Source organism: Saccharopolyspora sp. NPDC050642, from assembly GCF_040654735.1.
Classification (GTDB): Bacteria; Actinomycetota; Actinomycetes; order Mycobacteriales; family Pseudonocardiaceae; genus Saccharopolyspora; species Saccharopolyspora elongata.
In genome coordinates this window covers 56,506-97,055 of the sequence record NZ_JBFAIN010000031.1, presented here as the reverse complement: position 1 = coordinate 97,055, position 40,550 = coordinate 56,506, and the positions used below count along the sequence as shown (strand labels likewise).

Genomic DNA, 40,550 nt, shown 5'->3' with positions numbered 1-40,550 from the left:
GCGGACCCGTGCGTCGACGTGGTCCGGAAGCGGCTGGGCGAGGAGCACTTCACGGTGCTGGAGCGCAAGGCGTGGCCGCTAGAGCAGCCACAACCACTCACGACCACTGCCCAGCGGAAGCGCCAACGATAGGGAGAAGCCAATGTTCTGGATTCAGCTCAGCACGTTCGTCCTGTTCAACCTGCTGATCCTCGCGATGCTCACCACTCAGATCCCCGTGCGGGCGATTGCCTTCGCGACAACGGGGCAGCATGCGGGCGGTGGCGAAGGTGCTTACACGGTCTGGCATCTCATAGCCGACATCGAAGCGGAAGCCCGAGAAGAATACGGGTCGGAACGCGAACATCCCCGCATACCGCCGGAATTCCCCACTACTGACCCCGATGAGCCCACCGGGCGCCACCACCTGCGGCCCTGAAAGCTCGTGAGCGCTCACTCCGGCTCTTACCGGAGCCAGCACTCACGAGACCCGAGCAGGGCCGGTGCGGTGACGTCCCCCAACCCCCACCCGCACCGGCCCACCCCGGTGACCGGGCGCGATACCCCCGACCCCACGCGCCCGGTCACCGGCCAAAACCCAGCGGCTCAAGGAGAACGCGATGACGCGATCGACCGAGAACGGCCCCGAAGAGCGAGTCGGCTACTGGGCCGCCTTCGGCTACCAGAACCACGTGATCCCGGTCGAGGACCCACGCCGCGAAGGCCGGGACCTGATCGCGCTCTGCGGCGTGATGACGGCCCCCGACGACGTCACCGCCCGAGACGGCCGCCCGACCTGCGGCGTGTGCGCAGCCGAAGTCCGAAGTGGACGAATAGATGTGCGGCCGTGACGTTCGGCTGAAGATCGCATTTCCGGCATCTCGGTCGGGCATAATGCTATCTGGCCTGGTGACAGGTCGTTTTTGGGGGAGCGCTCCGATTCTGCGCGAGCGCGTTCATGCCGAGGGGAGCATGTCGAAGTGACTCATCAAGGCTGGCCGGGAAACCAAGGCCGGCAACCCTATCCACAGCAGCCCTACCCGCCGCAGTACCCGGCGATGCCGCCCAAGAAGCGCCGGACGTGGGTGCCGCTCCTGATCATCGGGCTAGTCGTCGTCCTGGTCGGCGGCGGCGTGGCCGGATGGCTCGCGCTGCGCGCCAGGTACGGCCCGAGGGATGAGGACCAGCGGCAGGCGGCGACGCTGCTCTGGAAAGAAAGCCCGACGATGGAGGAGAAGCCGTTCAACAGCTGGGCTTCTGACGGCATCGTCGCCGTGATGCACGAAGACTGGCTCGACGCGTTCCACGCCGAATCCGGCGAAGACGCTTGGGACCTGGAACCGCCGCTGCGGGCCGGGGACGACGCGAAAATGAGCCGGTTCTGCGGCATGAGCCACGAGGTGAAGAACGGCCTCGGCGTGGTCGCCTACGGCCCGTACAAGAAGGACACCTACGGCGGCACCGGCTGCTCGACGATCGCCGTCATCGACGTCAAGACCGGTGCCGTGAAGCGGCAGTTCGACATGCCGGTCGTCGAGAACCGAGGCACCACGAACTTCACCGACCCGGAGATCGTCGGCGACGTGGTGGTCTTCGCGCTGCACGACATTGTGTTCGGAATGAGCTTGACCAGCGGTAACGAGATCTGGCGCCACGACCAGGAAGTGCACCGGGGCTGCCGGGTGCTGGGCCCGGCCATCAGCGAGCGGACCGTGGCGGTCCCGCTCGACTGCACGACCGACGGCGCCGCCCAGGAGCTCCTCCTGCTGGACCCGGCCACCGGCGCGGAACGCGGGCGAGCGACGTACGAGTCGCAGAGCCCGGTCGGGGTGATCTCTGCCGACCCGCCGATCGTCGAAATCGCGACGAGCGATGACTTCCAGGCCCCGCGAACGCTGCTCGTCTTCGACGAGGCGGGGCGTCAGGTGACCACCATCCCGGAAGAGGTTCCCGCAGGGCGGCTGAACTTCGCGCCCATCAACGACGAGGTCGACAACAGAGCGCGCAAGAGGTATCGCGCCTTCGTCGCAGATGGGCTGCTCATCGCGCCGACGATGAGCAAGGCTGTCAGCGAGTACCGCGAAAGCAACAAGATCGTGGCGGTCGATCTGAAGACCGGCAGGCAACGCTGGGATGCGGAGCTCGGGCCGAAGGTCAGCGGCATGCCGTTCGCCGTCACGGGCCGTAGCGTGCTCGCGATCAACCAGCACACCTACGAGAACCCGTCCCAGGTGTTCGAGATCCCGCTCGGCGGTGGCAGTCCGAAACCGATCAGCGGGCTGTTTCCGGATCCGGGCACGCTGGTGGACAACTACAACCTGCATTGGGGCGAAGGAGTGGTTTACGGCGCCTACATGAACTCCGGCACCACTCCGATGCCGATCTTCGCCGTGAGATAGCCCAAGGAAAGCGCTGGCCGCGCACCGGAATCGGTGCGCGGCCAGTTCGCTTCGGTCGACCTCAGCGGGTGTTGCTCACTCGCCGAAGACCGGCGGGGCGACCTTGGGCAGGCCCAGGTCGTCCCAGGCCTCGTCCGTGTCGACCCAGTACTTGTCCTCGTGCTCCAGGTCTTCCTCGCCCTGCTTGCCCTGGCCGCGACCAGCAGCACCAGCGCCCATGCCACCGGCGCCACCACGACCGGCCGCACCAGCAGCGCCACCGGCACCGCCGGCACCGGAACCGCCGCCGAGACCGCCGAGTCCGGCGCGCCCGCCGGCACCCAGGCCCGCACCGCGGCCGCCGGCGCCACCGGCGCCGAGCCCGCGAGCGCCACCGGCACCGCCTGCGCCGGAACCGGAGCCGCCGCCGGGCGGCATCATGCCGAACCCGCCGCCGCCCATGTTCGGGCCCGTGCCGACGTTGGGACCGGGGTTGACGGGCAGGCCGGGACCGTTGGTGACGGGCGGCGAGGACCACTGCGACGTGTTCTGCGACGGAGTCGTGTAACCGTCGCCGGGACCGCCGGTGCCACCAGTGCCGCCGCTACCGCTACCGCTGCCGCCGCCGAGGCTGCCACCCCAGCTGCCACCGCCACCGCCGCCACCAGGCCCGCCGCCGGGAATCCCGGAACCGTTGGGAATGCTGCCAACGGTCGGGTTCGTCCCGGTGCTGCCGGAGCCCTGGTCGTACGCCATCTCGGGAGCCTTCGGGTAGAAGGCCAGGTTCTGCGAGACGTTCGTGGTGCTGTTGCTGTAGTTGTCGTAGTGCTGCTTGGCTTCCTGAGCCTTCTCGGTAGCCTCGCGCTCCTGCTTCTGCAGGTCGGTCTCGCCACCGACCAGCCAAGCGCCGCCCTTCTCGAGCAGGTTGTCGGTCGCGTCGACCTTCACCGGCTCAGGCATGCTGTGCTTGACCTTGCCGAAGTTCTGGACCTGCTGCTCAGCAGCGTCTCCGACCGACGTCGAAACGTCCTTGGCGTCGCGGATGTAGTCAGTCATCGGGCTGAGCTTGTTGCCGTGTTCTTCGGCTGCTTGGCCGGTCCAGGCAAGGCCCGCCTTGGTGTTGGCCGTGTCGAGGTCACTGGCAACCCGGTCAAACAGGTCGGCGATCTCGCCCTTCCAGCCACGGACGGACTCGGCCAGATCGTTGGTGCCCTTGCCGCCCTGGATCTGCTGGTACTTCTCCGGGTGGTTGAAGCCCACCTTCTGCATGATCTCGTCCGTGTTACCACGGTCCGAATCACGCGTGAGCAGGTAACCACCGACGAGGATCGGTAAAACCATGATCACACCCCCTTGTCAGTAATGGTCGTGGTATGCACGAACGCGATCAAGCGTTCGGGATGTTCTTCAGGACTTGGCTGGTGACCTTCTCGGCGTAGCCGCACGGGTCTTTCATCTCAGGAGAGTCGCCGCCGCGGAGGCTGAAGTTGACTTCAATCGACTGGTCGTCGGCGACAGCCAGCTCGACGCGGCACAGAGTGCTCTGCTCGTCGACGCGCGCGCCCTGATAACCATCGACCTGCGTCGGCTTGAAGTTGTCGTTCGAATCGGCGCCATCCATGATCTTCGCCAGGCCGCCGAGCTTGGTGTTGATCGCGATGTTGATCGCGAAGGCATCATTGCGGATGAAGCACTGAGTCTCTCCGTACTCGGACGTGCTCTGCTCCGTCTTGCCCTCGCCCTCGGCACCCAACTGCGACAGCTGGTCCTTGGTGATCAACTGGCAAGCATCGGTTGTCGACTTGAGGTTCTTCGGGTTCTCGACCTTTGGCACCGCCGACGTAGGGGCCGTTGTCGGCTCGGGCGCGGCCGATGTCTGCTCGCTACTCGACCCGCCGGGGGAACACGCCGATACCCCCAGGACGGCGAGAAGTGACAAGGCGGTCAATGCTGCGCGGCGTTGCACGTGAGATCGTCCTTAAACCTGGCGAATACGGGAGTCTTCGTCAATGTTCTGGTAGTCGCGCGATGCGGCTTCGAGCTGCTCAATCTGCACCTGCAGGCGCTTCTTGGCATCGTCGACGGCCCACGAGAGGCAACCCTCGTTGTGCCCTGCCATGTCGCCCAGCGCGGAGGAGAGTCGGTCGCTCACCTCGTCGTCACCAGGAGGCGCGATTTTCTGCAGCTGCTGCGCTTTGAACAGGATCTGGTCGAGCTTGTCCTGCGCGTCCTTGTATGCCGTGAGCAGGGCTGGAATCTGCTCGATGTCGACCTGGAACGCCGCCGCCGATGCGGTACCGCCCGAGTTGATCGCGGTGTGGATCGTCGCTGACCGCGCGGCCTTCTGCCCCGCCGTGACGACAGCGTTGCCGATCCCGTCGAAGAATGACACCTCTCACTACCCCCTTTGTCCCCTGAATCAGGTACACGTCGCGCTTAGCTTGCCAGGTCTTTGCCCGTTCGTGCACAGGTGTGACGATCCTTGGCGCGGTTCGGTTCCCAACTCGTTGTCGGATTGGTCCTTTTGGCGGAGTGACGTTGGTCGCTACCAGGCCGCTTCGCGCTGGGTCTTCGTCGTCAGCTCCCCGAGCACCCTGGTGAACGTGCTCATGTCCGCCCCCGCGAACATCCGCTGGGTCCCGCTGTTGTAGACCGCCGTGCGGCCCTGCTGTAGGTCGATGATCCGCAGCGTCTGGTCTCCCCGGCGCTCGCGGCGGCGGTCGTCCCAGATCGTCACGCCCGCTTCGCCGAGGCCCAGCCGCGGGCCTTCGAGCAGCTGCGTCATCTTCCGGAAGCTCGCCACGTTCACGCCGCGCGCTCGCAGGCTCTGCTCGATCGCCTGCGGGTCTTCGTCCCCGCGGCGGCGCACGTCGGCCATGGCCGCGCGCATCTCGGCGAGGTCCACGCTCAGCGCCGGTCGGATGCGGGCCGGCGGGTGCTCCGGGAGCACCGACACCAGCGACGGGATCAGGTCGTTCGGGTGCACCGGCTCCAGGATGATCCGGTCGCCGTCGACGACCGTGCGCACCGCCGTCTTGTTCGCCTTCGACACCGCGGCGCGCAGTTCGCTGCCCTTCTGCGAGGAGAACCGCAGGTCGTATTCGACCGTCACGTGCGTGTAGATGCCGAGCAGTTCCATGACCCGGTCGTTCACGCCGCTCGGGCTGATCAGGCCGCGATCGCGGACCCGCTGCTCCGCCGCCTCGAACTCGCGAGGCATGTCTTTCACGGTCGTCCCGTAGTTGCTGTACGACGCGATCATCGGGATCCGGCTGAGATCGGCGCGTTCGGCCAGGATCGCGAATTCGAGTCGGTCGACGTCGAGCTTGGGCACTGGTGCTGCGCTCCCGCGTTAGGGCATCGGAACTTGATGTCGACTGTGCAGACTAACTGGTCGCGGGGCTGTTCGGAGCAGAATCGGGCAGGCTCAGCCGTCGAGTCCCGACAGGCCCTTCCAAGCGCCCCGGGAACCGCGGCGCGCAGCCGAGCGCTGCCAGCGGAACACGCCGTAGCCGATGATGCCGAGCACGCCCCCGGCCAGGCAGGTCCAGAACTGGATGCCGGCCCAGTCGCGGATGCCGAACAGCACCACTCCGGCGAACCACAGGGCCGTGCCGAACAGCACCACCGGCGTGGGGTCCGCGAGCCTCCGCGGCAGCGGCGGAACCGGCCGGTGACCCGGCGCCGAGGGGGTGGATTCGCTGTCCTGTGCCACGTCAGGCAGGCTACTCCCGGTAATGAACGCGCGCGCAGGCGCGGTGATCGGGAAGTACTGATGGTGGATCGAGACGTTTCCAAGAAGTCGCTGCTGGACCGGTATTTCAAGATCACCGACCGCGGGTCCAGCGTCGGGCGGGAAGTACGCGGCGGCGTGGTCACGTTCGTCACGGTCGCCTACATCATCGTGCTGAACCCGCTGATCCTCGGCAGCTCCTCGCCCGACGACGCCGGTGCCAAGCGCGACGTGCTCGGCAACATCCTGCCGGTTTCGCAGGTCGCGGCGACCACCGCGCTGGTCGCGGGCGTGATGACGATCCTGTTCGGACTGATCGCCAACTACCCGTTCGCGATCGCCGCCGGGCTCGGCATCAACACGCTGCTGGCCGTGACCATCGCGCCGCAGGTCACCTGGCCCGAGGCGATGGGCCTGGTGGTGGTGGACGGCATCATCATCCTGATCCTGGTCGCCACCGGGTTCCGGACGGCGGTGTTCAACGCGGTGCCGCCCGAGCTCAAGGCCGCGATCGCGGTCGGCGTCGGCGTGTTCATCACCTTCGTCGGCCTGGTCGACGCCGGTTTCGTGCGGCGCCTGCCGGACGCCGCCAACACGACCGTGCCGGTCGGGCTGGGCATCGAGGGCTCGATCGCCTCGTGGCCGACCGCGGTGTTCGTGTTCGGGCTGGTGCTCACCTCGGTGCTGGTGGCGCGCAAGGTGCGGGGCGCGATCCTGATCAGCGTGGCCGTCACCACGGTGCTGTCGATCGTCATCGAGACGGTCTTCCACGCGGGTCCGTCGAAGGGCACCAACCCCTACGGCTGGAACCTCGGCTACCCGGCGGTGCCGGAGCAGGTCATCGGCCTGCCCGACCTGTCGCTGGTCGGCGACATCTCCTTCGGCGCGTGGACGCGGCTGCCGGCGCTGGCCGCCGCGATGCTGGTGTTCACGCTGGTGCTGGCGAACTTCTTCGACGCCATGGGCACCATGACCGGCCTCGGCAAGGAGGGCGGGCTCGCCGACAAGGACGGCAATCTGCCGGGCATCGGCAAGGCGCTGGCCGTCGAGGGCGTCGGCGCGGTCGCCGGCGGGTTGGGTTCGGCGAGCTCCAACACCGTGTTCGTGGAGTCCGCGTCCGGTATCGCGGAGGGGGCGCGCACCGGTCTGGCGAACGTGATCACCGGCCTGCTGTTCCTGGCGGCGATGTTCTTCACCCCGCTCTACCAGATCATCCCGGTGGAGGCGGCGGCTCCGGCGCTGGTGGTGGTCGGGGCGATGATGCTCACCCAGATCCGGCAGATCGACCTGTCCGACTTCAGCATCGCGCTGCCCGCGTTCCTGACGATCGTGGTCATGCCGTTCACGTACTCGATCGCCAACGGCATCGGCGCGGGCTTCATCAGCTACGTGCTGCTGCGGGTCTTCACCGGCCGCGTCCGCACCGTGCACCCGCTGATGTGGGTCGTGTCGGCGGCGTTCGTGCTCTACTTCTGCTCCGGCCCGCTGCACGTGCTCTTCGGCATCTGACCCGGCCCGTTCGCGCAGGTGATCGCCCGTGCGCGTGTTGTGTCGCCAGGGCAGCACAAAGTGCACACGGGGCCTGGTCGGGCGCGACGCAGCATTGGTCCGTTCGGAGCAGTGCGTCGATTGGGTTGCGATTCCGGGCGCGGGGTCGCCGGCTGGCTATGGTGGACGGCCACTGATTAGGCCTGATCAGTTTGTCCGTTTCCCCGAGATAGTTTGGTAGACTAACGACGTGTCCGATATCGCGGAGCGCGAGCGCACCCTGGCGAGTCGGCTGCGGCTCGCCGTCGTCCGCCTGAACCGGCGGCTGCGCGCGCAGAGCACCGACTCGAAGATCACGCTGTCCCAGCTGTCGGCGCTGTCCTGTCTGCACAAGGCCGGCGCGTTGACGCCCGGCGAGCTGGCGGCCCGGGAAGGCGTCCAGCCGCCGTCGATGACCAGGGTGATCTCCGCCCTGGAAGATGCCGGGCTGGTCGCACGTCGGGCGCACCCCACCGACGGCCGGCAGGCCATCGTGGAGCTGACCGAGGCGGGCCGGGCCCGCATAGACGAAGAAGTCTCGATCCGGGAGCGCTGGCTGGACCAGCAGCTCGCGGACCTGACCGAGGAAGAACGCCGCGTGCTGTTCCAGGCGGCGGAGATCATCGACCGGTTGGCCGGCCGATGAACCGAGTCCGATGAGAGGCGGTACGCGCCAGCGTGGTTGACCGATCCGCAGCACGCACGGGAACCGACCCGAGCGGAGATCCGGCCAACCGCAAACCACCGTCCACATCGGACCGATCCGGCGGCATGTTCCGCTCCCTGCGGGAGCGCAACTACCGCTACTACGCCTCCGGCCAGGTCGTTTCCCTGACCGGCACGTGGATGCAGCGCGCCGCGCAGGACTGGCTGGTGCTGGAACTCTCCGGCGGCAGCCCGGCCGCGCTGGGCGTGGCGGTCGCCCTGCAGTTCGCCCCGACCCTGCTGCTGACGCTGTGGGCGGGCGTCATCGCCGACCGCTTCGACAAGCGGCGCATGCTCGTCGCCACCCAGAGCGCGCTCGGCGCCTGCGGCCTCGTGCTGGGGCTGCTCGACGTCACCGGTGTCGTGCTGCTCTGGCACGTCTACCTGCTGTGCTTCGTGCTCGGCTGCTTCGCCGCGGTCGACGCGCCGGTGCGGCAGTCCTTCGTCGTCGAGATGGTCGGGCCCCGGCAGCTCACCAACGCCGTCGCGCTGAACTCGATGACGTTCAACCTGGCGCGCATCGTCGGCCCGGCCATCGCCGGGGTGCTGATCACCGCGATCGGCACCGGCTGGGTGTTCCTGCTCAACGGGTTGAGCTCGGCCGCCGTGGTCGCCGGGCTGGCGCTGATGGACGCGTCGGCGCTGCACCGAGCCAAGCCGCCGCCGAAGGAACGCGGCCAGCTGCGCGCCGGGCTGCGCTACGTGCGCGGGCGGCCGGACCTGCTCGTGGTGATGGTGCTGGTGTTCTTCGTCGGCACGTTCGGGATGAACTTCGAGAGCTCCTTCGCCGTGATTGCGCGCAACGTCTTCGGGCGCGACGCCGACGGCTACGGCCTGCTGATCACCATGCTCGCGGTCGGCACGCTGACCGGGGCGTCGCTGGCGGCCCGGCGCAGCGGCCGCGGGGTGCCGAGGCTGCGGCTGATGCTGCTGGGCGCCGGGGTTTTCGGCGTGCTGGAGGCCGCGGCGGCGCTGATGCCGACCTACGAGCTGTTCGCGGCGTCGCTGGTGCCGGTCGGGATCGCTGTGATGACGTTCACCACGAGCGCGAACGCGACCGTCCAGCTGGCCGTGGAGCCGACCATGCGCGGCCGGGTCATGGGCCTCTACATGCTGCTGTTCCTGGGCGGAAAGCCGCTGGGCGGGCTGGCTTCGGGATGGCTCGCCGAGGTGCTCGGGCCGCGCTGGCCGATCCTGCTGGGCGGGCTGGCGTCGCTGGCCGCCGCGCTCGGCGGCGTCGCGGTGCTGGCTTGGCGGCGGAGAACGGGGTTGCCCAAGTCGAAAGGTTAGGCTAACCTAAAACGCGTCCGCTTCGTGGTGGGAGCGGTAGTCAGTTCGGGAACAGATCGGGCCCCGGTCTCCTGCGGGAGGCCGGGGCCCGGTCGTATCCAGGGGCCTGGAAAAGGACTTCGGGGCCCTCCCTGAGGAAGGCCCCGAAGTTTCGGCAGTGGGCTTGTCGGAGCACTCACCACCGAGCGGTGGGGCCGTGAGTGCTTTGTGTCGCCAAGGCAACACAAAGCACTCACGGCTTCTGACCAGCGAGAACCGAAGGCGCGGTGGTTCTGCTTGTCAGGCGGTGGGAAGGCGGAGGCCGTTGTAGCCGGCGCGGGCGTCGGCGAAGCGCTTGGAAACCTCGTCCCAGTTGACGACGTTCCACAGGTGCTTGACGTAGTCCGCCTTCACATTGCGGTACTGCAGGTAGTACGCGTGCTCCCAGATGTCGAACACCAGCAGCGGCGTGGTCGCGATCGACAGGTTCGAGTGGTGATCGCGCAGCTGCTGGGTGATCAGCCGCTGACCGACCGGGTCCCAGGCCAGCACACCCCACCCGTTGCCCTGGATCGTCGTCGACACGGCCTCCAGCTGGGCGCGGAACTTGTCGAACGAGCCGAAGTCCTCGTCGATGGCCGCCGCCAGCTCGCCGGTGGGCTTGTCCCCGCCGCCCGGCGAGAGGATCTTCCACCACACCAGGTGCAGCGAGTGTCCCGCCAGGTTGAACGCCAGCGTGGTCTCCAGCCCCACGATGGAGGAGAAGTCGCCCTTCTCCCGCGCCTCGGCGATCTTCTCCACCGTGTCGTTGGCGCCCTTGACGTACGCCGCGTGGTGCTTGCTGTGGTGCAACTCGTTGATCTCACCGGCGATCGCCGGCTCCAACGCCGCGTAGTCGTAATCCAACTCCGGCAGAACGTACTGCTGCGCCATTGAGCGTCTCCCTTCGCTATCGACAGACTCTAGCTACTGCCACCCTATGGCAACTAAGCCGGATGGAGGCGTTGATCTCACCTGTCGGGCGAGTCCCCGCTGCGACCGCGATGAGCAGCGAAGACGTTGCGGCGTGGGAGGAAATTGCCCGGTTGACCCGGTTCGACGCGTGGGGCAGCATCCTCGGCAGACCCTGCGAGCGGGGGAAGCCGGTCGAAGTCCGGCGCTGACCCGCAACGGTAGGCCGCGCGATGCGCGGCGAGCCCGATCACCTGCTCGCGAGGGATGGCTCCAACGACCGCCGTGGTCTGCGGTCGGGGTCAGGGACTCGCGGCCGCCCGCGCGGCCCCGGCTTCGGCGCAGGCTCGTCCGCCCTGGAAGGCAAGATGCGCCGCTTATTCGTCCTCGTCCTAGTCGCGCTGTCCCTCGCGGGCTGCGCCAACGCCGAGTCGCAGGCCGACGGGTTGCGCGTCGAGAACTGCGGCAGCACCGAGGTGTTCCCCGAACCGCCGAAGCGCGTGGTGAGCCTCAACCAGCACGCCACCGAGATCCTGCTGGCGCTCGGCCTGGGCGATCGGCTGGTCGGCACTGCCTACCCGGACGATCTCGCGCCGCCGGCATCGGTGGCCGCCGCGTACGCCGGGGTGCCGCTGCTCGCCGACCAGTACCCGTCCTACGAGCGCATCCTCGAAACCGAGCCCGACCTGGTCGTCGGCGGCTACAGCAGCGCCTTCGACGACACGGAGGGCCGGAGCCGGAAGACGTTCGAGGACAACGGCATCCGCACGCTGCTGCTTTCTGAGTCCTGCGCCGCCAGCCCGGCGGGGATGGACACGCTGCTGTCGGACATCGCGATGTTCGGCGAGGTGCTGGGCCTGCAGGAGAACGCACGGCAGGTCGCGGCCGGGATCGAGCAGCGGGTGCGCGCGGTCGAGGAGCGGCTGGGCGGCGCGGAGCCCGTCGACGTCTTCGTCTACGACTCCGGCGAGCAGGCCGCCTTCACGCTCGGCGGCAACGGCGTCGGGCACGACGCGCTGCGCCGGGCCGGTGGTCGCAACGTCTTCGGCGACGTGCCGAAGGTCTTCGCCGACGTCAGCTGGGAGCAGGTGGCGGCGCGGGCCCCGCGCGCGATCGTGCTCGTCGATTACCTGGCCGCTCCGGTGCAGAACAAGCAGGCGTACCTGGCCGGGCATCCGCTCGCCTCGGGCACGCCCGCCGTCCGCGAGCAGCGGTTCAGCACGATCCCGCTCGTCGAGCTGACCGAGGGCATCCGGTTCCCCGACGCCGTCGAGCGGCTGGCCCGGGACCTGCACGGCGCATGAGGGCGCGGTTGGTGCTGGTGCACGCCGTGCTGCTGATCGCGCTGGTGGTGATCGGCGGACTGGCCGTGTCGCTGGGCTCGGTCCGGTTGCCGCTGGACCAGGTCTGGCGGATCGTGCTGGAGCCGGTGGTGCCCTGGATCGACGCGGACTGGACGCGGGTGCGGGCCGCGATCGTGTGGGATTCGCGGATGCCGCGGGTGGTGACCGGCATCGTCGTCGGCGCGGCGCTCGCGCTCTCCGGCGCGATCGCGCAGCTGGTCACCGCGAACCCGATGGCCGACCCCTACCTGCTCGGGGTGTCCGAAGGCGCCGGCTTCGCGGCATCGCTGGTGATGGTGCTGGGCGTCGGCGCCGGGGCGCTGGGGCTGCCGGTGGCCGCGTTCCTCGGCGGGCTGCTGGCGCTGGTCGTGGTGCTGGCGGTGGCCGGGCGCTCCGGATCGATGACGACGCTGGTGCTCGGCGGGCTCGCGGTCGGCCAGGTGGCCTACGCGGCGACGTCGTTGGTGCTGCACGTCTTCGCGACCGGGGACCAGGCCAAGCAGGTGCTGTTCTGGATCACCGGCGGGCTCGGGGCCGCGCGCTGGGAGTCGCTGCCGGTGCCCTCGGCGGTGCTGGTGATCGGCCTGATCGCGGCGGTGGCGGCGGGCCGCTGGATGAACGTGCTGCACGGCGGCGACGACGCGGCCGCCGCGCTCGGGCTCAACGCCCGGGCCTTCCGGATGGCCTGCCTGGTCGGGATTTCGCTGCTGGCCGGGACCGCGGTCGCTTTGGCGGGCGGCATCGTTTTCGTCGGACTGCTGGTACCGCACGCGGCGACCTTCCTGGTCGGAGCCGAGGCGCGGCGGATGCTGCCGGTGTCGGCCCTGTTGGGCGCGGTGTTCCTGGTGCTGGCAGATCTGGTGGCGCGGCTGGTCATCGCGCCGTCCGAACTGCCGGTCGGGGTGCTCACGGCGATGGTGGGCGGGCCGCTGTTCCTGATCATGCTCCGGCGGCAGCGGAGGATCGCATGAGCGTGCGGGTGCGCGGAGCGCGCGTGGAGCTGGGCGGCAGAGCGGTGCTGTCCGATGTGGACGTCGAGGTGCGGGAGGGCGAGGTGTTCGGGCTGGTTGGCCCGAACGGCAGCGGCAAGACGACGTTGCTTCGCGCGCTGTACCGGGCGATCGAGCCGACGGCCGGAACCATCGAAGTGGCGGGGCGAACCAAGGTCGGGCGACGCGAGCTGGCCCGGATCCTCGCTGCGACCGTGCAGGAAACCGAGAACCGCGCGGCGTTGACCGTGCGCGAAGTGGTGACGCAGGGCCGGCTGCCGCACCTGGGCCTGTTGGAGCGGATGCGGGCGGCGGACCAGCGCATCGTCGACGAATCCCTGCGCGCCACTGGACTTCTGGATGCGGCGGAACGAGATGTGCGCACGCTGTCCGGTGGCGAGCGGCAGCGAGCGGCGATCGCGCGTGCGCTGGCGCAGCAGCCGCGGGTCCTCGTGCTCGACGAGCCGACGAACCACCTGGACCTGCGGCATCAGTACAGCATCCTCCGCCTCCTCCGCGACCTGGCGAGTGACGGCCTGACGGTCCTGATGACGCTGCACGACCTCCGCCATGCGGCGGAGTTCTGCGACCGCATCGCGGTCCTCCACGAGGGCGAGGTCGCCAGAACGGGAACCCCGACCGAAGTCCTGGACGAGGACCTGCTCGCAGAGGTCTTCGGAATCCGGGCCCGCCTGACCCACCACAACGGCCGCCCCACCCTCGACGTCGACGGAGCCCTCTGACGTGCAACGCCGATGCTCCCGGGGAAAGCGCACAATATCGAGGATGAGGAGTTTCCAATTTTAGGCAAAATCGGGAATCCGCTCGGTGGAGCGGGAGCTTTCGTGGGCTGAATTTCCCGGTTTTAGGCAAAATTGGGAAGTTCAGCCCACCGGCCAGGTGTGGACCGGGTCACCGTTGTCCGCCAGGTCGATGTACCGGCGCAGCATCCCCGCCAGCGCTCCGCGCCGGTCTGCGCCGCGATCTTCCAGCAGCGCAACCGTTTCCCGCTGCCACGTCGCGCCGTTGCGCTTCGCCATGCACCGCTTCTCGATCACGCCCAGGTAGCGTTCGCGGGCCGCGTCCGACACGCCGCACGCCTGCAGGCCGTCGTGCGCCATCGGCAGCAGGCGGCGCAGCACCAGCTCGTCCGGCGACACCCAGCCGACGCTCGGCCAGTACAGGTGCGCGTCGAAGCCATGCCGGGCCCCGGCGTAGAAGTTCTCCTCCGCCGCCGCGAACGACATCTGAGTCCACAGTGGCCGGTCCTGCTCGGTGAGCGCCCGCTGGACGCCGTAGAAGAACGCTGCGTTGGCGACGATGTCCACCACCGATGGCCCCGACGGCAGCACCCGGTTCTCCACCCGCAGGTGCGGAACCCCGTCCACCAGGTCGTAGACCGGCCGGTTCCAGCGCCAGATGGTGCCGTTGTGCAGCCGCAGCTCCGCCAGCGTCGGCGCCCGGCCGGAGTCCAGCGCCGCCAGCGGATCCTCTTCCTCCGGTTCCGGCAGCAGCGCCGGGAAGTAGCGGACGTTCTCCTCGAACAGGTCGAAGATCGAGGTGATCCACCGCTCGCCGAACCACACCCGCGGCCGCACGCCCTGGTTCTTCAGCTCCACCGGACGCGTGTCGGTGGCCTGCAGGAACAGCGGAATCCGCGTCTCGTGCCACAGCGCCTTGCCCAGCAGGAACGGGGAATTCGCGCCGATGGCCACCTGCACCCCGGCCAGGCACTGCGCGGCGTTCCAATGCGCCGCGAAGTCCTCCGGCGCCACCTGCAGGTGCAGCTGGACCGACGTGCACGCCGACTCCGGCAGGATCGAATCGGCGTAGGACCGCAGCTTCTCGGGCTGCGCGTCGTCCAGCGGCACGCCCTCCATGTCGAGCAGCATTTCTTCGCCGCGCGCCAGGAAGATCTGCTCGTTGAGCAGCGAGTACCGCGGGTTGCGCGACAGCCAGTTCGGGTCGAAGTGCGCGCTGCGCAATGTCGGCAGCGTGCCGATCATGACGATCTTCGCGCCCGCGTCGTGCGCCCCGCCGTCTGCGCGCACCAGCGCTGCGCGCAGACGGGACTCCAGCTCCAGGGCGCTGTCGCCCGCGAGCACCTGCGGCTCCACGTTGAGCTCGATGTTCTGCTGGCCGAGCTCGGTGGTGAACAACGGTTCGCTGATCTTCTCCAGCACCACGGCGTTGGACATGGACGGCTCCATCTGCTCGTCCACCAGGCACAGCTCCATCTCCAGCCCCATCTGCTGGTGGGGGAAGGAGAAATTGCCTTCGGCGAGCATCCGGGCCAGGGCGTCCAGGCCGCGCTGCATCTTGTTCCGATACCGTTGCCGGTCCACTGGCTTGAACGCTTGATTGTCCACGTGCCGTCCCATGCCGTCTCCCCGCTTGATCGGCAGCACGTCAGCGCGCAGCGCTGGGGAAACCACCGTGACACATCGGTACCCGGGGGAACAGCGGCCAAAACGGTGTCACGCACGGCGCGGAGAGTGATCAATCGGAGGCGTCGGTGAGCCGCTCCAGCTCGGCTTCGGTCAGCTCCAACCCGGCGGCCGGGAGCAGGTCGGCGAGCTGCTCGGTGTTGCGGGCGCTGGCGATCGGGGCGGTCACGGTCGGTTGCCCGAGCAGCCAGGCAAGCGCGACCGAGGACACCGGCACGTCACGCAGCGTCGCGATCTCGTCCAGCGCCGTGAGCACCTTCACACCGCGCTCGTCCAGGTAGGCACGGGCGCTTTCGGCCCGCGGGCTTTCCGAACTGTCCCCGCCCGGGCGGTACTTCCCGGTCAGGAACCCGTGCGCCAGCGCGTAGTAGGGCAGCACGCTCACCTTCTCCCGAGCGCACAGGTCGGCTAGCGCGCCTTCGAACTCGCCGCGTTCCACGAGGTTGTAGTGCGGCTGCAGCGCGGAGAAGGCGGCCAGCCCCTCGCGGCGGGAGACCTCCAGCGCCTCGGCGAGGCGGGGCGCGGTGTAGTTCGACGCCGCGATGTAGCGGACCTTGCCCTCCCGCACCAGCTCGTCGAAGGCGGCCAGGGTTTCGGCCAGCGGGATGGACGGGTCGTCATCCCCATGGGCGTAGTAGAGGTCGATGTGGTCGACACCCAGGCGGCGCAGCGAATCTTCCGCCGCGGCCTTGATGTTCGCCGCCGACAGGCCGCGGCGGCCCGGCAGCCTGCCGACCTTGGTGGCGACCACGATGTCGTCGCGGTTGCCGCGGGCGCGCAGCCATTCGCCGATCAAGGTCTCGGATTCGCCGCCGGAATTGCCCGCCACCCAAGCGGAATAGCTGTCGGCGGAGTCGATGAAGTTGCCGCCCGCAGCGGCGTACTGGTCCAGAACGGTGAAGGTGGCGTCGCGATCCGCCGTCCAGCCGAACACGTTGCCACCGAGGCAGATGGGGAAGACGTCGAGTTCAGTGTCGCCGAGTCGAGTCATGCTGCGGAACCTACTCCCTCCCGCACACCCCGGAACCGATAGAGCCTGTTCCGAACTTGCTCTGCGTGGCGGTGCGGGTGGCGGCCCCCCTGCGGGAGTTGCTGTCGCCTTCTCGCTGTGGGATCCCCGACATCATGAATGCCACGGGGCTGTCCTCGCGAGAAGGCACTTGAGAACCCGCGGCGGTGCGAGTTGCGAGGGTGGGCCAAGTGCTGCGCCGCTTCAAAGGCAAACCCCGCGTTACCGCACCTCACACCACGACATCCCCAACAGCCTCTATAGCGATCTTCGTGTGGTTTGCCGGAAGTCCCGGGAGATCGATGCCGGCACCTCCGGTCCCACGAGTCGCGCGCGACGGCGCGAGATCGGCCGGGCCGACTCGATTGGCGGCGGGTGCGAGAATGCGGGCGTGGTGCACATTGTCGAGGTCGACGACGTCGACGACCCGCGGGTCGACGACTTCCGCGATCTGTCCCGCGCGGACCGCCGCCCGGACCGGCCGGGCGGGCGGGGGCTGGTGATCGCCGAAGGCGTCGTGGTGGTCGAGCGGCTGCTCGCCTCGCCGTACCCGGTGCGGGCGCTGTTCGGCGTGCGCCGCCGCATCGAGGAGCTGACCGAGGCCGCCGAGGTCCTGGACGTGCCCGCCTACGTCACCGACGCCGACGTGATGGCTCGCGTCGTGGGTTTCCACCTGAACCGCGGCGTGCTGGCGGTCGCCGATCGCGCGCCGGTCGTCGAGCCCGCCGAGCTCATCGCCCGCTCCCGCCGCCTGGTGGTGCTGGAAGGCATCGGTGACCACGAGAACCTCGGCGCGCTGTTCCGCAACGCCGCCGCGCTCAGCGTCGACGGCGTGCTGCTCGGCGCGGGCTGCTCGGACCCGCTGTACCGGCGCAGCGTGCGGGTGTCGATGGGACACGTGCTCCGCGTCCCGTTCGCCCACCTCGGCTCCTGGCCGGAAGACCTGAAATTGCTGCGCGACAACGGCTTCCGCATCGCGGCGCTGACCCCCAGGGCGGATGCGAAATCCCTTCGCGAAGCGGCCCTGGACAGCGGCCCGGTGGCGGTGCTGCTCGGCTCCGAAGGCCCCGGGCTCACCGACGAGGCCATCGCGACCGCGGACCTCGCGGTCCGCATCCCGATGGCGAGCGGGGTGGATTCGCTCAACGTCGCCACGGCCGGTGCGATCGCCTTCCACGCGATGAGCGGAACGTGATGGACGCCCGGGAAACCGGCTGGGAGCTGCACGCGCGATCCGGTCGCGCGGTGCTGGTGCGCGGCGTCGGCCGGGAGGTGGACCCGGCCCGGCTGCGGCTGCCCGGCTCGCTGGTCTCGGCGCTGCACGAGTGGGCGCACGTGGTGGAAGCGCTGCAGACCGAGGAAACCGCGGACACCACGGCGGAGCTCGTCTCGCGGCGCGGTCGCCAACTGGCGATGCGCCTGGCGGCGGAGACCGGCGGCCAGATCGGCTACGTCGACCCGCTCAGCGGCGAACTCGACCACATCGGCCGACCGCGCTCGGCGCACGCGATGCGCGGGTGGCACGGCGGAACGATCGCCCCGGTGCAGCCCACGCCGTGGGGCCCGGGCCTGGTGATCAGCGCGATCATCGGCGCGATCGTGACGGTGACCCTGGTGGTGGTGACGCTCGGTCTGGCGGACGTGAGCGGAATCCTCGCGGCGGTGGTCAACATCGCGGTGGCCGCGGGGTTCGCGCCGTCGATCTGGCTGGGCCGCAACGTCCCGGTCTGGCGCTGGGCGGCTTACGGAACGGCGGTGGGCATCATCGCGGCCTGGATCGCTCTCCTCCTCAGTCTCCTCGGCTGAGCACTACCCCTGGTCAACCCGCAATTTCAATGGAAATCGAACCTCTGATTTCCATTGAAATTGCGGTGAGTTGTCCACAGCCGTCGGCGTGTCGTGGTCCGACATGCCGACGTAGTGCGGTTCAACGGCGTGCAGTTTCAATTGAAACTGCGGTGGACATGGCAACGGGGCCGGGGCGAGCATCAAGCTCGCCCCGGCCCCGTTGGGTTGTTCTGTCGTCAGCGGTGGGAGCGGACGCCGAGCAGGACGTCTTCCCACGACGGCACGATCGGATGACTCTTGCGCCCGCGCCGCGGCTCCGCCTTGCGCTGCGCGTCGTCCTCCGCCGCCTCGGCGGACGCGCCTTCGGCGCTCTCCTCCGCCGTCGGCTCCGCCACCGGCTCCGCCGGCGGAGGGCCGGTGTCCAGGTCGAGGGTCGGCGCCTCCGGTCGCTGCGCGACCACCGGCTCCTCCACCCGCTCCGGGACCGGCTGCGCCTGCTGGTCGAGCTGCAGCGCTTCGCGGGCCAGCTCGGTGACCGGCCGGACCGTCCGCAGCGGGCGGTTCGGGGACGGGTCGAGCAGGTCGGCCGCGTGGTCGTCGAGCGCCGCGACGGTGCCGCCGTGCGCGCCGGGGTGGAAGACCCAGTGCGCGCGGTTCTCCGAGCGCCCGGCCTGCCAGGTCAGCTGGACGACCCACTTGCCGTCCTCGCCGCGCCACGAGCCCCACTCGGCCTCGGCGTAGTCGTGGCCGCGCATGCCGAAGGTGTGCGCGACGACCTCGCCGAGCGTCTGGACGTCCGGGCCGTCCTCGCGGACCGGGTGCGCGCGCTGGGCCATCTCGGCGATCTGGGCGCGCTCGAGCAGCACGGGGTAGGCGTAGCGCTCGACCCGGTGCTCGGGGATGCCGGAGGCCTCCGAGATCTGTGCGACGGACGCGCCGGAGCGGATGCGGGCCTGGATCTCCCGGGGCCGCATCTGGGCTTCCATCTCGATCTGGACCTGGCCGAGCCTGGTGAGGTCACCGCGGGCTGCGGCACGCAGTCGTTCGTCGGCGGGCACGGTGAAGCGCTCGCCGTTCTCCGGGTCCTCGCAGATGACGGATTCACCGTCCTCGTCGAGCCCGACCACTCGCAGCGCTCGCATACGCCAGCCTCCCGCCGACCTACATGTCACCAAGCTGTGACAGTAACCCGGCGCGCCGCCTTGACGCGGGAGGCACGCCGGGCACGTCGTCTCGTTGTTGGTCGCTCTCTCCGCCTTCGATCTTGCCGGAAAGGTGGCGCCTGGGCGAACGGGTAAAACCACTCATTTTCGTTGAGGATCACCGCTAGTGCCCAAAAGTTCGCTTGGTGGTGTCATTTTGGGCAAAAAGCCGCCGGGACCTCTGCGGATCCCGGCGGCTCAGCGTGTCAGGAAAGCTGCGAAACCACCCAATCGATGGACTTCGTCAGAGCGGTGACGTCGTCCGGGTCGATCGCCGGGAACATGCCGACCCGCAGCTGGTTGCGGCCCAGCTTCCGGTACGGCTCGGTGTCCACGATCCCGTTGGCGCGCAGCGCCTTCGCCACCGCGGCGGCGTCGATCGAGTCGGCGAAGTCGACCGTGCCGACCACCTGGGAGCGCTTCGCCGGGTCGGCCACGAACGGCGTGGCGTACTCCGACGCCTCGGCCCAGGAGTACAGCCGCTGCGACGACTCGCGGGTGCGCTGCGAGCACCAGTCCAGCCCGCCCTGGCCGTTCATCCACTCGATCTGGTCGGCGAGCAGGAACAGGGTGGCGACCGCCGGGGTGTTGTAGGTCTGGTCCTTGCGGGAGTTGTCCAGCGCGGTGGGCAGCGACAGGAACTCCGGCACCCAGCGGTCGGACGCGCCGATCTCGCCGATCCGCTCGATCGCCGCCGGGCTCATCGCGGCCAGCCACAGCCCGCCGTCGGCGGCGAAGCACTTCTGCGGCGCGAAGTAGTAGACGTCGACGTCGGCGGCGTCGAACGGCAGCCCGCCCGCGCCCGAGGTGGCGTCGATCGCGATCAGCGCGTTCTCCGAGCCCTCCGGGCGGCTCGGCGCGAGCATCACGCCGGTGGAGGTCTCGTTGTGCGCCCAGCCGATCAGGTCGACGGACGGGTCCGACACCGGCTCCGGCGCGTCGCCCGGCTCCGCGGAGACCACCACCGGGTCGCCCAGGAACGGCGCCGTCTTGGCGGCCTTGGCGAACTTCGAGGAGAACTCGCCGTAGGTGAGGTGCAGCGACCGCTCGCGGACGAGGCCGAACGTCGCGGCGTCCCAGAACGCGGTGGTGCCGCCGACGCCGAGCACGACCTCGTAGCCCTCCGGCAGGGAGAACAGCTCGTGCAGTCCCTCCCGGATGCGTCCGACCAGGGACTTCACCGGCTTCTGCCGGTGCGAGGTGCCCATCACCGCGGCGCCCGCGCCGGCCAGGTTCGCGAGCTGCTCGTCGCGGACCTTGGACGGGCCGCAGCCGAACCGGCCGTCGGCGGGCTTGAGTTCCTCGGGAAGCTTCAGGGTCGTCGGGTCGATTTCGGCCTGCGTCATGCCGGCGCCTCCGGGCGTTGTTGTGGTGACTGTGCAGGTGGCGGGGCAGTGCCTCCCGCGCGCCAGTGGCCTGATGACCGGCGCCTTTGCCGGCTCGGCTCAAGTGTTGCAGCAGGGTTTCGGGGTCGTGACCCCGGTGCTGCCAACAGCCGCAACGCAACTTACTGCGGACGTCGGCCGTTGGCCAACAGCATCCGGATCTTGGTCAGGCGAAGCCCGGGGCGCCGCAGCACTTCTTGTACTTGCGCGCGGAGCCGCACCAGCAGGCGTCGTTGCGGCCCGGCGGCCAGGCGATGGCCAGGCCGCGGCGGGCGGCCTCCGCGGCGAACTCCGCGCGGGTGGACTGCTCGTCCAGGGCGATGCCGCGCGACGCCGCGAAGCCCACCAACGACTTGAACGAGCCGATGACCACCGCCGCCTCCGGGTGCTGCTGCAGCGCCCGCTCGGCCTCCCGGCGGTGCTCCAGGTGCTCGGTGCCCGGGTACCAGCCCGGCCGTTCTCGCTGGATCTCGGCGAAATCCGCCGCCGGCCAGAAGAGGATCGCCGGGTCCTCTTCGTGCCGCCGGATGCTCTCGATCTGCGCTCCGATCTGGCGGCCGTGCTCGGTCAGCCGGTCGTGGAGCTCGTCGGGGCCGTCGGACGGCAGGCCCAGCTCGCGACGCAGGAGGCTGCGCTGCCGCAGCAGCTCGGAGCCGGCATCGCCCATCTCGATCTCGGCGTCCAGGCTCGGGACGAACCGGTTGACGCCGATGTTGAGCCAGCGCAACGCTTCCTGCGGTTCGTCGACGAGCTGGTACGCCATCGACGCGGTCACGTAGGCCCACTCGCAGTTCGAGCCCTCCCGGAGCAGCCGCGCGAAGCGCTCCTCGGCCTCCGCGCGCCGCCCGTGCGTCAGCAGGAACTTCGCGTAGGCGGCCGGGCCGTGGAGCACGTTGCTGTCGTCGTCGACCTCGGCCGCGACGCGCAGAGCCCGCTCCTCGCGCTCGTGCTCGCCCGCGAAGTGCCAGTAGTCCGCCGCCTCGACGAGGTCGTTGCACTGCTCGCCGCTGGTCTCAGCGTCGGCCTCCAGCGCTTCGGCGTACTCGACGTGCAGCCGCCGTTGCGCCTCGCCGGATGTGACCGTCACCACTCCACGCTACCGCTGTTCGCGGCTCGGGTGCCGTGAGTGCTTTGCGCCGTCATGGCGACGCAAAGCACTCACGGGCGGTTACCGGTCACACCGAGGCGATCAGCTGGTCGATCGAGCCCCAGCCCGCGACGTCCTGCGGGGAGCGCGGGTCCGGGCCGGTGTACTGCGCCGACGGGCGCACCAGGCGGCCGGTGCGCTTCTGCTCCAGGACGTGCGCCGACCAGCCCGCGAGCCGGGCGCAGGTGAACATCGCCGGCATCATCGCCGTCGGGACCTGCGCGAAGTCGAGCACCACCGCGGCCCAGAACTCCACATTGGTCTCGATGGGCCGGTCCGGCCGGCGCTCCCGCAGCACCGACAGGGCGGCCTGCTCCAGCTCGCGGGCCACCTCGAAGCGCGGCGCGCGCAGCTGGTCGCAGGTGTTGCGCAGCACCCGGGCGCGCGGGTCCTCGGCGCGGTAGACGCGGTGGCCGAAGCCCATCAGGCGGTCGCCGCGGTCCAGGATCGACGTCACCACCCGGCGCGCGTCGCCGGTGCGCTCGGCCTCCTCGATCATCGGCAGCACGCGGGCCGGGGCGCCGCCGTGCAGCGGCCCGGACATCGCGCCCACCGCACCGGACAGGCAGGCGCCGACGTCGGCGCCCGTGGAGGCGATCACGCGGGCGGTGAACGTCGAGGCGTTCAGCCCGTGCTCGGCCGCCGATACCCAGTACGCGTCGAGCGCCTGCACGTGCTTCGGGTCCGGTTCGCCGCGCCACCGGGTCAGGAACTGCTCGGTGGCGGTGGCCGCTTCCGCGATCCGGGCGTGCGGAACCGGCGGCTGATCTCCGCGCGCTGACTGCGCCACGAAGGACAGCCCGAGCGCGCTGGAGAGCGCCAGCTGCGCGCGGGCCTGCGCGTCGTCGATGTCCAGCAGCGGCGCGAAACCGGCGGCCGGCGAGGTCATCGCCAGCGCCGCCTGCACGTCCGCCCGCACGTCGCCGGTGCGGATCGGCAGCGGTGTGTCGTCCGCGGGCGGCAGGCCGTCGCCGAACCGGCCGTCGACCAGCAGGGCCCACACGTCGTCGAAGGAAACCGTGCCCACCAGGTCTTCGATGTCCACGCCGCGGTAGCGCAGCGCGCTGCCGTCGCGGTCGGGTTCGGCGATCTCGGTCTGGAAGGCGACCACGCCCTCCAGGCCCGGGCGGAATTCGGTCTGGTCCGCCTTGCTCATGGCTGCCTCGTCTCCTCGGTGGTCGGGACCGCGCGCGTGCGCGGGCCGGGGACGTGGCGGGGCGTCGGGAACACAGTGCACCCGTCCACATGGCGGAAGCAATCGGAATCGGTGGGGGAAATCTCCGAAATGAGCTAGATCACATGGCGATGTCGCCGGCGTAAAAATTTTAGTTAGCGGGACAAAAAGTTGAAAAAAAGGTTGTAATGTGTCAATTGTCTGAAGTAAAACCGCTGGACACAGCGGGCCGTGTCAGTTCCCGTATGTTAAAAGGGCTTCATGCATCTTGCTCCTCATGAGCGCGACAAGTTGCTCGTCTACGTTGCGGCCCGCCTTGCGCGCGAGCGGCTGGACCGCGGGTTGAAGCTGAACTACCCCGAAGCGGTGGCGCTGATCACCGACCACGTCGTGGAAGGCGCCAGGGACGGCAAGACCGTCTCCGACCTGATGAAGAGCGGTAAGGACGTGCTGCGCGCCGACCAGGTGCTCGACGGGGTGCCGGAGATGATCCACAACGTGCAGGTGGAGGCGACCTTCCCGGACGGGACGAAGCTGGTCACGGTGCACGACCCGATCACCTGACGCGCGAGCCAGGCCGACCACCGATCTCGAATCGACATTCGTGAGGAGTTGCCATGCGCCCTGGGGAGATCATCACCGGTGACGACCCGATCGAGCTGAACCCGGGCCGGGAACGCATCCGGATCACCGTCAACAACCGCGCCGACCGCGCCGTTCAGGTCGGCTCGCACTACCACTTCGCCGCAGTGAACCCGTGCCTGGAATTCGACCGGGCAGCGGCCTGGGGCTACCGCCTGGACGTGCCGTCGGGCACCGCCGTGCGCTTCGAGCCGAACAAGGACCGCGAGGTCAGCCTGGTGCCGGTCGGCGGCAGCCGGCTCGTGCGCGGCCTCCGGCTGGAGTACGCCGGCGAGCTCGACGCCCGCGACCACGAACCCACCCCGTTCAAGTACGGCGAGAAAGGCGAGGGACACCACGGTGAGCACATCGTCCATTGACCGGTCCCAGTACGTCGAGCTGTTCGGCCCGACGACCGGCGACCGGATCCGGTTGGCCGATACCGATCTGCTGATCGAGGTCACCGAGGACCGCAGCCAGGGGTCCACCGGGTCCGGCGATGAGGTGGTGTTCGGCGGCGGCAAGGTCATTCGCGAGTCGATGGGGCAGTCCGCCGCGATCCGCGCCGAGGGCACGCCGGACGTGGTGATCACCGGGGCCGTCATCCTCGACCACTGGGGCGTGATCAAGGCCGACGTGGGCATCCGCGACGGCCGCATCGTGGGCATCGGCAAGGCCGGCAACCCCAGCGCCAACAACGACGTGGACAACTCGCTGGTCATCGGGCCGTCCACGGAGATCATCGCCGGCAACGGCAAGATCCTCACCGCCGGCGGCATCGACTCCCACGTGCACTTCATCTGCCCGCAGGAGATCGACACCGCGCTGGCCTCCGGGCTCACCACCCTGATCGGCGGCGGGACCGGTCCCGGCGAGGGCAGCAAGGCCACCACGGTCACGCCCGGCGCCTGGAACCTCGGCCGGATCATGCAGGCCCTCGATTACATGCCGGTCAACGTGCTGCTGCTGGGCAAGGGCAGCACGATGCGCGGCGAGGCGCTGTGGGAGCAGCTGCGCGCCGGCGCGGGCGGCTTCAAGATCCACGAGGACTGGGGCGCCACGCCCGCGGTGCTGGACAGCGCGCTGCGGGTGGCCGAGGAATCCGGCGTCCAGGTCGCGCTGCACGCCGACACGCTCAACGAGGCCGGGTTCTACGAGTCGACCCTGGAAGCCATCAACGGCCGTTCGATCAGCGCATTCCACGTCGAAGGCGCCGGTGGCGGGCACGCGCCGGACATCATCCGGCTCGCCTCGCAGCCGCACGTGCTGCCCTCGTCGACCAACCCGACCCGGCCGCACACCGTCAACACCATCGACGAGCACCTCGACATGGTGATGGTCTGCCACCACCTGAACCCGGCGGTGCCCGAGGACGTGGCCTTCGCGGAGAGCCGCATCCGGGAGTCGACCATCGCGGCCGAGGACATCCTGCACGACCTCGGCGCGATCTCGATGATGAGCTCGGACGCGCAGGCGATGGGCCGCATCGGCGAGGTCATCATGCGCACCTGGCAGACCGCGCACGTGATGAAGCGCCGCCGCGGTTCGCTGCCCGGCGACGGGCGCGCGGACAACAACCGCGCGCAGCGCTACGTCGCGAAGTACACGATCAACCCGGCCATCGCGCACGGCATCGCCAAGCACGTCGGATCGATCGAGGTCGGCAAGATGGCCGACCTGGTGCTGTGGGACTCGAAGTTCTTCGGGGTCCGCCCGCACATCGTGCTCAAGGGTGGGTTCGCCGCGTGGGCGGCGATGGGCGACGCGAACGCGTCGATCCCCACGCCGCAGCCCTACATCGCGCGGCCGAGCTTCGGGGCGCAGCCGCGAGCGGCCGCGGCGAGCAGCGTGTTCTTCGTGGCACCGGTCGCGCTGGACGCTCAATTGCCGGAGCAGTTGCAGCTGAGCTCGCGGCTGGTCGCGGTCGACAGCACGCGGTCGGTGGGCAAGAAGGACATGCTGAACAACGACGCCACCCCGGACATCCGGGTCGACCCGGACCGCTTCGCGGTGGACATCGACGGCGAGCGCGTCGAGCCGAACCCGGTCGACGAGGTGCCGATGGCGCAGCGCTACTTCTTGTTCTGACAGGCAGGAAGCAGCGGAGCATCGAGCGGGAACGCGATTTCAATGGAAAGTGGACCTTCGATTTCCCTTGAAATTGCGGACCCCTGTCACTGGAACGGATGAGGTTCGTCTCGTCCGGTTTGGAGGGAGAGCGGTGCGAGCCGGTCTTGCGGTGCTGGCACTCGCGGACTCCCGGTTCCCCGGCGGGGGGCACGTGCACTCCGGCGGCGTCGAGGAGGCCGCCGCGCGGGGGCTGATCAAGGGAATCGGCGACCTGCGCGAATTCTTGTACGGGCGCTTGCACGGCGCGGGCGCCCTGCAAGCGGTGTTCGCCGCCGCCGCGGCGCACGCCGCGTCCCGCGGTGTCCGAAGTGGACACTGGCGGGAGCTGGACGTCGAACTCGACGCCCGCACCCCGTCCCCGGCGCAGCGGGAGGCCTCGCGCGCGCAGGGGCGGGGCATGATCCGCGCCGGCAAGGCCGCCTGGCCGTCGCCGGTGCTGACCGAACTGGTGGCCGCGACCCCGCGGCCACACCATCCGATCGTGCTCGGCGCGCTGGCGGCCATCGCCGGGGCCGGGCCCATGGAGGCCGCGCTGGCCGCCGGTTACCTGGCGGTCAGCGGACCGTCCTCCGCCGGCGTCCGGCTGCTCGGGCTGGACCCTTTCGCGGCCAACGCCGTGGTCACCGAACTGGCCGACGACCTCGACCGGATCGCCGCCGAGGCGGCCGCGGTGGCCGGGCTCGACCCGGCCGAGCTGCCCGCCCCCGGCGCCCCGGCGCTGGACCTGCTCGCCGAAGCGCACGATCGCCATCACCGGGAAGAGGTGCGTCTCTTTGCTTCCTGAACACGGACACGGCCACGGGCACGGTCACACGCATCCGGTCAACTTCGACCCGACCGCGACCGAACCGGACCCGTTCTCGGCCGAACCGCAGAACGGGCGCCCGTTCCGGCTCGGCATCGGCGGGCCGGTCGGCAGCGGCAAGACCGCGCTGACCGCGGCGCTCTGCCGCGCGCTGGGCCCGGAGCTCAACCTCGCGGTCGTGACCAACGACATCTACACCACCGAGGACGCGGACTTCCTGCGCAAGGCCGGGGTGCTGGACACCGACCGGATCGAGGCCGTGCAGACCGGCGCCTGCCCGCACACCGCCATCCGCGACGACATCACCGCCAACCTGGACGCGGTGGACCGGCTCTCCGAACGGCACCCCGGGCTGGAGCTGGTCATCGTGGAAAGCGGTGGCGACAACCTGACCGCGGTGTTCAGCCGCGGCCTGGCCGACCGGCAGATCTTCGTGGTGGACGTCGCCGGCGGCGACAAGGTGCCGCGCAAGGGCGGCCCCGGCGTCACCACCGCTGACCTGCTGGTGATCAACAAGATCGACCTGGCCGAGCTGGTCGGGGCCGACATGGAGGTCATGGTCTCGGACGCGCACCGGATGCGCGGTGAGCTCCCGGTGATCACCCAGTCGCTCACGCGCACCCCGAACGCGCCCGACGTCTCGGCCTGGGTTCGCGAGCAGGTGAAGGTCGGCGTCAGTGCCTGAGCGAGAGCTCACGCCGGTGGCGGGTGCGGCGATTTCGCGCGCACACGCGTGCCAGGTGCCGGTTTCGCGCGAAATCGCCACCTGGCTCTCGGCGACGAGTCCTGCGGTGGAAGGCGGTGCGGCGTGCGCGCCAGTGCGCTGCTGAGGGTGGAGCTCGGGTCCGGTGGGCGCAGCGTCGTGCGGGAGCTCCGCTCGGAAGCGCCGATGACGCTGTTGCCCCGGCGCACGGTGACGGCCAGCCCGGACGGCACCGCCGTGGTCCACCTGGTCAACTCGGCGGCCACGCCGGTCGGCGGTGACGAGGTCGACCTGCGGGTCCAGGTCGGGCCGGGCGCCAGGCTCCGGCTGCGCGGCACCGCCGCCACCATCGCGTTGCCGGGCCCGTACGGCGAGACGAGCCGGGCCACCGTGCACATCGAGGTCGGCGCGGGCGGCGTCGTCGACTACCTGCCGGAGGCGACGGTGATCAGCGCCCGCGCCGATCACCGGGCCGGGATGACCATCGAGCTGGGCGACGGCGCGCGGGCCAGGTGCCGGGAGACGCTGGTGCTCGGCCGGTACGGCGAAACGCCTGGCCGGATGACCACCACGACGCACGTGGTGCGGTCGGGGATTCCGCTGCTGCGGCAGCGGCTGGACATCGGCGCGGACCGGCTCGGGGCGAGCGCGGGCTACCTCGCCGGGGCGCGGGTGCTCGCGACCGAGACGGTCATGTGGGACGACGATCCCGCCGAGGCGATCAGCGGCGAGTGGTGGTCGCTGGTGCCGCTGGCCGCGGGAGGCGCACTGGCCACCGCGCTGGGGGAGAGCGCCGTGACCGCGGAGCGGCGGCTCGCCGAGGCGATGGGCCACCACCCGGATGCGAAGGATCTAGAGGTCCGCAGCTGGTGAATGCCACTTCGAAGGCAACGGAGCCCGAAGTGCGGCACGGCGCGCGGCACCTGCTGCGCGCCGTGCCCACGGGCATTTCGCAGGTGTACCTGCAGGACAGCGTGCCCGCCGGACTGCTGTTCGTGGTCGCGCTGCTGCTGGCCGGCCCGCAGCTCGCGCTGGCCGCGCTCGTCGGCAGCGCGGCGGGCGTGCTGACCGCGGCGGCGCTGCGGGTGCCGCACGAGCGAATAGGCCAGGGCCTGTTCGGCTTCAACGGAACGCTGGTGGTGCTGGGAGCGGTCGGCTCCTTCCAGCCGCTGAAACTGGCGTTGCTGGTCGGAACCGCGGGGGCGGTCGTCGCGACGGTGCTGATGCGCATCGCGGACACCTTCCTCACGGTCCCTGCCCGCACCGCCCCCTTCGTGCTCACCTACTGGCTGACCGTCTACTTCGGACACCGGATGGACTGGGCGCCCGCAGCCACGACGTCGCCGTCGCCGGTGCTCGGCCTGCACGGCGACTACCTCGGCCTGTTCACCGCCGAGTCGGAGGTGTTCCTGGTCAGCGGCTGGCTGCCGGGCGTGGTGATGCTGATCGGGTTGGCGCTGGTGCGGTTCCGGCTGGCCGTGGGCGCGTTCTGCGGCGCCGCCGTGTCGGTGCTCGCGGTCGAGCTGCTGCCGGTCACGCCGCCCGACGTCAGCGCCGGGGTGTACGGCTTCAACGCGGCCCTGGTCGTGGTCGGGCTGCTTAGCACCGGGCGCGGTTGGCGCTCGTGCGTCCTCGCGGTGCCCGCGGTGCTGTTGCTGCACGGCGCGATCGAGGCGGTGGGTCTGGTGCCGACCACGTTCCCGTTCGTCCTGGCGATGTGGACCGCGGATCTGCACCGGCGGCACCGCGGGTCGGATTGAGCCCGGTTCGTGCCGTTTTGGCCGCTAAAGGGCATTTCGCCGGAAGGTGTGAGATGGCTGGTTCTGGCGGGTGGTTTCACGATCTGCGGGCGTCCGAACGAGTGTGGGAACGATCACTGCATCGGTTGCGGAATCGATCGTGAAGCACCGCTGATTCGGCGTGCGTTCGGATCCCGTTTACCGTCGTACGCGTGGCTGGCGCCACCAAACGTGTCGCGCCGGCCGGTCCAACCCGTACCGTCCGGCGAACAGCCGGAGAAGTCGAGTCGTGCCGCTGCCGGGCGAGTCAGGGAGGAACAGGATGTCGGAGGCCAACGTCGCGCTGCCGTCCATGCGGGTGTCCTACGAGGCGGGGGCGTTGGACGAGTCCTCGCTCGCCACCACCTGGCACGAGCAGCTCCAGCTGTGGTTCGACGAGGCGGTGCAGGCCGACCTGGTCGAGCCGAACGCGATGGTCCTGGCCACGGCCGACGCCGAAGGCATCCCGTCCTCGCGCACCGTGCTGTGCAAGGGATTCGACGAGCGGGGCGTGGTGTTCTTCACCAACTTCACCTCGACCAAGAGCCACGACCTCAAGGCCACCCGGGTCGCCGCCGCCACCTTCCCGTGGCTGGGCCTGCAGCGCCAGGTCAACGTGCGCGGCACGGTGGAGAAGGTCGCGTCCGCGGAGACCGCCGCGTACTGGGGCGAGCGCCCGCGCGGCTCCCAGCTGGGCGCCTGGGCTTCGCCGCAGTCGCGGGTGGTGGCCAACCGCGCCGCGCTGGAGGCGTCGCTGAGCGGCATCGAGCGACGTTTCGCCGAAGCCGAAAAGGTGCCGGTGCCGCCGCACTGGGGCGGCTGGCGGATCCGCCCGGAGTCGGTGGAGTTCTGGCAGGGACGCCCGGACCGCCTGCACGACCGGCTGCGCTTCCGCCGCACCAACGACCTCTGGACCGTCGAGCGCCTCGCCCCCTGAGTCCGGCGTCACCCGAACAGCGCGCAATTTCGCGAGAAGACGACGTTCGCCCGGGTGGGCGTCGAATTCTCGCGAAATTGCGTTTTACCGCCCTTGAATTGGCGTTTTCGCAGGTGGGGAAGGTTGTTCGCGCGGCGGGTCGGCGGTGGGCGAATTTTGTCCGGTTCCTCCGTTGGGTGTTAGACATCGGTCACACGGGGCGAAAAATAGAATGCCGTTAGCCGGTCTAATCGCTACTGTTTTGCATCTGTGCGGCCCAGCAGCGGAACCTCGACCTCGTCCCGTCGATCCATCAGATCCCTGCTGAGCAAGGTCTTCCTCGACACCCGGCCGCTGAAGTACCCGGCGTACCGCCGGCTGTGGCTGTCGAACATCGTCACCGCCGTCGGCGCGCAGTTCTCCGCGGTCGCGGTGCCCAAGCAGCTCTACGACATCACCGGTTCCTCCGCCTACGTCGGCCTCGCCGGGATCTTCGGCCTGGTGCCGCTGCTGGTGTTCGGCCTGTGGGGCGGCGCGATCGCGGACACCGTCGACCGCCGCAAGCTGCTGCTGATCACCAACGGCGGCCTGGCCGCCAGCGCGGTGCTGCTGTGGGTGGTGGCCGCGGCGAACGTCCAGTCGGTGTGGCTCGTGCTGATCCTCTTCGCCGCGCAGCAGACGTTCTTCGCCGTGAACATGCCCACTCGCGGCGCCGCGATCGCCCGGCTGATCCCGGTGCACCTGCTGCCGTCGGCGCAGGCTCTCGGCGCCACGGTGTTCCAGCTCGGCTCGATCATCGGGCCGCTGCTGGCCGGCGTGTTGCTGCCGGTGCTGGGGCTTTCGGTGTTGTACCTGGTGGACGCGGTGGCGTTGTGCGCGGCGTTGTGGGCGGTGTTCCGGCTTCCGCCGCTGCCGCCGCAGGAAGGCGCCCCGAAGCGCGCCGGGCTGCGCGCCGTGCTGGATGGATTCCGCTACCTCGCGATGCATTCCGTGCTGCTGGCGTCGTTCCTGCTGGACATCATCGCGATGGTGTTCGGCATGCCGCGGGCGCTGTTCCCGGAGATGGCGGAGCGCACCTTCGGCGATCCGCCGGGCGGCGGTGCCGCGCTGGGCTGGCTGTTCGCGGCGATCCCGCTGGGCGCGTTCGCGTTCGGCGTGTTCTCCGGTTGGCTGCACCGGATCGCGCGGCACGGCGTCGGCGTCACCGTCGCGGTCGTGGCGTGGGGCATCTCGGTGATCGGGTTCGGCTGGTCGGATTCGCTGTGGCTGGCGGTGTTCTTCCTGGCCCTGGGTGGCGGCGCGGACCTGGTGAGCATGGTCTACCGGAGTTCGATCATGCAGACGGCGGCCACCGACGAGATGCGCGGCCGCATCCAGGGCGTGTTCACCGTCGTCGTCGCGGGCGGCCCGCGGCTGGCCGACACGCTGCACGGCCTGGCGGGCGCGGCGGTCGGGACTGCGACGGCGGTCACAGTCGGCGGCGTCCTGGTCGTCGTCGGCGCGGTCATCGCGGCGGCCCTGCTGCCCGCCTTCTGGCGCTACCGGGCACCCGTTTCCGAGCAGCAGTGATCGCGGACTGGGCAGGGTGCCACGCCTGAGCCGACCGCAGCAGTGCAGTTCGACCAGGGGTGGGCAGACAGCTGGACCAACCGCATTGCACACTTTTCAGCTATGGCCAACGAGACGACCGTGAACGACGACGCGCCCGGCGGTGCGCAGGAGCCTGGCCTCAAGAAGGTGATGGGCCCGAAACTGCTGCTCTTCTTCGTGGTCGGAGACATCCTCGGCACCACGATCTACTCGCTGACCGGCAAGGTCGCAGGCAAGGTCGGCGGGGCGCTGTGGGTTCCGTTCCTGGTCGCCTTCGTGGTCGCCTTCCTGACCGCGTTCAGCTATCTGGAACTCGTCGGGAAGTACCCGAAGGCGGGCGGGGCGCCGCTGTACGTGCACAAGGCGTTCGGGGTGCACTTCCTGACATTCATCATCGCGTTCGCGGTGATGTGCTCTGGCATCACTTCAGCCGCATCGGCCGCACAGGCGTTCAGCGGTGACTACCTGGAGGCGATCGTCGGCGACGGCGTCTCCTCGTGGGCCTGGCTCGTGGCGATCGGCTTCCTGCTCCTGCTGGCCGCGATCAACTTCCGCGGCGTTGGCGAGTCGGTGAAGATGAACGTGGTGCTGACCTGCGTCGAGCTCACCGGGTTGGCGATCGTGATCGTCTTCGGTCTCGTCGCGCTGATCTCGGGGACGCACAGCCCCGACGTCGATCCGGACCCGAGCCGGCTGCTGGAGTTCAACGCCGGCACCTCGCCGCTGCTGGCGATCACCTCGGCGACCGCGCTGGCGTTCTTCGCGATGGTGGGCTTCGAGGACTCGGTGAACATGGCCGAGGAGACCCGCGACCCGGCCAAGACCTTCCCGCGCGCGCTGCTGGTGGGCATGGTCATCACCGCTTCGATCTACCTGGTGATCGCGCTGATCACCTCGACGCTGGTGCCGACCGACACGCTGGCGGAGTCCGACGGGCCGCTGCTGCTGGTCGTGAAGGCCGCGGCGCCGTGGTTCCCGCCGCTGCTGTTCTCGCTGATCGCGCTGTTCGCGGTGACCAACACCGCGCTGATCAACATGCTGATGGCCAGCCGCCTGGTCTACGGCATGTCGCAGGAGCGCATCATCCCGAAGCAGCTGGGGCTCGTGCACCGCACGCGGCGCACGCCGTGGGTGGCGATCGTGTTCACCAGCATCATCGCGGTGGCGCTGGTGAGCTCGCTGAAGATCTCCGACCTGGGCAGCACCACCTCGCTGCTGCTGCTCGTGGTGTTCGCGGTGGTCAACGTGGCGGTGCTGGTCCTGCGCAAGGACAAGGTCGAGCACAAGCACTTCAAGGCGCCCACCTGGGTGCCGGTGCTGGGCGCGCTGACCTGCGCGTTCTTCGCCAGCCCGCTGTCCGGCCGGCCGGGCACGGAGTACATCATCGCCGGCGTCCTGCTGGGCATCGGCGTGATCTTCTGGGCGATCAACTTCCTCATCGGTGGTCGCAAGCAGAAGTTCGACGCCGCGAAGCTGGGCAAGTAAGTCGCACCTGGAGGGCCCTCCGAGCCGATTTCGTCGGCTCGGGGGGCTTTCTGCTTCTACAGTGGCGATGTGCACGAGCCTGTTCCCGCCACCGGGCGGCAGTTCGAGATCACTTCCGGCCCCGCGCGCGCCGTGGTCACCGAAGTCGGTGCGGCGCTTCGGGTTTTCGAGGTCGACGGTGTGCCGTACGCGGAGTCCTTCGACGCGGACCGGCTGCCGCCGGGCGGCGCGGGCGGGGTTCTGGTGCCGTGGCCGAACCGGGTCGCCGGGGGCCGCTGGCTGTTCGACGGGGAGCCGCAGCAGCTGGCGCTGACCGAGCCCGCGCGGCAGAACGCGATCCACGGCCTGTTGCGGCACACGGCGTGGACCCTCGTCGAGCACGCCGAGTCCACAGTGGTCTTGCACGCGATGGTGCCCGCGCAGCCGGGCTGGCCGGTGCCGCTGCTGACGTCCATCGGCTACGCCCTGGACGAAGGCGGCCTGACCGTCACGCACACCGTGGAGAACCTCGGGGCGCGGGCGGTCCCGTTCGGGGTCGGCGTGCACCCGTATCCGCGTGCGGGCAACGCCGCGACCGATGACTGCACGCTCCGGCTGGCGGCGGCGACGGTGCTGCCGGTGGACTCCGAGCGGCTGCTCCCGGTGCGGCCGCCGCGGGGCCTGCAGGGCGACGAGGTGGACTTCCGCACTGGGCGCCGGCTGGCCGGGGTGCTGCTGGACACCGCCTTCGGCGGCGCGACCCCGGCGCCGGGCGACGACCTCGTGCGCCACAGCCTCACCGACCCGGACGGGCGCGGCGTGCAGCTGTGGGCCGACCCGGTGTTCAAGTGGGTCCAGGTCTACACGGCGGACGACTTCCCGGGGCGGGGCAGGGCGATCGCGATCGAGCCGATGACCTGCCCGCCGGACGCCCTGAACTCCGGGGTGGACCTGCTGGTCCTGCAACCGGGCGAGAACTGGATCGGCCACTGGGGCCTCAAGCCCCTCTGACGCCAACCCCTTCCACTACGCGGAACCCCGGTTCCATGTCCGCAATTTCAATGGAAATCGGACCTTCGATTTCCATTGAAATTGCGGACCTCCGGTGTGTCGGGTGCGCGACACACCGGAGGTTGTGGATAGACGGTGTGGATAACTTCCGCAATTTCCATTGAAATTGCGGGCGAGATCAGGACTTGGCCAGGTGGCGGGCGATGAGCATGCGCTGGATCTGGTTGGTGCCCTCGAAGATCTGCAGGACCTTCGCCTCGCGCATGTAGCGCTCCGCCGGGAAGTCGCGGGTGTAGCCCGCGCCGCCGAGCACCTGGACGGCGTCGGTGGTCACCTTCATCGCCGCGTCCGTCGCGACGAGCTTCGCCACCGACGCCTGCTGCCCGAACGGCAGCCCGGCGTCCCGGCGCCGCGCGCCGTCGAGGTACGTCGCCCGGGCCGAGTGCACGGCCGCGGCCATGTCGGCGAGCAGGAACTCCAGGCCCTGGAACTCGATGATCGGCCGCCCGAACTGCTGCCGCTGCTTCGCGTAGTCCACCGCGAGGTCCAGCGCCGCCTGCGCCAGCCCGACCGCGCAGGCCGCGATGCCGAGGCGGCCGGAGTCCAGCGCCGACAGCGCGATCTTCAGCCCGTGGCCCTCGGCTCCGATGAGCCGCTCCGCGGGCACCCGCGCGTCCTCGAAGTACAGCGGCGTGGTCGGCGAGCCGGTGAGCCCCATCTTGTGCTCGGGCGGGCCGGCGGAAAGCCCCGCCGTGCCGCCGTCGACGAGCAGGCAGCTGATGCCGAGCGGCCCGTTGTCCGAGGTCCGGGCCATGAGCGTGTAGAAGTCCGCCACACCGCCGTGCGTGATCCAGGCCTTGGCCCCGTTGACGACGTACGAGTCGTCCTCCCGCGCGGCCCGCGTGCTCAGCGCCGCCGCGTCGGAGCCGGCGTGCGGCTCGGACAGCGCGTACGCGCCGAGCAGTTCGCCGCCGATCATCTCCGGCAGCCAGCGGGAGCGCTGCTCCGCGCTGCCGAAGTGGGCCAGCGGGTAGCAGCTCATGGTGTGCACCGACAGACCGACGCCGACGGTCATCCAGGCGCTGCTGAGCTCTTCGAGCACCTGCAGGTACACCTCGTACGGCTGGGCGCCGCCGCCGTGTTCCTCCGGGTAGGGCAGGCCGAGGAAACCGGCCTGGCCGAGCAGCCGGAAGGCGTCGCGCGGGAACTTCTCCGCGGCCTCGTCGCCCGCCGCGCGCGGGGCGAGCTCATCGCGGGCGATCTCGCGTGTCAGCGCGAGCAGGTCGGTGGCTTCTGCGGTGGGAAGCAGGCGTGGGACGGCCATGGCGGATTGCGCTCCTGATACCAGTGTGACAGCTGCCGGTAGTACTGATGGCGGTACTGTAGGACGTTCTGCAGTACTGTGAAAGTCTCGCCGGCCGGAACCCGCGCAACCGTTCGAGGGTGCTGTGGCAGGCTTCATCCGATGACCACCTCCGAAGGCCGTCGCCGGCCGGTGAACGCGCGGCGGGCCCAGCTGCTGGACCGGCTGCGCGACCTGTTCCTCGCGGAGGGGTTCGCGCACTTCACGCTGGACGACCTGGCAGCCCGGCTGCACTGCTCCAAGTCGACGCTGTACACGCTGGCGGGCAGCAAGGAGCAGCTCGCCGTCCGCGTCGTCGCCCACTACTTCAAGAGCGCCACGCAGCTGGTCGAGCAGCGGGTCGCGGCGGCCGACGACGTGCGGGAGAAGGTGCGGGCGTACCTGGATGCCGCGGCCGAGGCGCTGCGCCCGGCGTCCCGCGAGTTCATCGACGACATGGCCGCCAACATCGCGACCCGCACCACCTACGAGGCCAACGCGCACGCCGCCGCGGACCGGCTCCGCGGCTTCATCGGCGAGGGCGTGCGGCAGGGCGTGTTCCGGGAGGTGCACGCCGCGTTCGTCGGCGAGATGGTCGGGCTGACCATCGTCGGCATCCAGCGCGGCGAGATCGGCGAGCGCACCGGCCTGTCCGACGCGGCGGCCTTCGAGGCGTTGTCGCAGTTCCTGCTCGGCGGGTTGACCGCCCAGTGCACAGTGGAGGAAAAGTGATCGTCATCGGCGGTGAGGCCCTCGTCGACCTCGTTCCGGACCCGTCCACGGCGGACGGCGAGCTCGGGCCGCTGCACCCGCGCCTCGGCGGGGGTCCGTACAACGTCGCGATCGCGCTGGGGCGGCTCGGGGTTCCCGCCGCGTTCTTCGCCCGGCTGTCCACGGACCAGTTCGGCGACAAGCTCCTCGAACGCCTGCGGTCTTCCGAAGTGGACGTCGACCTGGTGCAGCGCGGCCCGGAGCCGACGACGCTGGCCGTGGTCGGGCTGGCGGAGGACGGTTCGGCCCGCTACAGCTTCCACACCGAAGGCACCGCCGCCCGCTTCGTCGCGGACCGGCCGCTGCCCGCGCACGTCACCGCCCTCTGCCTGGGCACCCTCGGCATGGTGCTCGAACCCGGCGCCTCGGTGTACGAGGAGGTGCTGTTCCGGGAGGCCGCGCGCGGCCGGTTCATCGCGCTGGACCCGAACATCCGCGCCGACCTGATCGCCGACCCCGACGCCTACCGCGCGCGGTTCGCCTCCTGGCTGCCGTCGGTGGGGCTGCTGAAGGTCTCGGACGACGACGCCGAATGGCTCGCGGACGGCGGGGACGTGCTCGCCGCGGCCCGCGAGTGGCAGCGCAGCGGCCCGGCGGCCGTGGTGCTGACCAGGGGAGCCGACGGGCTGACCGCGGTGACCGGCGACGGCGAGGTGTCGGTGCCGGGCGTGCGCGCCGAGGTCGCCGACACCATCGGCGCGGGCGACACCGTGCAGGGCGCCCTGCTCGCGTGGCTGCACCGCAACGACGCGCTGTCGGCGGACGCCGTCCGCGCGCTCGACCGGGAGCAGTGGGAGCAGGCGCTGCGGTTCGCCGCGGCCGCCGCTGCGGTCACCGTCTCCCGACCGGGTGCCGAGCCGCCGTGGGCCGCCGAGTTGGCCTGACGGTCGGCGAACCGCGTCTGACGTGCGCGAGGACACCTTGTGAGGTAAACCGCGCGAGGCCGGTCGGTCGAGATCGGGTTAGACCGATCGGACGGGCTCGTTGGTCACGATGAACTGCTCGTCCGGCTTCGGAGCGTCGAAAATTTTCCGCCGGAAGCGCCCCGATGTGATGTGATCGTGGTCCCACCTGCCAAAAAGCCGAAACGCGATTGCTGCGCTGGGACCCCACTGCGGTCTAGCGTGACTACTGACAGGACCCCAACGGGGTGGTGCTGCGGCGGTTCGGACACCCCGACCGGCGCGCGGGCGACATCGCAGCCCTGCCGCTTGGCTGGGCAACCGCGGTCGCCTCGACACGCACCCCGACGAGCGCGAGAGGTTCCCGAATGCCCGACGACGTGACCGCCAAACGTACCGTCGCGCTGCGCTATGACGCCGGCGAGCACGAAATGCAGGTGAAGCAGCCGACCGAGGGCGCCCCCGGGGTGGATCTCGGCAAGCTGCTGGCTCAGACCGGTTTGGTGACGTTGGATCCGGGCTTCGTCAATACGGCGGCCTGCCTCTCCGACATCACCTACATCGACGGTGACGCCGGCATCCTCCGCTACCGCGGCTACCCGATCGAGGAGCTCGCGGCGAAGTCGAACTTCATCGAGGTCAGCTACCTGCTGATCTACGGTGAGCTGCCGACCCAGCAGCAATACGACGAGTTCGCCGAGCGGATCCGGCGGCACACCCTGCTGCACGAAGACCTCAAGCAGTTCTTCGACGGCTTCCCGCGGGACGCGCACCCGATGCCGGTGCTGTCCTCCGCGGTCTCCGCGCTGTCCACCTTCTACCAGGACAGCCTCAACCCGTTCGACAAGGACCAGGTGGAGCTGTCCACCGTCCGCCTGCTGGCGAAGCTGCCCACGATCGCGGCCTACGCCTACAAGAAGTCGGTCGGCCAGCCGTTCCTGTACCCGGACAACTCGCTGGGCCTGGTGGAGAACTTCCTCCGGATGACCTTCGGTTTCCCCGCCGAGCCCTACGAGGTCGACCCGGTGCTGACCCGCGCCCTCGACCTGCTGTTCATCCTGCACGCCGACCACGAGCAGAACTGCTCCACGTCGACGGTCCGGATGGTCGGCTCCGCCGAGACCAACCTGTTCGCCAGCATCTCGGCCGGCATCAACGCCCTGTTCGGCCCGCTGCACGGCGGCGCGAACAGCGCGGTGCTGGAGATGCTGGAGGGCATCCAGGCCAACGGCGGTGACGTCGACTCGTTCGTCAACCGGGTCAAGAACAAGGAGCCCGGCGTCCGGCTGATGGGCTTCGGGCACCGGGTCTACAAGAACTACGACCCGCGCGCGGCGATCATCAAGAAGACCGCCGACGAGGTGCTCGGCAAGCTCGGGGCCAACGACCCGCTGCTGGACATCGCCCTGAAGCTCGAGGAGAAGGCGCTCGCCGACGACTACTTCGTCGAGCGCAAGCTCTACCCGAACGTCGACTTCTACACCGGCCTGATCTACAAGGCGATGGGCTTCCCGACGAAGTACTTCACCGTGCTGTTCGCGCTCGGCCGGCTGCCCGGCTGGATCGCGCACTGGCGGGAGATGCTGGAGGACCCGGCCCGCAAGATCAGCCGTCCGCGGCAGGTGTACACCGGTTCGCCGGAGCGTGCCTACCAGTCGATCGACCAGCGCTGAATCGAAACCTGAATCCAGTCGGCCGCCGACGCGACCGACCCACGTGCGGCCCCGGACACCGGCCTCTCGGCCGGTCCCCGGGGCCGATCCGTGTCCAGAACGGTTTTCCAGGCTCGTCCTGCGTGGCGGTGCGGGTAGCGGAACCTCAGACGCCTTCTCGACTCCGGGATCCCCGGCACACGTATGTCCAATACGTCGTGGCGGGGCTGTCCTCGCAGAGAACCCCGGTGGGGTGGGCACCGCCTGAGAACCCGCGGCGGTGCAAGTTGCGTAGGTGGGCTAAGCGGCTGCGCCGCTTGCGGCGACTCCCGCACTGCAACGTCGAGCGTCGCGGCGGCGGTTTCGCCCCCTTAGTTCGGTCAGGCGGCGCGGAGGGCGTCGCGGAGCTTCACGCGGGCGCCGGTGTGCAGCACCGCGTTGCTGTAGATGCGGCCGCCGAGGCGGAGGAGCACCGCGATGGCCGCGAGGCTCAGGACGACCGACAGGGCGATCTCCCACGGGGCGGCGACGCCGAGGGCGATGCGCATCGGCATCAGCGTCGGCGAGAAGCCCGGCACCAGCGAGAGCACCGCGGCGAGCGTGCTGTCCGGCGAGCTCGGCAGCATCGAGACGCCGATGACGAACGGCACGACCAGGACCATGATCACCGGGCTGATCACGTTCTGCAGGTCCTCCTGGCGGGACACCAGCGAGGACGCAGCGGCGAGGACCGTCGCGTAGGTGAAGAACCCGAGCAGGAACCAGGCCAGCCCCCAGCCGAGGGTGCCCGCCAGCGCCGCGGACGGCAGCGTCAGCACGCCCCCGACTCCGGACGCGATCAGGCCCGCGGCGGCGATGATCACCAGCTGCAGCAGGTTCGTCAGGCCGATGCCGATCACCTTCCCGGCGAGCAGCTGGGTCGGCTTGATCGTGGACAGCAGCAGCTCGACGACCCGGCTGGACTTCTCCTCCACGACGCCCTGCGCGACCATCTGGCCGCCGATGATCAGGAACATGTAGAGCACGACGCCGGCCGCGATGGCCAGGCCGAGCCGCTCGCCGAGGTGCGGGTCCTCGGTCTCCAGGCTGGTCACGGAGACGTGCGCGCTCTCGGTCGCGGCGCGGACCCCGGCCGGATCCAGCCCGGCGCGGGCGAGTTCGGTGTTCAGCGCCTGCTGCTGCACGACCGCGTCCAGCGCGCCCCGGAGTGCGCTGTCCGGGCTCCGCTTGACGACCAGCCGCGGCGCGTCCGGCGTGCCGGTGATCAGCGCTTCCAGGTCGCCGTCGCGCACCTGCCGCTCGCCCGCGGCCTCCTCGACGGTGCTGATCTCGAAGGACTTGCCGAAGGCCGTGCCGGCGGCCTGCAGCGGCGCGCCGACGGCCGCCGCCTGCGCGGTGACGCCGACCTTCGTCGTGCCGGCCTGGTGGCCGATGAACATCATGAGCGCCGCGTAGCCGCCCATGATCAGGATGGTGGCGACGGTGCCGGCGATGAAGGCGCGGGTCCGCACCCGGGTGCGGATCTCCCGGCGGGCGACCAGCCAGACGGGGCTCATGCGGCGGGCTCCTCGGAGACGACGTTGCGGAACAGTTCGGTGAGCGCGGGCCGGTGCCGGCTGAACTCGCGGACCGGGCCGGTGGCCAGCGCGGCCTTGAGCACCGCCTGGTCGTCCGCGTCGTCGGCGAGCCGCAGCGTGGTCCGGCTGCCGTCGACCTCGACGACCTCGGCGCCGGGCACGTCGGCGGCCCAGCCGGGCTGGGCGTCGGGGGCGTCGACGACCAGCGTGGCCGGGCCCTGGTCGCGGAGTTCGGAGACGGTGCCGCAGGCCACCATCTGTC

The 40,550-nt window shown here is 69.9% G+C and carries 40 protein-coding genes and 1 riboswitch (1 of these 41 running past the window's edge); of the genes, 25 read left to right on the top strand and 15 right to left on the bottom strand.

The annotated features are described in order from the left end of the window. The first annotated feature begins 142 nt into the window (after positions 1-142). The 3 genes from AB0H93_RS33480 (at position 143) to AB0H93_RS33470 (ending at position 2,378) form a co-directional block, all read left to right on the top strand. Positions 143-418 (top strand): hypothetical protein, encoded by a 276-nt coding sequence (locus AB0H93_RS33480; RefSeq protein WP_358578334.1) that lies wholly within the window; start codon positions 143-145, stop codon positions 416-418. A gap of 181 nt (positions 419-599) precedes the next feature. Beyond that, positions 600-830, top strand: coding sequence for a hypothetical protein (locus AB0H93_RS33475; RefSeq protein ID WP_358578332.1), 231 nt, complete (start codon positions 600-602; stop codon positions 828-830). Between the two features lie 129 nt (positions 831-959). Beyond that, a complete protein-coding gene (locus AB0H93_RS33470) occupies positions 960-2,378 on the top strand; it encodes a PQQ-binding-like beta-propeller repeat protein (RefSeq protein WP_358578329.1) in 1,419 nt (472 codons plus the stop codon). A gap of 75 nt (positions 2,379-2,453) precedes the next feature. Here AB0H93_RS33470 and AB0H93_RS33465 read toward each other — a convergent pair whose 3' ends face one another. The 5 genes from AB0H93_RS33465 to AB0H93_RS33445 all read right to left on the bottom strand — a co-directional run bounded on the left by AB0H93_RS33465 (position 2,454) and on the right by AB0H93_RS33445 (position 6,072). Continuing rightward, complete coding sequence (locus AB0H93_RS33465; protein WP_358578327.1) at positions 2,454-3,698, bottom strand: hypothetical protein; 1,245 nt, start codon at positions 3,696-3,698, stop codon at positions 2,454-2,456. A 46-nt stretch (positions 3,699-3,744) separates the two neighbouring features. Further along, complete coding sequence (locus AB0H93_RS33460; protein WP_358578325.1) at positions 3,745-4,323, bottom strand: DUF3558 domain-containing protein; 579 nt, start codon at positions 4,321-4,323, stop codon at positions 3,745-3,747. Between the two features lie 12 nt (positions 4,324-4,335). Then, complete coding sequence (locus AB0H93_RS33455) at positions 4,336-4,749, bottom strand: hypothetical protein (RefSeq protein WP_358578322.1); 414 nt, start codon at positions 4,747-4,749, stop codon at positions 4,336-4,338. A gap of 153 nt (positions 4,750-4,902) precedes the next feature. Further along, on the bottom strand, positions 4,903-5,691 hold the full coding sequence (locus AB0H93_RS33450; protein ID WP_358578320.1) for an ESX secretion-associated protein EspG: 789 nt from the start codon (positions 5,689-5,691) through the stop codon (positions 4,903-4,905). A 93-nt stretch (positions 5,692-5,784) separates the two neighbouring features. After that, positions 5,785-6,072 carry a DUF2530 domain-containing protein gene (locus AB0H93_RS33445; protein WP_093268532.1) on the bottom strand — a complete coding sequence of 96 codons (288 nt, stop codon included), beginning with the start codon at positions 6,070-6,072 and terminating at the stop codon, positions 5,785-5,787. A gap of 60 nt (positions 6,073-6,132) precedes the next feature. Here AB0H93_RS33445 and AB0H93_RS33440 point away from each other — a divergent pair, with 60 nt between their 5' ends. From AB0H93_RS33440 to AB0H93_RS33430, 3 genes are all read left to right on the top strand, one after another. Further along, positions 6,133-7,599 (top strand): NCS2 family permease, encoded by a 1,467-nt coding sequence (locus AB0H93_RS33440; protein WP_358578318.1) that lies wholly within the window; start codon positions 6,133-6,135, stop codon positions 7,597-7,599. A 229-nt stretch (positions 7,600-7,828) separates the two neighbouring features. After that, positions 7,829-8,263, top strand: coding sequence for a MarR family transcriptional regulator (locus AB0H93_RS33435; protein WP_358578315.1), 435 nt, complete (start codon positions 7,829-7,831; stop codon positions 8,261-8,263). Between the two features lie 125 nt (positions 8,264-8,388). Then, positions 8,389-9,612 carry an MFS transporter gene (locus AB0H93_RS33430; RefSeq protein ID WP_358578312.1) on the top strand — a complete coding sequence of 408 codons (1,224 nt, stop codon included), beginning with the start codon at positions 8,389-8,391 and terminating at the stop codon, positions 9,610-9,612. A 279-nt stretch (positions 9,613-9,891) separates the two neighbouring features. Here the strand turns inward: AB0H93_RS33430 and AB0H93_RS33425 are convergent, their stop codons facing one another. Beyond that, entirely contained in the window at positions 9,892-10,524 is a 633-nt protein-coding gene (locus tag AB0H93_RS33425) for a superoxide dismutase (protein ID WP_358578310.1), read from the bottom strand. Between the two features lie 180 nt (positions 10,525-10,704). Further along, a riboswitch (cobalamin riboswitch) is annotated at positions 10,705-10,819 on the top strand. 91 nt (positions 10,820-10,910) lie between these two features. Between AB0H93_RS33425 and AB0H93_RS33420 the strand changes: the two genes are divergently transcribed. Genes AB0H93_RS33420 through AB0H93_RS33410 form a run of 3 tightly spaced genes read left to right on the top strand, consistent with a single transcriptional unit; the run spans position 10,911 to position 13,617 of the window. Further along, positions 10,911-11,846: an ABC transporter substrate-binding protein gene (locus AB0H93_RS33420; protein ID WP_358578308.1), complete on the top strand. Its 936-nt coding sequence runs from the start codon at positions 10,911-10,913 to the stop codon at positions 11,844-11,846. Then, a complete protein-coding gene (locus AB0H93_RS33415; RefSeq protein WP_358578306.1) occupies positions 11,843-12,856 on the top strand; it encodes an iron ABC transporter permease in 1,014 nt (337 codons plus the stop codon). The genes AB0H93_RS33420 and AB0H93_RS33415 overlap by 4 nt, the downstream gene beginning before the upstream one ends. Next, positions 12,853-13,617 carry an ABC transporter ATP-binding protein gene (locus AB0H93_RS33410; protein WP_358578304.1) on the top strand — a complete coding sequence of 255 codons (765 nt, stop codon included), beginning with the start codon at positions 12,853-12,855 and terminating at the stop codon, positions 13,615-13,617. The genes AB0H93_RS33415 and AB0H93_RS33410 overlap by 4 nt, the downstream gene beginning before the upstream one ends. A gap of 141 nt (positions 13,618-13,758) precedes the next feature. Here the strand turns inward: AB0H93_RS33410 and AB0H93_RS33405 are convergent, their stop codons facing one another. Beyond that, a complete protein-coding gene (locus AB0H93_RS33405) occupies positions 13,759-15,255 on the bottom strand; it encodes a glutamate--cysteine ligase (protein ID WP_358578336.1) in 1,497 nt (498 codons plus the stop codon). A gap of 118 nt (positions 15,256-15,373) precedes the next feature. Then, positions 15,374-16,312: an aldo/keto reductase gene (locus AB0H93_RS33400; protein WP_358578302.1), complete on the bottom strand. Its 939-nt coding sequence runs from the start codon at positions 16,310-16,312 to the stop codon at positions 15,374-15,376. A gap of 409 nt (positions 16,313-16,721) precedes the next feature. Here AB0H93_RS33400 and AB0H93_RS33395 point away from each other — a divergent pair, with 409 nt between their 5' ends. Next, positions 16,722-17,525 (top strand): RNA methyltransferase, encoded by an 804-nt coding sequence (locus AB0H93_RS33395; RefSeq protein ID WP_358578299.1) that lies wholly within the window; start codon positions 16,722-16,724, stop codon positions 17,523-17,525. Further along, on the top strand, positions 17,525-18,136 hold the full coding sequence (locus AB0H93_RS33390; RefSeq protein ID WP_358578297.1) for a DUF2537 domain-containing protein: 612 nt from the start codon (positions 17,525-17,527) through the stop codon (positions 18,134-18,136). Before AB0H93_RS33395 ends, AB0H93_RS33390 begins: the two co-directional genes overlap by 1 nt. Positions 18,137-18,354: 218 nt before the next feature. Here AB0H93_RS33390 and sepH read toward each other — a convergent pair whose 3' ends face one another. From sepH to AB0H93_RS33370, 4 genes are all read right to left on the bottom strand, one after another. Further along, the gene (sepH, locus tag AB0H93_RS33385) at positions 18,355-19,260 is read right to left on the bottom strand and encodes a septation protein SepH (RefSeq protein WP_358578295.1); all 906 of its coding nucleotides are present in this window, start codon (positions 19,258-19,260) and stop codon (positions 18,355-18,357) included. A gap of 266 nt (positions 19,261-19,526) precedes the next feature. Then, positions 19,527-20,666, bottom strand: coding sequence for a phosphoserine transaminase (serC, locus tag AB0H93_RS33380; RefSeq protein ID WP_358578293.1), 1,140 nt, complete (start codon positions 20,664-20,666; stop codon positions 19,527-19,529). A 205-nt stretch (positions 20,667-20,871) separates the two neighbouring features. Next, positions 20,872-21,792 carry an SEC-C domain-containing protein gene (locus AB0H93_RS33375; protein ID WP_358578291.1) on the bottom strand — a complete coding sequence of 307 codons (921 nt, stop codon included), beginning with the start codon at positions 21,790-21,792 and terminating at the stop codon, positions 20,872-20,874. Positions 21,793-21,880: 88 nt separating this feature from the next. Beyond that, a complete protein-coding gene (locus AB0H93_RS33370; RefSeq protein ID WP_358578288.1) occupies positions 21,881-23,008 on the bottom strand; it encodes a citrate synthase 2 in 1,128 nt (375 codons plus the stop codon). Positions 23,009-23,287: 279 nt separating this feature from the next. Between AB0H93_RS33370 and AB0H93_RS33365 the strand changes: the two genes are divergently transcribed. From AB0H93_RS33365 to AB0H93_RS33315, 11 genes are all read left to right on the top strand, one after another. Continuing rightward, positions 23,288-23,590 carry an urease subunit gamma gene (locus AB0H93_RS33365; protein WP_132493675.1) on the top strand — a complete coding sequence of 101 codons (303 nt, stop codon included), beginning with the start codon at positions 23,288-23,290 and terminating at the stop codon, positions 23,588-23,590. A gap of 53 nt (positions 23,591-23,643) precedes the next feature. Further along, entirely contained in the window at positions 23,644-24,027 is a 384-nt protein-coding gene (locus AB0H93_RS33360) for an urease subunit beta (RefSeq protein WP_358578286.1), read from the top strand. After that, positions 24,008-25,735, top strand: coding sequence for an urease subunit alpha (locus tag AB0H93_RS33355; RefSeq protein WP_358578284.1), 1,728 nt, complete (start codon positions 24,008-24,010; stop codon positions 25,733-25,735). Before AB0H93_RS33360 ends, AB0H93_RS33355 begins: the two co-directional genes overlap by 20 nt. A gap of 133 nt (positions 25,736-25,868) precedes the next feature. Then, a complete protein-coding gene (locus tag AB0H93_RS33350) occupies positions 25,869-26,561 on the top strand; it encodes an urease accessory UreF family protein (protein WP_358578282.1) in 693 nt (230 codons plus the stop codon). Beyond that, positions 26,551-27,267, top strand: a complete 717-nt coding sequence (gene ureG, locus AB0H93_RS33345) for an urease accessory protein UreG (protein WP_358578280.1) — start codon at positions 26,551-26,553, stop codon at positions 27,265-27,267. Before AB0H93_RS33350 ends, ureG begins: the two co-directional genes overlap by 11 nt. Positions 27,268-27,390: 123 nt before the next feature. Further along, positions 27,391-28,158: an urease accessory protein UreD gene (locus AB0H93_RS33340; RefSeq protein WP_358578277.1), complete on the top strand. Its 768-nt coding sequence runs from the start codon at positions 27,391-27,393 to the stop codon at positions 28,156-28,158. Further along, on the top strand, positions 28,155-29,045 hold the full coding sequence (locus AB0H93_RS33335; RefSeq protein WP_358578275.1) for an urea transporter: 891 nt from the start codon (positions 28,155-28,157) through the stop codon (positions 29,043-29,045). Before AB0H93_RS33340 ends, AB0H93_RS33335 begins: the two co-directional genes overlap by 4 nt. A 301-nt stretch (positions 29,046-29,346) precedes the next feature. Further along, the gene (gene pdxH / locus AB0H93_RS33330; protein WP_358578272.1) at positions 29,347-30,000 is read left to right on the top strand and encodes a pyridoxamine 5'-phosphate oxidase; all 654 of its coding nucleotides are present in this window, start codon (positions 29,347-29,349) and stop codon (positions 29,998-30,000) included. Positions 30,001-30,249: 249 nt separating this feature from the next. After that, positions 30,250-31,548, top strand: coding sequence for an MFS transporter (locus AB0H93_RS33325; RefSeq protein ID WP_358578270.1), 1,299 nt, complete (start codon positions 30,250-30,252; stop codon positions 31,546-31,548). 102 nt (positions 31,549-31,650) lie between these two features. Next, a complete protein-coding gene (locus tag AB0H93_RS33320; RefSeq protein ID WP_358578267.1) occupies positions 31,651-33,054 on the top strand; it encodes an APC family permease in 1,404 nt (467 codons plus the stop codon). A 69-nt stretch (positions 33,055-33,123) separates the two neighbouring features. Then, entirely contained in the window at positions 33,124-34,044 is a 921-nt protein-coding gene (locus AB0H93_RS33315; RefSeq protein WP_358578264.1) for an aldose 1-epimerase family protein, read from the top strand. Positions 34,045-34,222: 178 nt separating this feature from the next. Here the strand turns inward: AB0H93_RS33315 and AB0H93_RS33310 are convergent, their stop codons facing one another. Continuing rightward, positions 34,223-35,368 carry an acyl-CoA dehydrogenase family protein gene (locus AB0H93_RS33310; protein ID WP_358578262.1) on the bottom strand — a complete coding sequence of 382 codons (1,146 nt, stop codon included), beginning with the start codon at positions 35,366-35,368 and terminating at the stop codon, positions 34,223-34,225. 141 nt (positions 35,369-35,509) lie between these two features. Here AB0H93_RS33310 and AB0H93_RS33305 point away from each other — a divergent pair, with 141 nt between their 5' ends. The 3 genes from AB0H93_RS33305 (at position 35,510) to AB0H93_RS33295 (ending at position 38,732) form a co-directional block, all read left to right on the top strand. Continuing rightward, complete coding sequence (locus AB0H93_RS33305; RefSeq protein ID WP_358578260.1) at positions 35,510-36,118, top strand: TetR/AcrR family transcriptional regulator; 609 nt, start codon at positions 35,510-35,512, stop codon at positions 36,116-36,118. Next, positions 36,115-37,041: a carbohydrate kinase gene (locus AB0H93_RS33300; protein ID WP_358578257.1), complete on the top strand. Its 927-nt coding sequence runs from the start codon at positions 36,115-36,117 to the stop codon at positions 37,039-37,041. Before AB0H93_RS33305 ends, AB0H93_RS33300 begins: the two co-directional genes overlap by 4 nt. 386 nt (positions 37,042-37,427) lie before the next feature. Further along, positions 37,428-38,732: a citrate synthase gene (locus tag AB0H93_RS33295; RefSeq protein WP_093272091.1), complete on the top strand. Its 1,305-nt coding sequence runs from the start codon at positions 37,428-37,430 to the stop codon at positions 38,730-38,732. A 359-nt stretch (positions 38,733-39,091) separates the two neighbouring features. On the opposite strand, the gene AB0H93_RS33290 is transcribed toward AB0H93_RS33295, so the two are convergent. Both AB0H93_RS33290 and AB0H93_RS33285 read right to left on the bottom strand, forming a co-directional pair. Next, complete coding sequence (locus AB0H93_RS33290) at positions 39,092-40,267, bottom strand: ABC transporter permease (protein ID WP_358578254.1); 1,176 nt, start codon at positions 40,265-40,267, stop codon at positions 39,092-39,094. After that, positions 40,264-40,550, bottom strand: the final stretch of a protein-coding gene (locus AB0H93_RS33285; RefSeq protein WP_358578251.1) for an ATP-binding cassette domain-containing protein. Its footprint extends 625 nt past the window's final position; 287 of the gene's 912 nt are visible here — the last part of the coding sequence; the start codon falls outside the window, past its right edge; the stop codon is at positions 40,264-40,266. Before AB0H93_RS33285 ends, AB0H93_RS33290 begins: the two co-directional genes overlap by 4 nt.

Coding starts and splice junctions, on each gene's coding strand:
- AB0H93_RS33480 (WP_358578334.1), top strand. CDS start 143: ATGTTCTGGATTCAGCTCAGCACGTTCGTCCTGTTCAACCTGCTGATC.
- AB0H93_RS33475 (WP_358578332.1), top strand. CDS start 600: ATGACGCGATCGACCGAGAACGGCCCCGAAGAGCGAGTCGGCTACTGG.
- AB0H93_RS33465 (WP_358578327.1), bottom strand. CDS start 3,698: ATGGTTTTACCGATCCTCGTCGGTGGTTACCTGCTCACGCGTGATTCG.
- AB0H93_RS33440 (WP_358578318.1), top strand. CDS start 6,133: ATGGTGGATCGAGACGTTTCCAAGAAGTCGCTGCTGGACCGGTATTTC.
- AB0H93_RS33430 (WP_358578312.1), top strand. CDS start 8,389: ATGTTCCGCTCCCTGCGGGAGCGCAACTACCGCTACTACGCCTCCGGC.
- AB0H93_RS33425 (WP_358578310.1), bottom strand. CDS start 10,524: ATGGCGCAGCAGTACGTTCTGCCGGAGTTGGATTACGACTACGCGGCG.
- AB0H93_RS33420 (WP_358578308.1), top strand. CDS start 10,911: ATGCGCCGCTTATTCGTCCTCGTCCTAGTCGCGCTGTCCCTCGCGGGC.
- AB0H93_RS33415 (WP_358578306.1), top strand. CDS start 11,843: ATGAGGGCGCGGTTGGTGCTGGTGCACGCCGTGCTGCTGATCGCGCTG.
- AB0H93_RS33410 (WP_358578304.1), top strand. CDS start 12,853: ATGAGCGTGCGGGTGCGCGGAGCGCGCGTGGAGCTGGGCGGCAGAGCG.
- AB0H93_RS33405 (WP_358578336.1), bottom strand. CDS start 15,255: ATGGGACGGCACGTGGACAATCAAGCGTTCAAGCCAGTGGACCGGCAA.
- AB0H93_RS33400 (WP_358578302.1), bottom strand. CDS start 16,312: ATGACTCGACTCGGCGACACTGAACTCGACGTCTTCCCCATCTGCCTC.
- AB0H93_RS33390 (WP_358578297.1), top strand. CDS start 17,525: ATGGACGCCCGGGAAACCGGCTGGGAGCTGCACGCGCGATCCGGTCGC.
- sepH (WP_358578295.1), bottom strand. CDS start 19,260: ATGCGAGCGCTGCGAGTGGTCGGGCTCGACGAGGACGGTGAATCCGTC.
- serC (WP_358578293.1), bottom strand. CDS start 20,666: ATGACGCAGGCCGAAATCGACCCGACGACCCTGAAGCTTCCCGAGGAA.
- AB0H93_RS33370 (WP_358578288.1), bottom strand. CDS start 23,008: ATGAGCAAGGCGGACCAGACCGAATTCCGCCCGGGCCTGGAGGGCGTG.
- AB0H93_RS33365 (WP_132493675.1), top strand. CDS start 23,288: ATGCATCTTGCTCCTCATGAGCGCGACAAGTTGCTCGTCTACGTTGCG.
- AB0H93_RS33360 (WP_358578286.1), top strand. CDS start 23,644: ATGCGCCCTGGGGAGATCATCACCGGTGACGACCCGATCGAGCTGAAC.
- pdxH (WP_358578272.1), top strand. CDS start 29,347: ATGTCGGAGGCCAACGTCGCGCTGCCGTCCATGCGGGTGTCCTACGAG.
- AB0H93_RS33320 (WP_358578267.1), top strand. CDS start 31,651: ATGGCCAACGAGACGACCGTGAACGACGACGCGCCCGGCGGTGCGCAG.
- AB0H93_RS33310 (WP_358578262.1), bottom strand. CDS start 35,368: ATGGCCGTCCCACGCCTGCTTCCCACCGCAGAAGCCACCGACCTGCTC.
- AB0H93_RS33305 (WP_358578260.1), top strand. CDS start 35,510: ATGACCACCTCCGAAGGCCGTCGCCGGCCGGTGAACGCGCGGCGGGCC.
- AB0H93_RS33295 (WP_093272091.1), top strand. CDS start 37,428: ATGCCCGACGACGTGACCGCCAAACGTACCGTCGCGCTGCGCTATGAC.
- AB0H93_RS33290 (WP_358578254.1), bottom strand. CDS start 40,267: ATGAGCCCCGTCTGGCTGGTCGCCCGCCGGGAGATCCGCACCCGGGTG.